Source organism: Pseudomonas aestuarii, assembly GCF_027988105.1.
Lineage (GTDB): Bacteria > Pseudomonadota > Gammaproteobacteria > Pseudomonadales > Pseudomonadaceae > Aquipseudomonas > Aquipseudomonas aestuarii.
The window spans coordinates 510,713-552,571 of the sequence record NZ_JAQJZJ010000003.1 but is presented as its reverse complement, the minus strand read 5'-3'; the positions used below and the strand labels follow the sequence as shown (position 1 = coordinate 552,571).

The 41,859-nt window shown below is 60.2% G+C and carries 36 protein-coding genes (1 of these 36 running past the window's edge); 22 read left to right on the top strand and 14 right to left on the bottom strand.

All coding sequences use genetic code 11. The annotated features are described in order from the left end of the window. Positions 1-1,783: autotransporter outer membrane beta-barrel domain-containing protein (locus PH586_RS09575; RefSeq protein WP_271347519.1), on the top strand; the 1,783-nt coding region annotated here is incomplete at its 5' end. Positions 1,784-1,825: 42 nt separating this feature from the next. Next, positions 1,826-3,460, top strand: a complete 1,635-nt coding sequence (locus PH586_RS09570; protein ID WP_271347518.1) for a ShlB/FhaC/HecB family hemolysin secretion/activation protein — start codon at positions 1,826-1,828, stop codon at positions 3,458-3,460. A gap of 225 nt (positions 3,461-3,685) precedes the next feature. On the opposite strand, the gene PH586_RS09565 is transcribed toward PH586_RS09570, so the two are convergent. Beyond that, positions 3,686-3,937 (bottom strand): Lpp/OprI family alanine-zipper lipoprotein, encoded by a 252-nt coding sequence (locus PH586_RS09565; protein ID WP_238041281.1) that lies wholly within the window; start codon positions 3,935-3,937, stop codon positions 3,686-3,688. Between the two features lie 429 nt (positions 3,938-4,366). On the opposite strand from PH586_RS09565, the gene PH586_RS09560 reads away from it, so the two are divergent. Both PH586_RS09560 and PH586_RS09555 read left to right on the top strand, forming a co-directional pair. After that, entirely contained in the window at positions 4,367-5,743 is a 1,377-nt protein-coding gene (locus PH586_RS09560) for a GntP family permease (RefSeq protein ID WP_271347541.1), read from the top strand. Between the two features lie 198 nt (positions 5,744-5,941). Further along, complete coding sequence (locus tag PH586_RS09555; RefSeq protein WP_271347517.1) at positions 5,942-6,223, top strand: GNAT family N-acetyltransferase; 282 nt, start codon at positions 5,942-5,944, stop codon at positions 6,221-6,223. A gap of 55 nt (positions 6,224-6,278) precedes the next feature. On the opposite strand, the gene PH586_RS09550 is transcribed toward PH586_RS09555, so the two are convergent. The 3 genes from PH586_RS09550 to PH586_RS09540 form a co-directional block, all read right to left on the bottom strand. Beyond that, positions 6,279-7,355, bottom strand: coding sequence for a 3-deoxy-7-phosphoheptulonate synthase (locus PH586_RS09550; protein WP_271347516.1), 1,077 nt, complete (start codon positions 7,353-7,355; stop codon positions 6,279-6,281). Positions 7,356-7,522: 167 nt separating this feature from the next. After that, positions 7,523-7,939, bottom strand: a complete 417-nt coding sequence (locus tag PH586_RS09545; RefSeq protein ID WP_271347515.1) for a PilZ domain-containing protein — start codon at positions 7,937-7,939, stop codon at positions 7,523-7,525. A 213-nt stretch (positions 7,940-8,152) separates the two neighbouring features. Next, a complete protein-coding gene (locus PH586_RS09540) occupies positions 8,153-8,365 on the bottom strand; it encodes a hypothetical protein (RefSeq protein WP_271347514.1) in 213 nt (70 codons plus the stop codon). Positions 8,366-8,677: 312 nt separating this feature from the next. Between PH586_RS09540 and PH586_RS09535 the strand changes: the two genes are divergently transcribed. The 3 genes from PH586_RS09535 to cysB all read left to right on the top strand — a co-directional run bounded on the left by PH586_RS09535 (position 8,678) and on the right by cysB (position 11,344). After that, a complete protein-coding gene (locus PH586_RS09535; protein WP_238041276.1) occupies positions 8,678-9,583 on the top strand; it encodes a 5'-nucleotidase in 906 nt (301 codons plus the stop codon). Positions 9,584-9,738: 155 nt separating this feature from the next. After that, complete coding sequence (locus PH586_RS09530) at positions 9,739-10,239, top strand: universal stress protein (RefSeq protein WP_271347513.1); 501 nt, start codon at positions 9,739-9,741, stop codon at positions 10,237-10,239. Between the two features lie 130 nt (positions 10,240-10,369). Further along, the gene (gene cysB, locus PH586_RS09525; protein WP_271347512.1) at positions 10,370-11,344 is read left to right on the top strand and encodes an HTH-type transcriptional regulator CysB; all 975 of its coding nucleotides are present in this window, start codon (positions 10,370-10,372) and stop codon (positions 11,342-11,344) included. Between the two features lie 59 nt (positions 11,345-11,403). Here the strand turns inward: cysB and PH586_RS09520 are convergent, their stop codons facing one another. Beyond that, positions 11,404-12,138 (bottom strand): phosphoadenylyl-sulfate reductase, encoded by a 735-nt coding sequence (locus PH586_RS09520; RefSeq protein WP_271347511.1) that lies wholly within the window; start codon positions 12,136-12,138, stop codon positions 11,404-11,406. 232 nt (positions 12,139-12,370) lie between these two features. Here PH586_RS09520 and thrH point away from each other — a divergent pair, with 232 nt between their 5' ends. Next, positions 12,371-12,988, top strand: coding sequence for a bifunctional phosphoserine phosphatase/homoserine phosphotransferase ThrH (gene thrH, locus PH586_RS09515; protein WP_271347510.1), 618 nt, complete (start codon positions 12,371-12,373; stop codon positions 12,986-12,988). A gap of 84 nt (positions 12,989-13,072) precedes the next feature. Here thrH and pabB read toward each other — a convergent pair whose 3' ends face one another. The 4 genes from pabB to rloA form a co-directional block, all read right to left on the bottom strand. Next, complete coding sequence (pabB, locus tag PH586_RS09510) at positions 13,073-14,416, bottom strand: aminodeoxychorismate synthase component I (protein WP_271347509.1); 1,344 nt, start codon at positions 14,414-14,416, stop codon at positions 13,073-13,075. A 248-nt stretch (positions 14,417-14,664) separates the two neighbouring features. Continuing rightward, positions 14,665-15,651, bottom strand: a complete 987-nt coding sequence (locus PH586_RS09505; RefSeq protein ID WP_271347508.1) for an alpha-L-glutamate ligase-like protein — start codon at positions 15,649-15,651, stop codon at positions 14,665-14,667. 3 nt (positions 15,652-15,654) lie between these two features. Then, positions 15,655-17,181 (bottom strand): osmotic stress tolerance membrane protein RloB, encoded by a 1,527-nt coding sequence (rloB, locus tag PH586_RS09500; protein WP_271347507.1) that lies wholly within the window; start codon positions 17,179-17,181, stop codon positions 15,655-15,657. Positions 17,182-17,186: 5 nt separating this feature from the next. Next, positions 17,187-17,738 carry a retropepsin-like aspartic peptidase RloA gene (rloA, locus tag PH586_RS09495; RefSeq protein ID WP_271347506.1) on the bottom strand — a complete coding sequence of 184 codons (552 nt, stop codon included), beginning with the start codon at positions 17,736-17,738 and terminating at the stop codon, positions 17,187-17,189. Positions 17,739-18,042: 304 nt separating this feature from the next. On the opposite strand from rloA, the gene PH586_RS09490 reads away from it, so the two are divergent. From PH586_RS09490 to prpD, 6 genes are all read left to right on the top strand, one after another. Then, complete coding sequence (locus tag PH586_RS09490; RefSeq protein WP_271347505.1) at positions 18,043-18,780, top strand: GntR family transcriptional regulator; 738 nt, start codon at positions 18,043-18,045, stop codon at positions 18,778-18,780. Continuing rightward, complete coding sequence (gene prpB / locus PH586_RS09485; protein WP_271347504.1) at positions 18,777-19,673, top strand: methylisocitrate lyase; 897 nt, start codon at positions 18,777-18,779, stop codon at positions 19,671-19,673. The genes PH586_RS09490 and prpB overlap by 4 nt, the downstream gene beginning before the upstream one ends. 72 nt (positions 19,674-19,745) lie before the next feature. Further along, positions 19,746-20,909 carry a bifunctional 2-methylcitrate synthase/citrate synthase gene (gene prpC / locus PH586_RS09480; protein ID WP_271347503.1) on the top strand — a complete coding sequence of 388 codons (1,164 nt, stop codon included), beginning with the start codon at positions 19,746-19,748 and terminating at the stop codon, positions 20,907-20,909. Positions 20,910-20,920: 11 nt separating this feature from the next. Next, positions 20,921-23,545, top strand: coding sequence for a Fe/S-dependent 2-methylisocitrate dehydratase AcnD (gene acnD / locus PH586_RS09475; RefSeq protein ID WP_271347540.1), 2,625 nt, complete (start codon positions 20,921-20,923; stop codon positions 23,543-23,545). Between the two features lie 195 nt (positions 23,546-23,740). Continuing rightward, positions 23,741-24,928, top strand: coding sequence for a 2-methylaconitate cis-trans isomerase PrpF (gene prpF / locus PH586_RS09470; protein ID WP_271347502.1), 1,188 nt, complete (start codon positions 23,741-23,743; stop codon positions 24,926-24,928). A gap of 268 nt (positions 24,929-25,196) precedes the next feature. Beyond that, on the top strand, positions 25,197-26,681 hold the full coding sequence (gene prpD, locus PH586_RS09465; RefSeq protein ID WP_271347501.1) for a 2-methylcitrate dehydratase: 1,485 nt from the start codon (positions 25,197-25,199) through the stop codon (positions 26,679-26,681). 14 nt (positions 26,682-26,695) lie between these two features. Here the strand turns inward: prpD and ppsR are convergent, their stop codons facing one another. Continuing rightward, entirely contained in the window at positions 26,696-27,514 is an 819-nt protein-coding gene (gene ppsR, locus PH586_RS09460) for a posphoenolpyruvate synthetase regulatory kinase/phosphorylase PpsR (protein WP_271347500.1), read from the bottom strand. Between the two features lie 176 nt (positions 27,515-27,690). Between ppsR and ppsA the strand changes: the two genes are divergently transcribed. The 8 genes from ppsA (at position 27,691) to PH586_RS09420 (ending at position 35,894) form a co-directional block, all read left to right on the top strand. Continuing rightward, a complete protein-coding gene (gene ppsA / locus PH586_RS09455) occupies positions 27,691-30,063 on the top strand; it encodes a phosphoenolpyruvate synthase (RefSeq protein WP_271347499.1) in 2,373 nt (790 codons plus the stop codon). A gap of 204 nt (positions 30,064-30,267) precedes the next feature. Then, on the top strand, positions 30,268-31,266 hold the full coding sequence (locus PH586_RS09450; RefSeq protein WP_271347498.1) for an alpha/beta fold hydrolase: 999 nt from the start codon (positions 30,268-30,270) through the stop codon (positions 31,264-31,266). A gap of 233 nt (positions 31,267-31,499) precedes the next feature. Further along, positions 31,500-31,988 carry a ribonuclease E activity regulator RraA gene (gene rraA, locus PH586_RS09445; RefSeq protein ID WP_238041258.1) on the top strand — a complete coding sequence of 163 codons (489 nt, stop codon included), beginning with the start codon at positions 31,500-31,502 and terminating at the stop codon, positions 31,986-31,988. A gap of 18 nt (positions 31,989-32,006) precedes the next feature. Further along, positions 32,007-33,002, top strand: a complete 996-nt coding sequence (locus PH586_RS09440) for a zinc transporter ZntB (RefSeq protein ID WP_271347497.1) — start codon at positions 32,007-32,009, stop codon at positions 33,000-33,002. A gap of 54 nt (positions 33,003-33,056) precedes the next feature. Continuing rightward, positions 33,057-33,314, top strand: a complete 258-nt coding sequence (locus tag PH586_RS09435) for a CrfX protein (protein WP_271347496.1) — start codon at positions 33,057-33,059, stop codon at positions 33,312-33,314. 1 nt (position 33,315) lies between these two features. Beyond that, the gene (locus tag PH586_RS09430) at positions 33,316-34,140 is read left to right on the top strand and encodes a mechanosensitive ion channel family protein (protein ID WP_271347495.1); all 825 of its coding nucleotides are present in this window, start codon (positions 33,316-33,318) and stop codon (positions 34,138-34,140) included. Positions 34,141-34,230: 90 nt separating this feature from the next. Next, positions 34,231-34,821: an RNA polymerase sigma factor SigX gene (gene sigX / locus PH586_RS09425; protein ID WP_271347494.1), complete on the top strand. Its 591-nt coding sequence runs from the start codon at positions 34,231-34,233 to the stop codon at positions 34,819-34,821. 107 nt (positions 34,822-34,928) lie between these two features. After that, positions 34,929-35,894, top strand: a complete 966-nt coding sequence (locus PH586_RS09420; protein ID WP_271347493.1) for an OmpA family protein — start codon at positions 34,929-34,931, stop codon at positions 35,892-35,894. A gap of 106 nt (positions 35,895-36,000) precedes the next feature. Here the strand turns inward: PH586_RS09420 and cobA are convergent, their stop codons facing one another. The 4 genes from cobA to nirB all read right to left on the bottom strand — a co-directional run. After that, a complete protein-coding gene (gene cobA / locus PH586_RS09415; protein ID WP_271347492.1) occupies positions 36,001-36,738 on the bottom strand; it encodes a uroporphyrinogen-III C-methyltransferase in 738 nt (245 codons plus the stop codon). Positions 36,739-36,848: 110 nt separating this feature from the next. Beyond that, positions 36,849-39,566, bottom strand: a complete 2,718-nt coding sequence (locus PH586_RS09410) for a nitrate reductase (protein ID WP_271347491.1) — start codon at positions 39,564-39,566, stop codon at positions 36,849-36,851. A gap of 64 nt (positions 39,567-39,630) precedes the next feature. After that, complete coding sequence (gene nirD, locus PH586_RS09405) at positions 39,631-39,957, bottom strand: nitrite reductase small subunit NirD (RefSeq protein WP_271347490.1); 327 nt, start codon at positions 39,955-39,957, stop codon at positions 39,631-39,633. After that, positions 39,954-41,859 carry the 3' portion of a nitrite reductase large subunit NirB gene (gene nirB, locus PH586_RS09400; RefSeq protein WP_271347489.1) on the bottom strand. The gene runs 548 nt beyond the window's last position, so 1,906 of the gene's 2,454 nt are visible here — the last part of the coding sequence; the start codon falls outside the window, past its right edge; the stop codon is at positions 39,954-39,956. The genes nirD and nirB overlap by 4 nt, the downstream gene beginning before the upstream one ends.

Sequence of the window (41,859 nt, the reverse complement as noted above, 5' to 3'; positions counted from 1 at the left end):
AGGCCTGGACGCGAACTCAACGGTCACCGGTACTTCGCTGCTGCTGGATGCGGGTGCTGGCGACCTGGTTGCCGGGGATGTTGCGAACCTGACGTCCACTACAGGCGCAATAACACTGACAGGCAAGGGGGTTGCCCTGGGGCGCGATTCTCAATTGAACAGTGCAGCTGACCTCTTGGTGTCCAGTGATACCGGCGATATTGCCCTGGGCAAAGTCGTAGCGGACGGTCGGGTGACGGTCAAAAGTGCCGGCAACCTGGCATTCAACAACGCTGTGACCAGCGCCGATGATATGGAAATTGATGCGGAAGCCGAGGTCTCTATTGCAGCAACTACGATGATTGCATCCGGCGGAAGAGTTGGTCTGGATGCCGGCAGTCTGACGATGGGCGGCGGCTCTAGTGTACGGTCAGGCAGTGACACACAGATCAGCACGGCGGGCTCCATGGTGGCGGCGTCCATCGACAGCGGCGCTGCCCTGAGCCTTCAGGCTGGCGACGATATGCTTCTCGGTGGTTACATTTCTGCAGTACAGCTGATCAAGCTCGATGCAACCGACAAGGTCACACTGGCTGATCGGGCGAGCATAAATGCCGGCGCGTCTGTGGCAGTCAATGCGAACACTCTGGAAATGGGGTCTGCCTCGCGTCTCGACGCGGTTGGCCAGATGAGCATCACCACCAAGGGCGACATGCAGTTGGCAGCATTGCAAACCTCGTGGGATGGCGCTGATGCTGTCCGCTTGAGCAGTGGCGGCATGATTGTCGGACGCAAGGACACTCCTGTGCACCTGCGTGCCACCGGCCCCAATGCCCAGGGCAGCTTAAGTGCCGTGACCGGCATCGGTGACCCGCTGGTAGTCGACATGCCCTGGTTGTCGGCAGAGACCCTGAATGGCGATATCAATATTGTCGCAGAGCGAGGCCTCTATTCGCCGTTCCTGCGGGCGCACAATGGCAATGTCCATTTGCAGGTGAAGGGCAGCCTGACCTTTGGCGAACTTATCGGGAATCCATATTTGTGGATAGATGGCGCCATCGACGGCGACTTGATCGTCATGAATCAGGGCACGCTGGCATCCAGGCAAGGCTTGAATATTCGTCAGATTGATTTAAACGGCGGTGGTCCGTTGGTACTGGCGGCGCCGATCATTGATGTCAGCGTGGATGGCAAAGGGGCGGCCAATACCTACATGTCGTTGAGCGGGTTTGAGGGTGCCATCGCAGACCAGATCGATGTGCGGGTGATCAACACCGACAAGCTGAATATTGACGGATTCAAATCGAAGCAGGGCTCGTTGAGCGTGGATGGCGATTTGAATCTGAATAAGGCGCTGGTGCTGGACGGCCTAGACATGCAGACCGCTAACCTGACTCTGAGCCTCGACAACTATGACTCGCGCCCACTGAATGTGAGTGGGCAGTTGATGTCGCCTGGGGCAGAGTTCTGGCTGGATACCCAGGGCTATGAACTGCGTACCAATGCGCTCGCTACTCGCTATCGTGAGCCGCTGGTGATGTTTTTCTATCAGCCGGGTATACCGCAGGAGCTGCAACAGCTCGCACTGCAGCGACTGAGCGCGGAGTACATCATGCAGACACGGCTCAGTGAACCTCTGCTGTTGCAGTACGGCTTCAAGATGCCTGACTACTCAAGCTATTCAGGCTATTCGAGTCCCATGAGCTTTGGTGCAGATGCGGTAAACACTGGAGAGCAAAACTCAAACGAGGACGCTGACTTGCCGCCGGCGGACGAGAAGTTACTGGAAATTTCTTCCAGATAGCCAACCGATCACGGACGGTAGTCCATCAATTAGGAATATTGCGTGAATTATTGGCGTTTCTCTCTACATATGATGTTGCTAAGCCTGCTGGTCTCGAATACGTATGCCTTGCCTCTGCCGCCGGTTGCCGACCCTGCAGGCCGTGAAAGGGAATTGTTACGCCGCGAGCAGACTCTGCAAGAACGCAGGCAGATTCAGGAACGTGATGAGCAGTTGGTTGCACCTGATGAGGTCGAGGCACCCGATGAGGGCCCTTCTTTTGTCCTAAACAGTGTGCGTTTTACCAAGCCAGAGTTGCTCACCGCCAAAGAGCTGAAAGCCATAGTGTTGCCCTACCTGGGCAAGGAAACGCGGTTATCCGACCTGAATCGAATAGTCGCAGAGATCAATGCAGCCTATCAGGCGAAAGGCATCTATACGGCTACTGCGTTACTGCCCAAGCAGGAGGTGACCGACGGTGTTGTGATCATCCGTCTGGTTGAAGGGAAACTGGGAGAAATGCTTATTGAAGGTAATAGCTATCTACCGGAACCCTACGTGCGCGGTTGGGTGCCGTTTCCTAAAGACAAGACACTGGTCGATATGAAGGCGTTGGAAAGCGACATTCTCGAATTCAATCGGGTCAACGACGCCCGACTGCAGGCTGAGTTGCGCGCAGGCAAGGACTTCGGTCTCACCGACATTGTCATGGTCGTCGACGAGCCGCTGCAAAATAATGTGCAACTGTTTGTCGATAACTATGGCTACGAGAGCTCCGGTGAAAATGAAGTGGGTGCGATCTATCGCCGCCAAGGTGTATTCACCGGGAGTGACAGAGGGTTGCTCTATGCGCTGGCGTCGGAAGGTAACCAGGCGTTCACGTCAATCTATAGTGCGCCGGTCAAGGCTAGCGGCTGGCGGCTTGGCGGTAGTCTCTCGGTCAACCGCTCAGAAGTGACTTCGGGTGATTTTCAGGATTTGGCGGTTGAGGGCGACTCCACCAGTATGACGCTGGATGCTTCCTGGTTAGCCATTTCTACCCGTACTTTTTGGCTCAACGCGCTGGGCTCGGCAATGTACTCGACTTCGAAAACGTCGGTGCTTGGAGAGGACATCAGTGACTATGACATCAACAAACTCAATACCGGCGCGCAGTTCACTTGGCTAGGCTCGGGCTGGCAATTGTCAGGCCGGCAACTGGTTGGCTGGGTGAGCACGCACAACCAGGCAGCTAGTGGGACAGATCAGAGCTTTGCAATGCTGAGTGGAGATGCAAGTGGCTATTACCGGCCAGGTCAGTCCGCTTGGTACGGCTTGATGCAGATGGATTATCAGTACACCAACGAGGAAGCGATTCCCGGGGCTGTGGCTTACTCCATCGGAGGGCCGACGTCGATTCGTGGCTATGCGCCAGGCCTTATCAGCGGTGACTATGGCATTCAGACCAGTCTCGAAGCCCATTACAGTGGGCTGGACGTGCTGGGTGGAGCCCTTGATCCCTTCGTGTTCTATGACATAGGTACTGTGCTTTCAAAAAATCCCACTCAGACGCCCAAGGCCGCTGGCGTCGGTCTTGGCTGGAGCGGTGTTGAGGGATTCTCGGTAAACATGACCTATGCAAATGCCTTGGCCGATATCCTGCCGAACCAGGATGACTGGGTGTTCTATGCGCGCCTAAGCTGGGAGTGGGAGCAATAACCTGGCGCATTCGGGGCTGCAGCTAGCCAAACCTATTGGGGTGATATAAAGCGCATTGCGCAGCGCTAGCTGCGGTATAGGGATAAGGCACTGGTGGTGGGATTACCTATCCTTGTGTTGCGAAAGCCGGTAGATGAGATCCTTTTGCAGGGATTTGCGCATGTGCTGCACCCATAAAAAAGCCGACCCCCAGAGGGGTCGGCTTTAATTAGCCTTGAAGGGCTATTACTTGCGGCTGGCTTTGTCCAGCATACGCAGAGCGCGCTCATTGGCTTCGTCAGCAGTTTGCTGAGCCTTCTGAGCGGCTGCCATAGCGTCATCAGCCTTGCGATAGGCTTCATCGGCGCGGGCTTGAGCGCGTGCAGCAGCGTCTTCAGTAGCGGTCAGACGTGCTTCAGTTTCTTTGGACATGCTGCTGCAACCGGTAGCCAAAACTGCGGCCAAAGCTAGAGCAGAGAATTTCAGAACGTTGTTCATCGTGTTCCCCTTGAGGTGGAATTTTCCATTTAAGCAATTTCCAAACAGTAGGAAATTAGCCGGCGTACATACTACCCATAACTTTTAGTAAGTAAATGTAGGCTGTGCAAGTGCAGCATGTTTTTTCATGCTGGCTAAGGAAGCAGCACGTCAAGTTGTGCTGCTTTGGATGAAAAACATACAGCTCACGTAGCTTCTGCTGCGTCGCGCCTCCGGTTGAGGGGCTGCTACTTCGTGTATCGCAAGCCGGGTCCCGGATAAACTCTGCGGGCGGTGAAGACGCTGAATTCCCTGGGATTTATGGCTAAACACAATGTCCCTTACGGGGCTAAGTGAGCCATATTGGGCAGGCCCAGGCTGGAGCGGACAAGTATGCACTGGGATTTTTGAAGGCGGGGCGTGACGTACAACAATAATGGAGGGTTACACATGCTCGGGAATGCAGGGTTGTTGGTTGGTTTGGCCTTACTGATTTTCATGGCATTGCGCGGGGTGAATATATTCATTGCGGCCTTGCTTTGCGCCCTGGTTGTGGCGTTAAGCAATGGTTTGCTAGTCCCCAAGGCACTGCTCGAGTATTTCCCTTTCGGGCCCTTGGGCGCCTTTACCTTTGCCGGCAAGTTTTTCGTGCTGTTCCTTTGCGGCGCCATATTTGGCAAGGTCATGGCCGCAAGCCAGGCGGCCAGTAGCATTGCTCAGGCCATTACGCGCAGTCTCGGCATTAGCCGGACGCTGTGGGTCACCATGCTGGTCTGTGCATTGCTGACCTATGGCGGGGTGGTGGTGTTCGTGGTGATCTTTACCATGTATCCACTGGGTATCACCTTGATGCGCGAGGCCAATCTGCCCAAGCGTCTATTTTGCGCTGCCACCGCCTTGGGCGCCGGCACCTTCACTATGACGGCAATGCCGGGCACGCCCTCGATTCATAATGTCATCGCCGCCAGCGCCTTGGGCACCGACCTGTTTGCCGGGGCCTGGATTGGTGTAGCCGCGAGCGTGATGATGGTTGCGATGGGCATGGCTTATGTTCAGCGTGAATGGCGCTTGGCGCGCGAGCGCGGTGAGGGTTTTGAGGCCAACGCGCAGGATGTGCGCATGGAACAATTGGCCGGCGCGCCAAATTCGGGTCCGCATTGGAGCTTGGCTGTGGTGCCTATCCTGGTGGTGTTGGGCATCATCGTGCTGCCGCGCTTGTTGCTGTTAAGTGGCGCGATTGTTCCAGGACAAGGCGGGTTGGGCCAGTTGGTGGGCTTTAGCCAACAGCAGCCTATTCTCTGGCCGAGCCTGGCTCTGGTGATCGCCACCGGGGTTGCGGTCATGCTGTTCGCTGGCTTGCGGCGCAATACGCTAGCGTTGCTCGGGCAGGGCGCTGACGATGCGATCATGCCGCTGCTTAACACCGCTGCGGTGATTGGCTTTGGTGGCGTGGTCACCCAGACACCTGGCTTTGCCCTGTTTTCCCAGTGGATTCTGACGGTTGAGTTGCCGCCGCTGTTGTCGATTTTTGTCTCGGTCAGTGTGGTTTCCGGGATCGTCGGTTCTTCTTCGGGCGGTTTGCAGATATTCATGCAGACCCTGGCACCCAAATACCTGGAATTGGGTGTCGAGCCTGAAGTCCTTCACCGTATAGCCAATATTGCCTCTGGCGGGTTTGACTCGCTACCACACTGCGGAGCAGTGATTGCCATGCTGATGATCATGGGCTTGACCCACAGGCAGGCTTACAAGGACATTTTCGTGGTGACGGTATTGATTCCGGTGATTGCGGTGGTGTGCAGCATCGCTTTCTTGAGTGTGCTCTAGGCAAGGCGAGGTCAAGGTTGACCGGGTTGTCGGGACTCCTGTGTACGTCATCGCCTTTTCCTGAGCATGCAATTTGGGGCTGCAGCGCTGACGATTGCGGCCGCAAGTGCGATGATGGCGAAATGCCGAGGTCGCTTCGACCGGAAAATATCGCTAAGGTGCGGGTATGGTTTGCAAGTTATTTACAGAGGAGTTGCGATGAGCGAGGCGTTGTCCATTCACCATGACCTTAAGGGTCACCAGTTCGAGACCACCGTGGGTGGTGATCGTGCGTACCTGGCCTATATGGATCTGGGCAAGCAGACCTTGGATATCTACCGCACCTTCGTACCCCATTCGCTGCGTGGTCGTGGCATTGCCGCCGCATTGACCGAGCAGGCCTTGAAGTACGCCGAGCAGATGGATTACACGGTGATTCCTTCGTGTTCTTATGTCGAACGTTATATGGAGCGCCGTCAGCGCCACAGCGTCAAAGGCTGACGGTGATGCTTACAAAAACGCCGGGCATAGCCCGGCGTTTTTGTATCTGCAGCATTTAGCCGCGATGACGCTTAGGCAGTACATCCTTAAGTTTGGCATGCATGCTGAGCAGTGTTTTTTCAGTGGTATCCCAGTCAATACAAGCATCGGTGACGGACACGCCGTACTTGAGTTGATTGAGGTCTTTTGGAATCGATTGGCTGCCCCAGCCCAGATGACTCTCGACCATCAAGCCGACGATCGATTGATTGCCTTCAAGGATCTGGTTGGCAACGTTGTCCATCACCAAAGGTTGCAGCGCCGGATCCTTGTTCGAGTTGGCATGGCTGCAGTCGACCATGACATTCGGCCGAATACCGGCCTTGGTCAGTTCCTGATCGCAAACGGCCACACTGACTGAATCGTAGTTCGGCTTGCCGTTGCCGCCGCGCAACACTACATGACCGTAGGCATTACCCTTGGTGGTGACGATGGACACGCCACCTTCCTGGTTGATGCCGAGGAAGCGATGCGGGCTGGAAACCGATTGCAGCGCGTTGATCGCTACGGTCAGTCCGCCGTCGGTGCCGTTCTTGAAGCCAACCGCCGAGGATAAGCCAGAGGCCATTTCACGGTGAGTTTGCGATTCGGTGGTGCGTGCGCCGATGGCCGACCAGCTGATCAGATCCTGCAGATATTGCGGGGAGATCGGGTCGAGTGCCTCGGTAGCGGTTGGCAGACCCATTTCCGCCAAGTCGAGCAGCAACTGGCGGCCAATGTGCAAGCCGTCCTGAATTTTGAATGAGTCGTCCAGGTAGGGGTCGTTGATCAAGCCTTTCCAGCCCACGGTGGTGCGCGGCTTTTCAAAGTACACGCGCATCACCAGATACAGGCTGTCCGACACTTTTTCCGCAAGCGCCTTGAGGCGTTCGGCGTATTCGTGGGCCGCTTTGATATCGTGAATCGAGCAGGGGCCAACCACGACAAACAAGCGATGGTCTTTGCCATCGAGGATGTCGCGAATCACCTGGCGGCCAGTGGCGACAGTGTGCAGTGCGGTATCGGTCAGCGGAATTTCGCGCTTTAGCTGATCGGGAGTGATCAGGGTTTCGTTGGAGGCAACGTTGAGGTCATCGATCGGTAAGTCAGCCATCGTGCTTTTCATCAGGTCAGGGTCGTCAGGTCACGGGTGCCGGCCGCCAGCGCTCCCCGTGTGGCGGAGCACAGCCATTTATGAGCACAGCGGGGATACAGAACCTTAGCGCGTTACGGGCGGGCTAGACAATGGGTCTAAGGCTGTTAAACGGAACGAAACAGGGATTACAGGCTTGCATCGGCGAACTCAGCAGCGTGATGGGCGATCCATTCCTCGGCGATGCTCTCTATCGACAGATGTCTGCCCAGCTTCAGCTCGCGCTGCTGGCGGTAATGTTCGATCTGACAGACTTGTTCGACCATGCGGGCGCGAAATAAGGTGTCTTCGTCGATAAAGGCGATGCCGACCAGGTAGTCATCGGATCGTGTGCGGCACCAGGCTACTACCCCGGGATAGCGTGCCTGTTCGCCTAGCAGCGGGATGCGCAGCTCTATCGCTGTGCCACGGCGAAAACCGCAGCTGGAATTGCACGCCACCCCACCGAGGCTGATGTTGTTCAAGCGTTGCTTGGGGATAAAGGGCTGTTTGCGGAGCACCAACTCCACTGGCATATCGCTGGGGTGACGCAGAAAACGTCTCATGACAACCAACTCCCTACGCCGTCAATTTGACACTGTTGTGACAAGTATAGCGACTGGATTGCAACTTACTGACTTTGATGCAGATTGTCGTTTGCTGGATCTGCCGTTCACGGCTCTGGCTATGTTCACCAACACAGGCTGTAGCAGTTGTCGGCGGGCGCACCTAAACTGCCTTGGCGATCACTCGGGTGCCGGCAGCGAAGCCGCCACACGTCAACAGATCGTCGCTGCCGGGTAATGCTGTTCACGGCTGTATCGCTGGATTCCAGCTTCATGCCCGGTCTGCAAGGCGAAAGGGCAGAACCTGGTACGAAACACACCTCGCATCGGCAGGCGGGTGTTGCTCAATCCCGGTATCCGCACCTTGATGGCCGCAGCCGACAGCTGCACATTGATAATGGCGATAAAGCAGGAGGTGGTCGACACGGCGCTAGCCTGTGGGCATGAGATGCCGCAGGGCACCCTGTTAATTCGTTTGGCCGCGACTGATGTATCCCCGATTACCTGCCGGGCAGGTATCACGATGTGCTCCCGCAAGGGTCATGGAGCTCTAGGCAATCTAGCCCACGCCGCTGCACAGGCGGGTTGCAAGTTGCCGCGCACGCGCGCTTTGTATCAGTCATTGTGGTATCTCGAACGGGGAAACCAGCAGGATTGAGGGCTGGCAAGAAGACTGCCTCCTCCAGCCTTGCGTGAAGCGACCTTGATTGGCCAGTTTTTACAAACACCGAGGTAAGCATGAGCAAGGGAATGGGCGACAAGCTGGTGCTGGCGATTTCCTCACGGGCGCTGTTCGACCTGCGTGAGAGTCATCGTGTATATGAGGGGGAAGGGGTCGAAGCCTATCGTCGCTACCAGATCGAGCATGAGGACGAAATTCTCATGCCAGGCGACGCGTTTCCCTTGGTCGAGAAGCTGCTGGGGTTGAACACGACGCTGGGCCAGGCGCGGGTGGAAGTGATTCTGGTATCGCGCAACAGCGCCGATACCGGATTGCGCGCGTTCAACTCGATCCAGCACTACGGCCTTGGCATCTCGCGTGCAGCTTTTGTCGGTGGTCGCAGCCCTGATCCCTATCTGGCGGCGTTCGGCTGCCACCTGTTTCTCTCGACTCACGCCGAAGATGTGCGCAGCGCCCTGCGCTCGGGGTTTGGCGCAGCCACCATCCTCTCTGGTGGGGCGCGGCGGGCCGCGAGCAATGAGCTGCGTATCGCTTTTGACGGCGATGCCGTGCTGTTTTCTGATGAGTCCGAACGGGTCTATCAGCAGGGCGGCCTGGAAGCCTTCCAGAGCCACGAGCGCGAGTCGGCTCGTGAGTTGCTCGGCGGGGGACCCTTCAAGCCCTTCCTGGCGGCGCTGCACCTCCTGCAGCAGGAGTTTCCCGAGGAGGCCTGCCCGATTCGCACGGCCTTGGTCACTGCCCGCTCGGCGCCGGCCCACGAGCGGGTGATCCGCACCTTGCGCGAGTGGAATATTCGCCTGGATGAGTCGTTCTTCTTGGGTGGCCTGGAGAAGGCGGCGATCCTCGAGACCTTCGGCGCCGACGTATTCTTCGACGACCAGGCGGGGCATTGCGAGAAAGCCCGCGAGGTCGTTGCTACCGGGCATGTCCCGCATGGCGTGAGTAACGAGCCGCAGCTCTAGAATCTGCTCGAGCTGGGTTGCGGGTGCGCACCCGGTGGCGGCCAGGGCCTGGGCATATAACCATTCGTCCTGAAAGAGCGCAGTTTTGTTGACTTGCAGATGACACTGCTAAGCTCAAGAGAGGCCTGCCAGACGTAGGCAGTCTAGGAGACCGCATGATTCGCTCGATTCTCTACGCTACCGATCTTGGTCTTTATGCCCCCTATGTCTTGCAGCATGCCTTGGCGCTGACTCGCGCTTTCGATGCCAGCCTGTATGTCGTGCATGCAGTGGAGCCTATGGGGTTGTTTGCCGAATCGGTGCTGCAAACCTACCTGGATGAAGATCGGCTCAAGGAGCTGCGCTCTAAAGGCCTGAGTACGGTGATGGCGAGTATCGAGCAGCGGGTATTGGAGGGCTTTCGTGATGAACTCGGCGAGTCCCAGCATGAGCTCGACGTGATCCGTTCGGTGCAGGTGGTGCAGGGCGATCCGCCCTTGGTGATTCTCGAGGAAGCGCAGAAACGTGGGGTGGATATGCTGGTCGTCGGCAGTCATAGCCATGGTGCCGGTCTGGATATCCCCCTGGGACGCACTGCTGCACGGCTGGTGCAGTTGTCCGAAGTTCCCGTGTATCTGGTGCCGATGCTGCAGCATCGAGCCCGGGGCGAGCCTTGAGGTGGTTTTTCGCGGTGACGAATAATCAGCAATGCTAAAAAAATCGTCTAGATTTAATGAATTACCAATATATATGGTTATATGGCGCAGCCGTCCTGTGGCCGGCTTTTATCTGCTTTGAGGGATTTTTATGAAGCTTCAGCAACTGCGCTACATCTGGGAAGTCGCGCATCACGACCTCAATGTGTCGGCCACAGCGCAAAGCCTCTATACCTCGCAGCCGGGCATCAGCAAGCAGATACGTTTACTCGAGGACGAATTGGGCGTGGAGGTCTTCGCTCGCAGCGGCAAGCACCTGACCCGCGTTACCCCGGCGGGCGAGCGGATCATCACCACCGCCGGAGAAATTCTGCGCAAGGTCGAAAGCATCAAGCAGATTGCCCAGGAATTCTCCAACGAGAAGAAGGGCACCTTGTCCATCGCCACGACCCATACCCAGGCGCGCTATGCCCTGCCGGCCGTGATCAGCGCATTCATCAAGCAATACCCGGATGTGGCTCTGCACATGCACCAGGGCACCCCGATGCAGATCGCCGAAATGGCTGCCGACGGCACCGTGGATTTCGCCATCGCCACCGAGGGGCTGGAGCTGTTCAATGACCTGGTGATGATGCCCTGCTACCGCTGGAACCGCTGCGTGGTAGTGCCCCAGGGGCATCCGTTGAGCAAGTTGCCGAAACTGACCCTGGAGGCCCTCGCCGAACACTCGATCGTCACTTACGTCTTCGGCTTCACTGGCCGCTCCAAGTTGGACGAAGCCTTTGGTCACCGCGGCCTGACGCCCAAGGTGGTCTTCACCGCCGCCGATGCCGACGTGATCAAAACCTATGTGAGGCTTGGTCTCGGCGTGGGCATTGTGGCCAAAATGGCGGTGGATCCTATACTCGATCCTGATCTGGTGGTGCTCGATGCCGGCGATCTTTTCGAGTCCAGCGTGACCAAGATAGGTTTTCGCCGTGGCACCTTCCTGCGTGGATTCATGTGCGATTTCATCGAGAAATTCGCCCCGCACCTGACCCGCGATGTGCTGGCCAAGGCCGTGCAGTGTCATAACAAATCCGAGCTCGAAGAGTTATTCCGCGATGTCGAACTGCCGACTTACTGAGTGGCTTTCGAGCAAGAAAAACCCGGTCAGGTGCCGGGTTTTTCTTTCAATTCAGTGGGTCAATTCTTTGCGATCAGGTTGCCGGCGTGCAAGCCGCATTCCTTCTGCGTGGCTTCCTCCCACCACCAACGGCCTTCGCGCTCGTGCTGGTTGGGCAGTACCGGGCGGGTGCACGGCTCGCAGCCGATGCTGATGAAACCGCGCTCATGCAGGCTGTTGTAGGGGATTTCCAGCATGCGGATGTAGGCCCAGATGTCTTCGCTGCTCATCTGCGCCAGCGGGTTGAACTTGTACAGGGTGTTTTCCGGGGTGGAGAAAGCCGTGTCGATTTCCACTGCCGCGACCTGACTGCGGGTGCCGGGGCTCTGGTCGCGGCGCTGGCCGGTAGCCCAGGCCTTGGCCGTGGCGAGCTTACGCCGTAGCGGGGCAGTCTTGCGAATGCCGCAGCATTCGCCGTGGCCGTCCTTGTAGAAGCTGAACAAGCCTTTTTCCTTGACCAGCGCCTCCAGGGCAGCCGCGTCGGGGGAGAGCACTTCGATGGCGATGCCGTAGTGCTCACGCACCTGCTCGATGAAGCGGTAAGTCTCCGGGTGCAGGCGGCCGGTGTCGAGGCTGAAAACCTTGACGTTTTTGTTCAGCTTCCAGGCCATGTCCACCAGCACCACGTCCTCGGCGCCGCTGAAGGACAGCCACAGTTCATCGCCAAAGTGCTCGAAGGCAAGTTTGAGAATGTCCTGGGGCGATTTGTTGGCGTAGGTGGCGGCCAGTTCGGCTACATCGAATGGGTGGCTCATCGGGCTGGATTCCTGGTTGGGGTGGCGCTAGGAGGCTGCCGCCAGGTTGCTGTGCCTGGCATATCTGCGCCCTCGGGACGCTCTGTGCGCAGATGGTAGCAAAAAGGCGTTATACCGCTAAATAACCAAGTGCTAGGGTGTCCGTATAGTTTGGGTATAAGCCTTGCGTTGCGCAGCCTCCGGCGAGCCGCTAGAGTGCCGCCTACTTTCAAGCCCAATCTAGGAGTGTCCCGTGGAAATCGCTTGTCTCGACCTGGAAGGTGTTCTGGTCCCGGAGATCTGGATCGCCTTCGCGGAAAAAACCGGCATCGAATCGCTGAAAGCGACCACCCGGGATATTCCGGATTACGACGTGCTGATGCAGCAGCGCCTGCGCATTCTCGACGAGCATGGCCTGAAGTTGAATGACATCCAGCAGGTGATCGCCACTCTCAAGCCGCTGGACGGCGCGGTGGAGTTCGTCGACTGGCTGCGTGAGCGCTTTCAGGTGGTGATTCTCTCGGACACCTTCTATGAGTTCTCCCAGCCGCTGATGCGTCAGCTGGGTTTTCCGACGCTGCTGTGTCACAAGCTGGTCACCGACGAGAATGATCGCGTGGTGAGCTACCAGTTGCGCCAGAAGGATCCCAAACGTCAGTCGGTTATTGCGCTCAAGAGTCTCTACTACCGAGTAGTCGCAGCAGGCGACTCGTACAACGACACCACCATGCTCAGCGAGGCCCATGCGGGCATTCTGTTCCATGCGCCGGAAAACGTGATTCGCGAATTTCCGCAGTTCCCGGCGGTGCACACCTTTGACGACCTCAAGCGCGAGTTCATCAAGGCGTCCAATCGCGACCTGAGCCTGTAACTGCAGCTGCAGCTGCAAGCTGCACCTAGGGTGACGGCGAATGACGGTCGTCACTTCGTACCGGGACTCGCTTGCAGCTTGCCGCTACATCCCCTCCAGCGTTTCCAGCAAGACCTTCACCTTGGTGATGGACTCCTGGTATTCCGCCTGCCAGTTGGAGTCGGCGACTATCCCGCCGCCGCCCCAGCAACTGATCTGCCCGTCTTTGGCCAGTAGGCTGCGGATGGCAATCGAGCTGTCCAGCTCACCACGCACGTCCAGATAAAGCAGCGAGCCGCAATAGAGTGCGCGGCGTGTGGGTTCCAGCTCGTCGATAATCTGCATGGCGCGGATTTTTGGCGCGCCAGTGATCGAGCCGCCCGGGAAGCTGCCGGCGATCAGGTCCAGGGCATCCTTGCCTGGCGCCAGCATACCGGTCACCGCGCTGACCAGGTGGTGCACATTGGGGTAGCTCTCCAGGGCGAACAGCTCCGGCACGCGCACCGAACCGGTTGCGCAGCTGCGCCCGAGGTCGTTGCGCAGCAGATCGACGATCATCAGGTTCTCGGCGCGATCTTTGAGGCTGGCCAATAGGGCATCAGCTTGCGCGGCATCCTGCTCGGGGTCGCCGTGGCGTGGACGTGTGCCCTTGATCGGGCGGGTCTCAACGCGACCTTCACTGACGCGCAGGAAGCGTTCGGGCGACAGGCTGATGATCGCGCCGTTATCCGCCTGCGCCAGGTAGCCGGCGAAGGGGGTCGGGCAGGCGGCGCGCAAGGCGCGATAAGCCGTCCAGGGATCGCCCTGGTAGTGGCTGCGAAAGCGCTGGGCAAAGTTCACCTGGTAACAGTCGCCGGCCTGGATATAGGCCTGGATACGTTCGATAGCCTGGCGATACTCGTTCTCATCGATATCTGCCCGGAATGCCCTCGTCAGTCTGAAAGGGGCTTGCGCCTGTGCGTGAGGCGCATCGAACAGTTCGATCAGGCGCTGCCGTTGTTGACTGGACAGCGTTGGATGAAACATCAGCTGGCTGGTGCCCAGGTGATGGTCGGTAATCAGGGCCCAGGCATACAAGCCCAGTTGCGCATCGGCCAAACCCAGGTCGTCGCTGGCCTGGTCGGGCAGGCTTTCCAGGCGCCGGCCGAAATCGTAGCCCAGGTAGCCAATCAAGCCACCGACGAAGGGCAGTGGGCAGGCGTCAGGAGCTTTGGCTTCGCCCAGCGTCGCCAGGCTGGCGCGCAGGCGCTGGAGGAAGTCATTGGCCCGTTCTTCAGGCGCTGGGATCAGCTCGGCCATTGGCCAGGCGCTGATCAGGTCATAACGCCCACGCTGGGCGGCCGGACGGCCGGCATCCAACAGCACCGCGCCTGGTGCGTGACAGACGACACTGAAATAGGTGGCCGGATCGGCGCTGTAGGGTAGGGCGTGTACAAGGCAAATAGGCATGCGAAGCTATCAGAGGCGCGCGGCAGGCGATTGTAGAACGCCGGCAACATTCATCCTAGTGCTTCCGTCTGGAGGCTGAGCGGGCAAGCGCTGCCAGGTTTCCCTTTATCCGTGGACTGGATAAAAAAATACCGCTCAGTTCGTTTGAATGGGCGGTATTTCGGGTTTTCGGGTTTTCGGGCTTATTGGTCGCGGGTAGGCCCCCTGGCTTAGTGGCCGTAGCGTGAAAGCCCTTTAGGTGGTCTGGTTCAGGACTCTGCTTTGGGTGCGTGGCCAAACAGTTCCTGAGCGAAGTGCGTGCGTTCCTCCGGAGTCTCGATAATGCCTTTTTTCGCCAGTTCGGCCAGGCGCGCTTCCACGGCATGGGCGCGGTGAGTGAGGCCGCAGTCGTTGGCGATCTGGATGTTCAGGCCGGGGCGGGCGTTGAGCTCGAGAATCAGCGGGCCTTTCTCTTGGTCGAGAACCATGTCCACACCGATATAGCCCAGGCCGCATAGTTCATAGCAGCCGGCGGCCAGCTTCATGAAACCATCCCAGTTAGGTAGCTGCACGCCGTCTACCGAGTTGGTGGTGTCAGGGTGCTTGTTGATCTTGCTGTTCAGCCAGGTGCCGCGCAGGGTGACCCCGGTCGCCAGGTCCACGCCTACACCGATCGCGCCCTGGTGCAGGTTGGCCTTGCCGCCAGACTGGCGGGTCGGCAGGCGCAGCATGGCCATCACCGGGTAGCCCTTCAGCACGATGATGCGGATGTCCGGTACACCCTCATAGCTGATGCTCTTGAAGATGGGGTCGGGAGTGACGCGGTATTCGATCAGCGCACGGTCACGGTGACCGCCCAGCGAGTACAGGCCGGTGAGGATGCTGGATATCTGGTGTTCGATTTCCTCATGACTGACGATCTTGCCGGACACCGTTCGATAGCGATCCTCGAAGCGGTCGGCGATGACCAGGATGCCGTCACCGCCAGCGCCTTGTGCGGGCTTGACCACGAAGTCCGGGCGGTCGCCAATGATCTCGCGCAGCTTATCGATGCCTTTTTCGGTCTCGATCACGCCATACATTTCCGGCACATCGATGCCGGCGGCAATGGCCCGTTCCTTGGTGATGATCTTGTCGTCGACGATCGGGTAGAGGCTGCGCTTGTTGTACTTCAGCACGTAGTCCGCATTACGGCGGTTGATGCCCATGATGCCCTTGGCTTCAAGGGCCTTCCATGTTTTCCAGAGACCTAGCATGGCTCAATCCTTCAGGAAGGCTTTGAAGCGGAAAAGTTCGGTCAGGCGGTAACCGCGGTAACGGCCCATCGCCAGCATGAAGCCCACCAGGATCATCAGCACGGCCGGGAAGGTAAAGACGAAGTAGGTCAGCTGCGGCACGCTCATCAGCAGGTGAGCCAGGGTCGCGGCAACTAGGGTGCCGATTGCGACCTTGAAGGCATGACCGCCACCCCGTTCTTCCCAGGTGATCGACAGACGCTCGATGGTCATGGTCAGAATCACCATCGGGAACAGCGCTACCGAGAGGCCACGTTCGAGGCCGAGTTTATGGCTGAACAGGCTGATTGTCGCGATCAGTACCACCACGAAAGTCAGGACCACTGACAGTCTGGGTAGCATCTGCAGTTTCAGGTGCTCGAGGTAGGAGCGCAGTGACAGGCCCAGGGCGGTGATGATGGTGAACAGCATGATGCCGAAGCCCAGCTGGGTTTCACGGAAGGCCAGCGCGATCAGTACCGGGGTGAAGGTGCCCAGGGTCTGCAGGCCGCCGAGGTTGCGCAGGATCAGGATCACCAGCACGCCGATCGGGATCACCATCATGATCTGGAAGGTCTTCTGGGTAGAGAGCGGCAGGCTGTACATCGAGTATTCGAGGAAGTCGGCGTCAGTGTTTTCGTCGGTCAACTTGGCCAGGCGGATGGCATTCATCTCGCTGTTGCTCAGGGTGAAGCTGACGTTCGCTTGTTTGCCGCCTTCGAGGCTGACCAGGCTTTCGTCGCCGATCCACCAGATCAGGCGATCATTGGGCATGCCTTGCTGGCCAGTATCAGGGTTGAAGTAGAGCCATTTTTCACCGTTGAAACTGCGCAACCACAACTCGGGGTTTTGCTGGATCTCGGTAGCCAGGCGAATGGTGTGTACGCGCTCCATGGGCACGTGGGCAATGGACAGCAGCAGCTCGATGGCATCGGCTTTTTTCGCGGTCGAGGCATCGCCGCCCAGCAGCAGTTTGACGTTGTCGTCGTTGGCGTTGTTGACCCGCTTGATGGTCTCGCTGATGAAGGTTTCGACGTCCGCCGAGTGTTGCCGGATCGGTGCGAGCAGGGCCTCGGCTGCAATCTTCTCGGCACCTTCCACGGGAATGCTGTCGCGGAAGATCGGGCCTTCGCTCTTGGCTTGCTCGCCGCTGTAGCGCTTGGTCAGCACCAGGCGGTAGTAGAGGGTTTGCTTGCCGCTGGCGCGCCGGGCCGACCAGGTGACCTTGCGGTTGCCGTTGGCGCGGTTGATGCTCACGCCATAATTGTTGGAGATGAAGCTCTCGTTGAGGCTGACGTAATCCTGATTCAGTGGCGGCACGAACATCTGCAGCTTGACCGGCTCACGCGGGCTGGCCTGGAACTCGACTCTGGCGTCGATATTCCACAGGTCATCGGTTTCATCTTCGGTCAGTGGTATGCCGAGAATGAATATTTGATAGGCCGTAATCAGAATGCCCAGACCCACCAATAGCGTGATCAGGATTTTCAGATGCAGGTTAAGAGAGCGCATAGGCATTACTCATTAGGGGTGGCGCCAATGTTTGCGTCAGGAGGACAGCCAGGCATGCCAGCTGCGTATTTAAGGCTTGGATCGACAAGTGCGCTGAAACGCTTGAGGGCATCGGAGCCGATCAACAGCGGGTATTGGAATGCACTACGGTCGGTCAAGTTCACTTCGATTGTGCGCAGGGCTAGGCCCATGCAGATATCCAGCTCAATGACCGGGCGCGCGGTATAGGTTTTTTCTTCCTCTGGATCATAGTCGCCAGCGCGGCGTTTGATTTTGCTTATCCGCGCCAGCGGGCGCTCTATCGGGTGGGCGTGGGCATCGTCGATTGCCAGGAAGAAGCGCACCCAGGGTTCACCTTCTCGTTTGAAACGTTTGATGTCCCGCGCGCTCAAGGACGCAGTCTTGGCGCCTGTATCCAACTTGGCCGGCACTTGCAGGCCGAGGTTGAACAGCATGGCGTGTTCATTCAGGCCGTATACGGCCTTCTCTGCGGCGGCGAGACCCAGGCCAGGCGGTAACAACAGGCAAATCAGCAGGGCGAAGGGCTTGAGTCTCATAAGTCCTATTAAGGTATAGCGCGGTCATCGGATAACAAGACCAGCTGGCGAGGCGGCACGGCCGCTGCGCCTGGTGTGATCTCTAACGGGCATGGCAGCAAAGCTAGGCCAGACGCAAGTGGTCGGCATTCTATCACGGGGGTTTTGCCGCTGCGACAGACGCTTATAGACGTTTATCCAAGAAATGAGGGTAGGTCAGAACTTTTTGTTATCCGAATGATTGTCGACAGTGTTGCTTGCGTATTTGACATGCGCCCCGTTAGCGGGTACTTTTTTGGAAAATATTGCAGGTAGTGTCGACAATATGCCCGATACCATTGAGTTGCCCCGTATCGTTCAAGATGATTCGGAAACGCTGTCCGAGCATGTTTTTCGCCGTATTCAGGCCGCTATTGTCAAAGGCGAGATCGCACCAGGCAGCAAGATTTCCGAACCGGAACTTGCACGCACCTATGGCATCAGTCGCGGGCCGCTGCGCGAGGCGATTCACCGCCTCGAGGGGCAGCGTCTATTAGTGCGCATTCCCCATGTGGGCGCACGGGTGGTGTCGCTTGATCACGCCGAGCTGATCGAGCTCTATGAGATCCGTGAGTCGCTGGAAGGCATGGCCAGCCGCCTGGCCGCCGAGCGTATGAGTCAGGCGGAAATCGATGACCTGCGCCGGGTGCTCGATCTGCATGAGCAGGATGCGGCCTTCAAGGCGGGCGTCGGCTACTACCAGCAGGAAGGCGACTTCGATTTCCATTACCGGATCATCCAGGGCAGCGGCAACCGTACCCTTGTACAGATGCTCTGCGGTGAGCTGTATCAACTGGTGCGCATGTACCGCCTGCAGTTCTCGGCCACACCGAACCGCCCGCGTCAGGCGTTCGCCGAACACCACCGCATTCTCGACGCCATCGCAGACCGCGATGGCGAACTCGCAGAGTTACTCATGCGCCGTCACATCGGTGCATCCAAACGCAATATCGAGCGCCACTTCGCCATGAGCATGGGGCAGGGCGCGCCAACCAAGACAGCCAAACCCCGAGGTGAGTCATGAGTCAGCTTTCCAGCCAGAGCCGTCCCGGCCAGCGTTTCCGCGATGCGGTTGCCGCAGAGCATCCTTTGCAGGTCGTGGGTGCGATCAATGCCAACCATGCGCTGCTGGCCCAGCGCGCCGGTTTCAAGGCGATTTACCTCTCTGGTGGCGGCGTGGCAGCCGGCTCGCTGGGCTTGCCGGACTTGGGGATCACCGGGCTGGACGATGTGCTGACCGATGTGCGGCGGATCACCGACGTCTGCGACCTGCCGCTGCTGGTGGATGTCGACACCGGCTTCGGCTCCTCGGCGTTCAACGTGGCGCGTACCGTCAAGTCGATGATCAAGTTCGGCGCTGCGGCAATTCATATCGAAGACCAAGTGGGCGCCAAGCGCTGCGGTCATCGGCCGAACAAGGAAATCGTCACCCAGCAGGAGATGGTCGACCGGATCAAGGCAGCAGTGGATGCACGCACCGACGACAGCTTCGTGATCATGGCGCGCACCGATGCCCTGGCCGTCGAAGGCCTGAACTCGGCGCTGGATCGCGCAGAGGCTTGCATCGAGGCTGGCGCCGACATGATTTTCCCCGAGGCGATCACCGAGCTGGCGATGTACAAGACCTTCGCCGACCGCATCAAGGCGCCGATCCTGGCCAACATCACCGAGTTTGGCGCCACGCCGCTGTTTACCACCGATGAGCTGGCCGGTGTCGACGTGTCCCTGGTGCTTTATCCGCTCTCGGCCTTCCGCGCCATGAACAAGGCGGCCGAAAACGTCTACACCGCGCTGCGCCGTGACGGCACCCAGAAGAATGTAATCGACACCATGCAAACCCGCATGGAGCTCTACGAGCGCATCAACTACCACGCCTTCGAGCAGCATCTCGACGCGCTGTTTGCGGCCAAGAAATAACCGGCGCGCGAGCCTCCGCGGCCCGCGCATAACAAGAGATACCCGACCGGATCGGATGAGGAGAGACAAGCGATGAGCCAGACCCCAGAAACCACTACCCCAGGCTTCAAGCCGAAGAAATCCGTAGCCCTGAGCGGCACCGCCGCCGGCAACACCGCGCTGTGCACCGTCGGCCGCACCGGCAACGACCTGCACTATCGCGGCTATGATGTTCTCGACTTCGCCAATCGCTGCGAATTCGAAGAAATCGCCCACCTGCTGGTCCACGGCAAGCTGCCCAACGTCGCCGAACTGGCTGGCTACAAGGCCAAGCTCAAGGCCCTGCGCGGCATTCCTGCGGCCCTCAAGGCGTCCCTCGAGCAACTGCCGCCATCCGCTCACCCGATGGATGTGATGCGCACCGGCGTTTCGGTGCTGGGCTGCCTGGCGCCGGAGAAGGACGACCACAACCACCCCGGTGCGCGCGACATCGCCGACAAGCTGATGGCCTCGCTGGGCTCCATGCTCCTGTACTGGTATCACTTCAGCCACAACGGCAAGCGCATCGAGGTCGATACCGACGACGACTCCATCGGTGGCCATTTCCTCCACCTGTTGCATGGCGAGGCGCCGCGCGAGTCCTGGGTGCGTGCCATGCACACCTCGCTGAACCTGTACGCAGAGCATGAATTCAATGCATCGACCTTCGCCTCGCGCGTAGTCGCCGGCACCGGCTCCGACATGTACTCGGCGATTGCCGCGGGCATCGGCGCGTTGCGTGGGCCCAAGCATGGCGGGGCCAACGAAGTGGCCTTCGAAATCCAGAAGCGCTATGACAACCCGGACGAGGCCGAGGCCGACATTCGCGCGCGGGTCGAGAAGAAGGAAGTGGTCATCGGCTTCGGTCACCCGGTGTATACCGTCAGCGACCCGCGCAACAATGTGATCAAGGAAGTCGCCCGCGAGCTGTCCATCGAGCAGGGCAGCAGCAAGATGTACGACATCGCCGAGCGACTGGAATCGACCATGTGGGACATCAAGAAGATGTTCCCCAACCTCGATTGGTTCAGCGCCGTCAGCTACCACATGATGGGTATTCCGACTGCCATGTTCACCCCGCTATTCGTGATTGCTCGCACCTCGGGCTGGTCCAGCCACGTCATCGAGCAGCGTATCGACGGCAAGATCATTCGCCCGAGCGCCAACTACGTCGGTCCAGAAGACCTCAAGTTCGTGCCGCTCAAGGATCGCCCATGACCATGAACAGTATGAATAGCCAATACCGCAAGCCGCTGGCCGGCACCGCGCTGGACTATTTCGACACCCGCGCGGCGGTGGATGCCATTGCCCCCGGTGCCTACGCCAAGCTGCCTTATGTCTCCCGCGTGCTGGCCGAGCAACTGGTGCGCCGCTGCGAGCCGGACGCCTTGACCGATGCGCTCAAGCAGCTGATCGAACGCAAGCGTGACCTGGATTTCCCCTGGTATCCGGCCCGCGTGGTGTGCCACGACATCCTCGGTCAGACCGCGCTGGTGGACCTGGCCGGTCTGCGCGACGCCATCGCCGAGAAGGGCGGCGACCCGTCCAAGGTCAACCCGGTGGTGCCGACCCAACTGATCGTCGACCACTCCCTGGCCGTGGAAGCCCCGGGCTTCGACCCGGATGCCTTCGCCAAGAACCGCGCCATCGAAGATCGGCGCAACGAGGACCGTTTCCACTTCATCGAGTGGACCAAGACCGCGTTCGAGAACGTCGATGTGATCCCGGCCGGCAACGGCATCATGCACCAGATCAACCTGGAGAAGATGAGCCCGGTGATCCAGGCTCGTCCGGATGAAAATGGCAAGCGCGTGGCCTTCCCCGATACCTGCGTGGGCACCGACTCGCATACCCCGCACGTCGATGCCCTGGGCGTGATCGCCATCGGCGTCGGTGGCCTGGAAGCCGAAACCGTGATGTTGGGCCTGCCGTCGATGATGCGCCTGCCCGATATCGTCGGGGTCAAGCTGATTGGCAAGCGCCAGCCCGGCATCACCGCCACCGACATCGTGCTGGCCATCACCGAGTTCCTGCGCAAGGAGCGCGTGGTGGGTGCCTGGGTCGAGTTCTTCGGCGAGGGTGCCGACAGCCTGACCATCGGCGATCGCGCGACCATCTCCAATATGTGCCCGGAATACGGCGCTACCGCCTCAATGTTCTATATCGACCAGCAGACCATCGACTACCTCAAGCTCACTGGCCGCGAGCCGGAGCAGGTAGCGCTGGTGGAAAACTACGCCAAGACCACCGGTCTGTGGGCGAGCGCGCTGGAGTCTGCCGAGTACGAGCGCGTGCTCGAGTTCGACCTGTCCACGGTGGTGCGCAACATGGCGGGCCCGAGCAACCCGCATCGCCGCTTGCCGACCTCGGCGCTGCATGAGCGCGGAATTGCCGACGAAGCCAAACTGGCGGCTGGAAAAATTGAAGAAAGTGAAGGCCTGATGCCCGACGGCGCAGTGATCATCGCCGCCATCACCAGCTGCACCAACACCTCCAACCCGCGCAACGTGGTCGCCGCCGGCCTGGTGGCGAAAAAGGCCAATGCCCTGGGCCTGGTGCGCAAGCCGTGGGTCAAGACCTCGTTTGCCCCGGGTTCCAAGGTCGCCAAGCTGTACCTGGAAGAAGCCGGCCTGCTGTCGGAGCTGGAGCAGCTCGGCTTCGGCATCGTCGGCTACGCCTGCACCACGTGCAACGGTATGTCCGGTGCACTGGACCCGGTGATTCAGCAGGAAATCATCGACCGCGACCTCTACGCCACCGCGGTACTGTCCGGCAACCGCAACTTCGACGGCCGTATCCATCCGTACGCCAAGCAGGCCTTCCTGGCCTCGCCGCCGCTGGTGGTGGCCTACGCCATCGCCGGTACCATGCGCTTCGACATCGAGCAGGACGTGTTGGGTACCGACAAGGCTGGCAACCCCGTCACCCTGAAGGACCTGTGGCCGAGCGACGAGGAGATCGACGCGATTGTCGCCGCCAGCGTGAAGCCGGAGCAGTTCAAGCAGATCTACATCCCGATGTTCGATCTGGGCACTATTGCGCAAGCCGAAAGCCCGCTGTACGACTGGCGGCCGATGTCCACCTACATCCGTCGCCCGCCGTACTGGGAAGGCGCCCTGGCCGGTGAGCGCACGCTCAAGGGCATGCGCCCGCTGGCGATCCTGCCGGACAACATCACCACCGACCATCTGTCGCCGTCCAACGCCATCATGCTGGACAGCGCCGCCGGCGAATACCTGCACAAAATGGGCTTGCCGGAGGAGGACTTCAACTCCTACGCCACCCACCGCGGTGACCATTTGACCGCGCAGCGCGCCACCTTCGCCAACCCGCAGCTGGTCAACGAAATGGCCGTGGTCGATGGCCAGGTGAAGAAGGGTTCGCTGGCCCGCGTCGAACCGGAAGGCCAGGTGATGCGCATGTGGGAAGCGATCGAAACCTACATGAACCGCAAGCAGAACCTGATCATCGTCGCCGGTGCCGACTACGGCCAGGGCTCGTCCCGTGACTGGGCGGCCAAGGGCGTGCGCCTGGCGGGTGTGGAAGTGATAGTGGCGGAAGGCTTCGAGCGCATCCATCGCACCAACCTGGTGGGCATGGGCGTGCTGCCTGTCGAGTTCAAACCGGGCACCACCCGGCTGACTCTCGGCCTCGACGGCACCGAGACCTATGACATCCAGGGCGAGCCGTCGCCGCGCTGCGAGCTGACCCTGGTCATCCATCGCCACAACGGCGAAGTGACCCGGGTGCCGGTGATCTGCCGTCTGGATACCGCCGCGGAAGTCAACGTCTACAACGCTGGCGGCGTGCTGCAGCGCTTCGCTCAGGACTTCCTCGAGGGCGCCGTCGCCTGAACCCGCAGGGCGGACATGCCCAAGGCTTGTCCGCCGTTACGCGGTTGTCATGCCACGGCACTGCACTGGACAAGGTGTTGCCATGTCCAGCCTACGGATTACGACAAAACCTGTAGCTCGGATGCAATCCGCTGATGACGTTGATCGGTTCGTCCCAGATTGCATCCGGGCTACTTTCATTTCAGGACAGCATCCATGAACCATTTGCCCCAAGTGAAAATCCCCGCCACCTATATCCGTGGCGGTACCAGCAAGGGCGTGTTCTTCAAACTGGACGACCTGCCCGAGCGCTGCCAGGTGCCGGGCGAAGCCCGCGACAAGCTGTTTATGCGGGTAATCGGCAGCCCCGATCCCTATGCCGCGCAGATCGACGGCATGGGCGGCGCTACCTCCAGCACCAGCAAGTGCGTGATCCTGTCCAGGAGCAGCCAGCCGGATCACGATGTCGACTACCTCTATGGCCAGGTGTCGATCGACAAGGCCTTCGTCGACTGGAGCGGCAACTGCGGCAACCTGTCGACCGCCGCCGGCGCCTTCGCCATTCACGCCGGGCTGGTCGATCCAGTACGTATTCCGCAGGATGGCACCTGTGTGGTGCGCATCTGGCAGGCCAACATCAACAAGACCATCATCGCCCATGTGCCGGTGAGCAATGGCCAGGTCCAGGAAACCGGCGACTTCGAGCTGGACGGGGTGACCTTTCCCGCCGCCGAGATCATCCTGGAGTTCCTCGATCCGTCCGATGACGGCGAGGAGGGCGGTTCGATGTTTCCCACCGGCAACCTGGTCGACGAGCTCGAGGTGCCGGGCATCGGCACTTTCAAGGCAACCATGATCAGCGCCGGCATTCCGACCGTGTTCGTCAATGCCGAGGATATCGGTTACCAGGGCACCGAGCTGCGCGAGGCCATCAACGGCGACCCCGAGCAGCTGGCGCGTTTCGAGAAAATCCGCGTGGCCGGAGCCCTGCGCATGGGGCTGATCAAGACGGCGGAAGAGGCGGCCACCCGACAGCACACGCCGAAGATCGCCTTTGTAGCCAAGCCCAAGGATTACGTTTCATCCAGCGGCAAGACGGTGCAGGCGAGCGAAGTCGATCTGCTGGTGCGCGCGCTGTCCATGGGCAAGCTGCACCACGCGATGATGGGTACCTGTGCCGTGGCGATCGGCACTGCCGCGGCGATTCCGGGCACCCTGGTGAACCTCGCGGCTGGCGGCGGTGCGCGTAGCGCCGTGCGCTTCGGCCATCCTTCGGGCACCCTGCGGGTTGGCGCCGAAGCCAGTCAGGTCAACGGCGACTGGACGGTGGTCAAGGCGATCATGAGTCGCAGCGCCCGCGTGCTGATGGAGGGCTGGGTGCGCGTACCCGGCGATGCGTTCTGAGGCGTTTGGCCTAAGCTGAAGAAGAGCCCGCACAAGCGGGCTTTTCGCCTTCTGGGCTGGCATGTCGGGGTTCCACGGGGCGCGAAGCGGCCAGCCGTGGCCTCCTGGCTTGGCCCGGATAACCCGTGGGGGGTGCTCCCGCATGGCAGCGGCACCTGCTCGATGAAATCAGGCGGGTTGCCGATTGCCTCAACGCCGTGATGCACGCAGGGGTATTGCGTTTCCCCGAGAGGCAGGGCCCTAAAGCCGCCGAAGGAGGAGTGAACCCATGAGCGCCAATGTCGATCTGAACGTCCGTCCCGATTATGACCAGGTGATCCAGGACGTCGCCGACTATGTCTTGACCTACAAGGTCAAGTCCGCCGAGGCCCTGAATACCGCGCGCAACTGTCTGATGGACACGCTCGGCTGCGGTTTGCTGGCGCTGCGCTTCCCGGAGTGCACCAAGCATCTCGGGCCGTTCGTCGAGGGCACTGTGGTGCCGCATGGTGCGCGCGTGCCGGGCACCAGTTTCCGTCTCGATCCGCTCAAGGCCGCCTGGGACATCGGCTGCATGGTGCGTTGGCTGGACTACAACGACACCTGGCTGGCGGCCGAGTGGGGCCATCCGTCGGACAACCTCGGCGGTATCCTGGCCGTGGCCGACCACCTGTCGCAGCAGCGTGTGGCCCGGGGCGAAGCGCCGCTGAGCATGCGCGCGGTGCTCGACGCGATGATCATGGCCCACGAGATCCAGGGCGTGTTCGCCCTGGAAAATTCCTTTAACCGGGTCGGTCTGGATCATGTGCTGCTGGTCAAGCTGGCCTCGACCGCCGTCTGCGCCAGGCTGATGGGGGCCACTCGCGAGCAACTACTGTCGGCTATCTCCCATGTCTTTGTCGACGGTCAGGCACTGCGTACCTACCGCCACGCACCGAACGCCGGGTCGCGCAAGTCCTGGGCGGCCGGCGACGCCACCAGCCGTGGTGTGCGCCTGGCCGATATCGCCATGCGTGGCGAGATGGGCATTCCTGGCGCGCTAAGCGCGCCGCAGTGGGGGTTCTACGATGTGCTGTTCAGTCACACCAACAATGACCTGGCGCTGAAGCCGGTCGCGGCGCGTCAGTTCAGTTTCTCGCAGGGGTTTGCCAGCTACGTGATGGAAAACGTGCTGTTCAAGATCAGTTTTCCGGCCGAGTTCCATGCGCAGACCGCCTGCGAGGCGGCAGTCATCCTGCATCCGCAGATCCGGGATCGCCTGCACGAAATCGATAGAATCGTCATCACCACCCACGAATCGGCGATTCGCATCATCTCCAAGGTGGGCACCTTGGCCAATCCGGCCGACCGCGATCACTGTATCCAGTACATGACTGCCGTACCGCTGGTCTTCGGCAACCTGGTGGCCGAGCAGTATGAAGACGACTTTCATGCCGCCCACCCGATCATCGACGAGTTGCGCGAGAAGATGGAGATAGTCGAGGACCCGCGCTACACCCGCGAGTACCTGGAAGCCGACAAGCGTTCGATTGCCAATGCCGTTCAGGTGTTCTTCAAGGATGGCTCATCGAGCATGCAGGTCGCGGTTGAATACCCGGTCGGTCACCGTCGCCGTCGCGCCGAAGGCATCGCGCTGCTGGAGGACAAGTTCAGGGCCAATCTGGCAACCCGCTTCAGTGCCCAGCGCAGCGCGCAGATTTTCCACCTGTGTAAGGATCAGGCGGCGCTAGAAGCCACGCCGGTGCAGCGGTTCATGGATATGTGGGTGATATGAATGCCCGCACCAGCCTATTTCAGGCGGCGTTCGACGCCTTTTTCCACCAGAATCTTCGCGGAAATCTCTTCCACGGAAAAATACGTGGAATTGATGAAGTTGATATTTTCACGGCGGAACAGGCTCTCCACCTCGCGTACCTCGAACTCGGCCTGGGCGAAGCTGGCGTAGCGACTGTTGGGCTTGCGTTCATGACGAATGGCGGTCAATCGATCCGGGTCGATGGTCAGGCCGAACAGCTTGTCTCGGTATTTTTTTAGCACGGCAGGCAGCTGCAAACGCTCCATGTCGTCTTCGGTCAATGGGTAGTTGGCGGCACGAATGCCGTATTGCATGGCCATATACAGGCAGGTCGGCGTTTTGCCGCAACGGGAAACGCCGACCAGGATCAGGTCGGCCTTGTCGTAATAGTGGGTGCGGGCGCCGTCATCGTTGTCCAGGGCAAAGTTCACCGCCTCGATCCGTTCCATGTAATTGGAGTTGTGCCCGATGGAGTGCGACTTGCCGACCGAGTAGGACGAATGCGAGCTCAATTCCTGCTCGAGGGGCGCGAGAAAGCTCGAGAAGATGTCAATCATGAAGCCTTCGGATTCGGCTAGAACCTCGCGGATTTCCTGGTTGACGATGGTATCGAAGATGATCGGCCGCGCATCGTCATTCTCGGCAGCACTATTGATTTGTTGTACCATTGCGCGCGCTTTTTCCACACTGTCGATATACGGACGTGTGAGTTTAGTGAAGTTGATGGTTTCGAACTGCGCCAATAAGCTCTGACCCAGGGTTTCGGCCGTAATGCCGGTGCCGTCGGAGATGAAGAAAGCGGTTCGTTTCATTTGTACCGTGGGCCTTAAGCTGAGGACGATTCTTGGCTATCATGGGCCCGCTTTTGCAGGCCGGAAGTGGCTGCATTGTTACTTATTTTCCAGGGCCCGGCCACAATCGTGCGGACATGCGCCGCCGAATTTCCCAGCCCCTTGAGCTTTTCCAACACCTTAGTGGAGAGATCACCTTGGTAGAGTACGTAGTTTCCCTCGATAAGCTCGGCAATCACGATGTTGAGCACGTAGGGGGCAAGAACGCCTCCCTGGGCGAGATGATCAGCAACCTTGCTGGCGCCGGTGTATCGGTTCCCGGTGGTTTCGCCACTACCGCCCAGGCCTACCGCGACTTTCTCGAGCAGAGCGGCCTGAATGCGCAGATCCATGCGGCGCTGGATGCCCTCGATGTTGACGATGTCAATGCTCTGGCCAAGACCGGTGCGCAAATTCGTCAGTGGGTGATGGAGGCCCCTTTCCCGGAGAAGCTCGATGCGGAGATCCGCAAGGCCTTCGCCACCATGTCCGGCGGCAACGAGCACATGGCTGTAGCCGTACGTTCCTCGGCCACCGCGGAAGACTTGCCGGATGCCTCCTTCGCCGGCCAGCAAGAGACCTTCTTGAATATCCGCGGCGTGGACAACGTGATCCGCGCGGCCAAGGAAGTGTTCGCTTCACTGTTCAATGACCGCGCCATTTCCTACCGCGTGCACCAGGGCTTCGACCACAAGCTGGTGGCGCTGTCCGCCGGCGTTCAGCGCATGGTGCGTTCGGAAACCGGCACCGCCGGGGTCATGTTCACCCTCGACACCGAGTCGGGCTTCCGTGACGTGGTCTTCATCACCGGCGCTTATGGCCTCGGCGAAACCGTGGTGCAGGGGGCGGTCAACCCCGACGAATTCTATGTGCACAAGCAGACTCTTGAGGCCGGTCGCCCGGCGATCCTGCGCCGCAACCTGGGCAGCAAGGCGATCAAGATGATCTACGGCGACGAAGCCAAGGCCGGTAAGTCGGTCAAGGTGGTCGATGTCGACCGCGCCGAGCGCGCGCGTTTCTGCCTGAGCGATGCCGAGGTCAGCGAACTGGCCAAGCAGGCCATGATCATCGAGAAGCACTACGGCCGGCCGATGGACATCGAATGGGCCAAAGACGGCGATGACGGCAAGCTATATGTGGTCCAGGCCCGTCCGGAAACCGTGAGAAGCCGCACCAATGTCAATGTGATGGAGCGCTACCTGCTCAAGGAAACCGGCACCGTTCTGGTTGAGGGCCGTGCAATCGGCCAGAAGATCGGCGCCGGCAAGGTGCGGGTAATCAATGACATCTCCGAAATGGACAAGGTACAACCAGGCGACGTGCTGGTTTCCGATATGACCGATCCGGACTGGGAGCCGGTCATGAAGCGTGCCAGTGCCATCGTCACCAACCGGGGCGGGCGCACCTGCCACGCGGCGATCATCGCCCGCGAACTGGGTGTTCCGGCGGTGGTTGGTTGTGGCAATGCCACCCAGGTGCTGAAAGATGGCCAGGGCGTGACTGTGTCCTGCGCCGAGGGCGACACCGGCTTCATTTTCGAGGGCGAGCTGGGCTTCGATGTCCGCACAAACTCCGTGGATGCCATGCCCGACCTGCCGTTCAAGATCATGATGAACGTCGGCAACCCCGATCGCGCCTTCGATTTCGCCCAGCTGCCGAACGCCGGCGTGGGCCTGGCTCGTCTGGAGTTCATCATCAATCGGATGATCGGCGTGCACCCCAAGGCACTGCTGAATTTCGCCGGCTTGCCGCCGGAAATCAAGGACAGCGTCGAGAAGCGCATCGCCGGTTACGACGATCCGGTCAACTTCTATGTCGAGAAGCTGGTCGAGGGCATAAGCACCCTGGCGGCGGCGTTCTGGCCGAAGAAGGTCATCGTGCGCCTGTCCGACTTCAAGTCCAATGAATACGCCAACCTGATCGGCGGCAAGCTCTACGAGCCGGAAGAAGAGAACCCGATGCTCGGCTTCCGTGGCGCCTCGCGCTACATCAGCGAGTCCTTCCGCGATTGCTTCGAGCTGGAATGCCGGGCAATGAAGAAGGTGCGCAACGAGATGGGCCTGACCAACGTCGAGATCATGGTGCCTTTCGTGCGCACCCTCGGCGAAGCCAGCCAGGTAATCGACCTGCTGGCCAGCAATGGCCTCAAGCGCGGCGAGAACGGGCTGCGTATCATCATGATGTGCGAACTGCCGTCCAACGCGATTCTGGCTGAAGAGTTCCTCGAGTTCTTCGATGGCTTCTCGATTGGCTCCAACGACCTGACCCAGTTGACCCTGGGCCTGGATCGCGACTCCGGCATCGTTGCGCACCTGTTCGATGAGCGTAATCCGGCGGTCAAGAAGCTGCTGTCCAATGCCATTCAGGCCTGCAACAAGGCCGGCAAGTACGTCGGCATCTGTGGTCAGGGGCCATCCGATCACCCGGATCTGGCCAAATGGCTGATGCAGCAGGGCATCGAAAGTGTGTCGCTGAACCCTGACTCGGTATTGGATACCTGGTTCTTCCTGGCGGAAGCCCAGCCATCCTGATTTACCGTTAACCTTCTGATTCAAGGGCAGGTTAATCCTGCCCTTTTTTGTGTTTTACACATCCATGTGCTTCACCCGTCCGGGGCTGGCGCGCAAAACGCTTCTGGCGTTTTTGTGGGCTGCCACCCTGGCGACCACCCAACGGGCCGTCGCAAGCGACGTGAAAAATTGCTCCCGGCAATCTTTTGTACCAGAGCGATGAAGATGCAAAGTAGCAGTGAGCTTTTCCCCGTCGCCTTGATCAGCGCGGAATTTCGTTTCGACTTGAGTGAGGATGTCTATCGCCTCAAGCCAGGCAACAGCCCTGACGCCAGCGTCGAGTTGGCCCTCACCCGTTTGGGCGTGGCCGGTCACGTGGCCGAGCGCGGGGTGCCGGTGATCCTGTTGCCCGGCAGTTTTTCCAATCGACGCTTCTGGTATTCGCCCAAGGGGCTTGGTCTTGGTCCTCACCTGGCGCGGGCCGGCTTCGATGTGTGGATCGCCGAAATGCGCGGGCATGGGCTGTCGCCGCGCAACAAGGGCTACAGGCACAACCGCGTCAGCGACTACGTACGCTACGACTTGCCGGCGATTGCCGATTTCGTTCATGAGCAGAATCCCCAGCCGGCCCATTGGCTGGGGCACTCGCTGGGCGGCATCACCCTGGCCGGTGCGCTGGGCGGGCACTATCTCGATCAGGGCCGAGTGGCGTCGGTGGCGTTATTCGGCAGCCAGATCAGTCGCACCTACTGGCCGCTGAAAGTACCGCCGGTGGAGTGGGGCGGGCGCTTGCTGCTCAAGCGTTTTTCCGTATTGTCCGGCAGCCGGCTCAAGCGCGGACCGGAAGATGAGCCGATTGGTCTGGCATTGGAGAGTTTGCGCTGGCACGGGCTGTTTGGCCGCTTTGGCGATGCCGAGCGCGATTGGTGGGCCGGCCTGGCCGAGGTGCGGGTTCCGGTATTGGCGGTGTCGGCAGCGGGCGACCGGCAGGATCCGCCATGGGCCTGCCGCAAGTTGCTCGAGCAGTTTGGCTCGCCGCTCAGCCAGTTTCTTTTTCTGGGCAAGGAAAACGGTTTCGCCAGTGATTTCGGTCATGTTGAGATGCTGGTCAGCAAAGAAGCGCAAACGGAGGTATGGCCGCTGGTGGCGCGCTGGCTGGGCAGGACCCAGGAGCTTAAACAAGCCGCGCTTGAGCATGGGGAGGGCGTTCCGCCTGAGCAGTGATACCGCTAATATGCTCCCAGGAGGTCGTGTGCTGGTGTTCCGTGCCTGGTGCCATTGCCTTGCTGGTTGCTCTGGAGATCCGTTGTACTCTCGCCGGCGCCCTGGCACGGGGCTGCTGACATAAGTCAGGTGCGGCACGGCCTGGTGCCATGGCTTGTGGACTGGGTGGTGATCGGGCCGGCATCGATCGATGAAAACTGATTTTCAATGTCTAGTTAACCAGGAGTTTTCCCATGCATTACATCACTCCAGATTTGTGTGACGCCTACCCGGAATTGGTCCAGGTCGTCGAGCCGATGTTCAGCAATTTCGGCGGCCGCGACTCCTTTGGTGGCGAGATCGTCACCATCAAGTGCTTTGAAGACAACTCTCTGGTCAAGGAGCAGGTCGAGCAGCCAGGCAAGGGTAAGGTGATGGTGGTCGATGGCGGTGCCTCCATGCGCCGCGCTCTGCTGGGTGACATGCTCGCGGAAAAAGCCGCGAAGAATGGCTGGGAAGGCCTGGTGATCTATGGCTGCGTACGCGATGTCGATGTGCTGGCGCAGACCGACCTCGGAGTCCAGGCGCTGGCCAGCCATCCGATGAAGACCGACAAACGCGGTATTGGCGACCTCAATGTGGCGGTGACCTTTGCTGGCGTGACCTTCCGCCCGGGCGAGTACCTGTATGCCGATAACAACGGCATCATCATTTCGCCCGCTGCACTGAAAATGCCGGAATAAGTCATGCCAGGAGTAGGCATGCACGAGCAAGACAACACGCAATGGGGGCTGGTGCATGCTTTTGTCCTGGATGGTGCGGGCGGGGCGCGTGCGATCGCTCAAGGGCAATTGGCCGGCCTGGAGCTGGCCGAGCAGGAAAGTCTGTGGCTGCACTGGGATCGTAGCCATCCGCAGACCCAGCACTGGCTGCGCTACGAAAGTGGCCTGAGTGAGTTCGCTTGCGATCTGCTGCTGGAGGAAAATACCCGTCCGCGCCTGCTGACACTGCCCGATGAAGCGCTGTTGCTGTTTCTTCGCGGGATCAATCTCAACCCGGGCGCGGAGCCGGAGGACATGGTGTCGGTGCGCATCTTCGCCGCTGCCCGGCGGATTATTTCCTTGCGCCTGCGCCCCTTGCGCGCGACCGAGAACCTGATCGCCGATCTCGCCGCCGGTCGTGGGCCGAAAACGTCGTCAGAACTGATCCTGACTCTCGCGGATTACCTCACCGACAAGGTCGACGCCCTGGTCGCCGAGTTGTCCGAACGGGTCGATGAGCAGGAAGACTTGGTCGATGCCGATGAGCACGCCGTGCCGGATCATGCACAGCTGCTGCAAGTGCGGCGGCGCGCTGCCGGTCTGCGCCGCTTCCTTGCGCCCCAGAGTGAAATCTTCGCGCAGTTGACGCGCAAGCAGCAGACCTGGTTCCTCGCCGATGACGCCGGCTATTGGAACGAACTGCACAACCGCCTGACCCGCTACCTGGAAGAACTGGAGCTCAGTCGCGAACGAGTCAGTCTGCTGCTGGAGGCGGAAAACCGCCGTATGGATCAGCGGATGAACCGCATCATGTATCGCTTCGCCATCATCACCGGGGTGTTTCTGCCGATGAGCTTCCTCACTGGGCTGCTGGGTATCAATGTTGGCGGCATACCTGGTGCTGAGAACGCCTATGGCTTCCTTATTGCCTGCTCGATCATGCTGGTGGTAGGCCTTGCCCAGTGGTGGCTGCTACGCCGTTTGCGCTGGGCCTGATGTGACTTGCCCCGAGTTGGTCTCGTCTAGCCGAGACGTCCTGTGAGGTGCGTCATGCCCGATCCATTTGAAGAATCCCTGCGCGATATGCTCAAGTCCGGCGCGTCCGATCACGACGACGACGCTTGTCTGCACCGCGTACTCAAGACTGCCAATCGCCAGGTCGGCGCGGGTGATCTGTTCGCGCTCATGGGCCATTGGCTCGGCGCCATGATGATCGCCCTGAATAGCGGCTCGGCCCATGTCGCCCCGGTTACCCGTCGCGGCTCTAGCGTTTCTACCAATTCTGCTTCTACTAATAAGGCTGACTGAAATGGAACTAGATCCCTGGACTCAAAGCCTGATAGCCGCGATGACTGCGCTCTGGACCAAAGTCGCCGTTTTTATCCCGAACCTGTTCGTGGCGTTGATCCTGGTGTTGCTCGGCTTTGTCGTGGCCAAGCTGCTCGATACCTTGCTGTCGAAGCTGCTCGGCAAGATCGGTCTGGATCGGCTGATGGCGGGTACCGGGCTGACCAAGCTGCTGAGCCGTGCCGGTATCCAGGTGCCGGTTTCGACCTTGATCGGCAAGATCATCTACTGGTTCGTGCTGTTGATTTTTCTCGTCTCGGCTGCGGAATCGCTCGGCCTGGAACGTGTCTCGGCCACGCTCGATGTACTGGCGTCCTATCTGCCCAAGGTGTTTGGTGCCGCACTGGTGCTGGTCGCCGGCGTACTGCTGGCGCAATTGGTCAGTGGCGTGGTTCGAGGTGCCGCCGAGGGCGTGGGCCTGGATTATGCGCATGGTCTGGCCCGCATTGGTCAGGGGCTGGTGATTATCATCAGTATTTCGGTGGCCATCGGCCAGCTGGAGATCAAAACCGACCTGCTGAACAACGTCATTGCCATCGTGTTGATTTCGGTGGGTCTGGCTGCCGCGCTGGCACTGGGCTTGGGTAGCCGGCAAATTGCCGGGCAGATTCTGGCCGGCATTTATGTGCGTGAGTTGTACCAGGTGGGGCAACAAGTTCAGGTCGGTGAGGTCGAAGGACAGATCGAGGAAATTGGCACGGTCAAGACTATCCTGCTAACCGATGCGGGCGAGTTGGTCTCGGTGGCTAATCGCACCCTGCTCGAGCAGCGGGTGAGCAGTCGCTAACACGCCATTCCTGCTAATGTATGCCGCCAACCCAGCGCCTGATGCATTAGGTGCTGGCAGCCTCCGCCCCGACTGTCGGCCTAACTCGTTTTGAATAAAGCCCAACCGATGTCCTTGCGCTATGACCCCCGCGAACTCTCGGATGAGGAGCTCGTCGCTCGCGCGCATGGCGAGCTTTTTCACGTTACCCGTGCGTATGAAGAGTTGATGCGTCGTTACCAGCGCACACTGTTTAACGTGTGCGCACGTTATTTAGGCAGCGAACGTGACGCCGATGATGTTTGTCAAGAGGTCATGCTCAAGGTTCTTTATGGTTTGAAAAACTTTGAAGGTAAATCGAAGTTTAAAACCTGGCTCTACAGCATTACCTATAACGAATGTATTACCCAGTACCGTAAAGAACGCCGCAAGCGTCGCCTGATGGATGCATTAAGTCTGGATCCGTTGGAAGAGGCCTCTGAAGAGAAGATGCCTAAAGTTGAGGACCGTGGTGGGCTGGATCGCTGGCTTGTGCATGTCAACCCAATCGACCGGGAGATTCTGGTGCTACGTTTTGTCGCAGAGCTGGAGTTTCAAGAGATTGCCGACATCATGCACATGGGCCTGAGCGCCACTAAAATGCGCTACAAGCGCGCCCTCGACCGCTTGCGAGAAAAATTTTCAGGCACCCTTGAAACTTAAACATGTAAAGAGTGCTCTAACCCTCGGAGCGCTTCTGTTAGAATCGTTCTTTGGTTGTCTTGTTTGTCAGACAACTTACTGGCCACCAATGATATAGGGATTTACAGATGAAATTTAAAAACACTTTTGGCGTTGTCATCGGCTCGATACTCGCTAGTTCTTCGCTTAGCGTGCTGGCGCAGGGCCAAGGCGCGGTCGAAGTGGAGGGTTTTGCCAAGAAGGAAATCTTCGACAGCGCCCGTGACTTCAAGAACAACGGCAATCTGTTCGGCGGCAGCATCGGTTACTACCTGACCGACGACGTTGAATTGCGTCTGGCCTACGACGAAGTGCACAACGCTCGTGGTGAAGACGGTCGTAACATCAAAGGCTCGAATACCGCCCTCGATGCTCTGTACCACTTCAACAATACCGGTGACGCGCTGCGTCCTTACCTGTCTGCAGGTTTCTCGGATCAGAGCATCGGTCAAACCGGTCGCGGCGGTCGTAACGGCTCCACCTTTGCCAACATTGGCGGCGGTGCCAAGTACTTCATCACCGAGAATCTCTATGCACGTGCTGGCGTTGAAGCCCAGTACAACATCGACCAGGGCGACACCGAGTGGGCGCCAAGCATAGGCGTTGGCATGAACTTCGGTGGTGGCAGCAAGCCAGTCCAGGTTGCAGAGGCTGCTCCTGAGCCGATGGCAGAGCCGGCTCCGGTTGCTGAAGAGCCAGCCCAGGTTGTACGCGTTGAGCTGGACGTGAAATTCGACTTCGACAAGGCCCAAGTCAAAGAAGAAAGCTATAGCGATATCAAGAACCTGGCTGATTTCATGAAGCAATACCCGCAGACCAGCACCACTGTTGAAGGTCACACTGACTCCGTCGGTACTGATTCCTACAACCAGCAGCTGTCCGAAAAGCGTGCAAGCGCTGTGCGTGAAGTTCTGGTCAACCAGTACGGTGTTGAAGGTCAGCGCGTAAACGCCGCTGGTTATGGCGAAACTCAGCCGGTTGCCGACAACGCAACTGAGGCGGGCCGTGCCATCAACCGCCGTGTTGAAGCCCAAGTAGAAGCTCAAGTCCAGTAACTGGTCTTAATCGGCTAGGAAAAACCCGGCTTCGGCCGGGTTTTTCTTTGTCCATAAAAAAGCCCGGCACAGGCCGGGCAAGGACATCTCCGCAGGAGCGAAGGGGTCAGGCAATCGCGGCCATGGCTTGTGCTTGATGTCCGGCGGCGACTTCGCCGATCACCAGGATAGCCGGGCTTTTCAGCTGGAAAGCCAGGGCATCTTGTTGCATCGCCGCCAGTGAGCTGCGGCATTCGCGCTGCTGGGGCAGTGAGGCATTCTCGATCATCGCCACCGGCATGTCGGCGCACATACCGCCGGCCAGCAGGCTATCGCGGATGTCCGCCAGCTTGGCCACGCCCATATACACCACCAGGGTGGTGCCACCCTGGGCCAGGGCTTGCCAGTTCAGCGTGCTGTCGTCCTGGGTGTGGGCCGTCACCAGGGTCACGCCGCGCGCAACGCCGCGCAGGGTCAGGGGAATGCCGCAGTTGGTGGCGCCAGCCAGGCCAGCGGTAATGCCATTGACCATTTCCACCTCGATGCCGTGCTGCTGCAGCCAGTCGAGCTCTTCGCTGCCGCGGCCGAAGATGCACGGATCGCCGCCTTTCAGGCGCACCACGCATTTGCCCTGGCGCGCATAGCGCAGCATCAGGCGATGGATAAAGGCCTGCGGCGTCGAGCGGCAGCCACCGCGCTTGCCCACCGGGACTATGCGTGCGGTTGGACAGTGTTCGAGTACCGCCGGGTTGACCAGGTCGTCGATCATCACAATCTCGGCCTGACGCAAGGCTTTCACTGCCTTGAGCGTCAACAGCTCCGGGTCACCCGGGCCTGCCCCTACCAGCCAGACTTTTGCGCTCATATCAAAATCCTCGTCATGCAGTGGGTAAGCGCGAAGCGTTACCCACCGCGGTAGTTGCCTTGGGAATAAACACGTAGTGGCCTACCACGGGGTGGTCACCGACCCTGCGGTTATGCATGCAGCACTACCGGCTGGGTGGACAACAGCCGTTTGATTTCCGGTACGCAAGAACCGCAACTGGTGCCGCATTTCAGTTCCTGCTTCAGCCCATTGAGGTCGAGGCCGCGGGCGATGCCGGCGCACACTGCGTTCTCACTGACGTTCAGGCAGTTGCACAGGGTCTTGCCGGGCTTCATGCCCGCAGCAGCCCCCGGCGGAGTGGACAGCGGCGCCAGCAGCCAGCGGCGCAGGTCGGCATCGGCCTGGCCTTCGCTCCACAGACTCTTCAGCCAGTCGCGGGCCGCAGTCTCACCGGCCAGGCGGATGGCTTTGATGCGGCCGTCCTCGATGCGCACACGCTTGCCCACCGCTTTGCGTGGGTCGTCGTAGGCCAGAACCGGCCCCTCGTGCAGGCCGAGCAATTGATCGATCTGTGTCAGCAGTTCGGCCTCGGGTGCTGCCGCGCTTGCCGCACGGATGACCAGGGCCGGGCGCTCGCGGCCAGTGAGGCTGAGGTTGGCGTAGGCAAAGGACTCGAACAGCGGACGCAAGGCCTCGAAGCGCTTCTGGACGTCACCCTCGACCAAGGCGAACAACTGCCAGGGCAGCTCGACCTTTGCCACCTGGATGCCGGCGTGCTTGAGTTCGGGCTGCTTGGACAGCGGGTCGAAGGCCGGCAGGGTCAGCACGTTGCTGCCCAGACCCTTGAGAAAGCGGTTGCCCCAGTGCATGGGCAGATAGGCCTGGCCGGCGCGAACCGAGTCGTCGGCCTGTACCGGTACGATCAGGCTACCGCGGCGGCTGCGCACCTTGACCAGATCGCCGGCTTGCAGGCGCAGGCGGCGCAGTTCGTCCGGGTGCAGGCTGAGCACGGCCTCCTCGACATGGCCGAACAGGCGCGCGGCGGTGCCGGTGCGGCTCATGCCGTGCCACTGATCGCGCAGGCGACCGGTATTGAGGGTCAACGGGAAACGCGCGTCGCGCTTTTCCTTGGGCGCGCGGTAGGGCTCGGCATGAAACTGCGCACGGCCATTCTCCGTGGGGAAGCGGCCGTCGCCATACAGGCGCGCGCTGCCTTGGGTAGCGCCGGCCGGGAACGGCCATTGCTGGGGACCTTGGTTATCCAGAATCGCGTAGCTGAGCCCCGACAGGTCGAGGTCGCGCTTGGCGGTCAGGTGTTTGTACTCTTCGAACAACCCTTGCGGGTTGTCGAAGTCGAACAGGCTTGGCAGGCCGGGGTGTTGTAGTTTTTCCAAACGGCGGGCGAAGTCTGTGGTGATTGCCCAATCCGGCCGCGCCTCTGCGGGTGCGGGCACGGCGCGGCGCACGTGGCTGACGCGGCGCTCGGAGTTGGTCACCGTGCCTTCCTTCTCGCCCCAGCTGGCGGCGGGCAGCAGCAGGTCGGCGTAGTGGCAGGTCTCGGTGGTGAAGAAGGCTTCCTGCACCACCACGAACGGGCAGGCGGCCAGCGCTTCATGCACCTTGTTTTGATCCGGCATGGACTGCGCCGGATTGGTGCAGGCGATCCACAGGGCCTTGATCTTGCCGACCCGCACCGCCTCGAACAGCTCGATGGCGGTCAGTCCGGTGCTTTGCGGCAGGGCGTCGACGCCCCAGTAGCCGGCGACCTCGGCGCGGTGCTGCGGATTGGCGGCATCGCGATGGCCCGGCAGCAGGTTGGACAGGCTGCCGGTTTCGCGACCGCCCATGGCATTCGGTTGGCCGGTCAGGGAGAAGGGGCCGGCGCCGGGCTTGCCGATCTGCCCGGTGGCCAGGTGCAGGTTGATCAGCGCGCTGTTCTTGGCGCTGCCGCTGCTCGACTGATTGAGGCCCATGCACCAGAGCGAGAGGAAGCTCGGCGCGCTGCCGATCATGCGCGCACATTGCTGCAGGCTGTCCTGGCTGATGCCGCACAGTTCGCTGACCATTTGCGGGCTGTAGTCGCGCACCAGGGTTTTCAGCGCCTCGAAACCCTGGGTATGGGCGTCGATATAGGCGCGGTCGATCCAACCTTCCCACATGAGAATGTGCAGGATGCCGTGGAACAGGGCGACGTCGCTGCCCGGCTGGATCGCCAGGTGCAGGTCGGCCAGGTCGCAGGTGTCGGTGCGCCGTGGATCGATGACGATGACCTGCATGTCCGGGCGCTTGGCCTTGGCTTCTTCCAGGCGGCGGAACAGCACCGGGTGGGCGAAGGCCATGTTGCTGCCGGCGATCAGCACGCAGTCGCTCTGCTCGATGTCTTCGTAGTTGCAGGGCGGCGCATCGGCGCCGAGGCTGCGCTTGTAGCCGACCACCGCCGAGGACATGCACAGGCGTGAGTTGCTGTCGATATTGTTGGTGCCGACCAGGGCGCGGGCCAGCTTGTTGAAGGCGTAGTAGTCCTCGGTCAGCAGCTGGCCGGAGATGTAGAAGGCGACACTGTCCGGGCCATGTTCGCGGATGGTCTCGGCGAAGACGTTGGCGGCGTGATCCAGGGCGCTGTCCCAGTCCGTGCGTGTACGTGCCAGGCCCTTGCCCAGGCGCAGTTCCGGGTAGAGGCCGCGGGCATCGAGGTCGCCGGTCAGGTGCAGGGTCGAGCCCTTGCTGCACAGCTTGCCGAAATTAGCCGGGTGCGCGGGATCGCCTTGGACACCGAGAATCTTCTCGTCATCGTGTTCGATCAGCACGCCACAGCCCACGCCGCAATAGCAGCAGGTTGAGGCGGTGATCTGATGGGGATGGGTCATGGCGTCATCTCTCTGCGGTAATCGGGTCGGCCGCGCCGTGCGGGGTGCGGCCGACACATGACCTTCAGGCACATTCGGTGGCGGTATTGAGGGTCAGCAGCACCCGGCCGTTCTCGACCTTGGCCTGATGCCGGTGCGCGCAACCGACGTCTGGCGCCACCGCCTGGCCGGACTCCAGTTCGATCTGCCAGTTATGCAGCGGGCAAGCCACACGCTTGCCGTAGACCAGGCCCTGGGACAGCGGCCCGCCCTTGTGCGGGCAGCGGTCGTCGAGGGCGAACACTTCATCGTTGGAGGTGCGGAAAATGGCGATGTCGCCCTTGGGTCCGGCGACTATGCGCGAACCCAGCGGGTTGATGTCTTCCAGGGCGCAGATATCCAGCCAGCTCATGCTTGCACCTCCAGGTTGCGCAGGGCGATGCGGTCGAATTCTTTCTTCAGTTGCGGTTTGGCCAGCTGCTCCTTCCACGGGTCCTGCTCGAAGGACAGCGAGAACAGCAGGCGGGCGTGCAGCGCCTGGCGTTTTTCGGCATCTTCCAGCACGGCTTTCTTGATGTGCTCCATGCCGACGCGCTGCATGTAATGCACGGTGCGCTCGAGGTAGAAGGCTTCTTCGCGGTAGAGCTGGAGGAAGGCCAGGCTGTATTCCATCACCTCTTCGGCGCTCTTGAGCTTGACGAAGAACTCGCCGGCCTCGGTCTTGATTCCGCCGTTACCGCCGATATACAGCTCCCAGCCGGAGTCGACGCCGATGATGCCGACATCCTTGATGCCCGATTCGGCGCAGTTGCGCGGGCAGCCGGAGACCGCCAGTTTGACCTTGTGTGGCGACCACATATTGAACAGCGCGTGTTCCAGGTCGATGCCCATCTGCGTGCTGTTCTGCGTGCCGAAACGGCAGAACTCGCTGCCGACGCAGGTCTTCACGGTGCGGATGGACTTGCCATAGGCGTGCCCGGACGGCATGTCGAGGTCCTTCCATACGCCTGGCAGGTCGTCCTTCTTGATCCCCAGCAGGTCGATGCGCTGGCCGCCGGTAACCTTGACCATGGGCACGTTGTACTTGTCGGCCACGTCGGCGATGCGGCGCAGTTCCGAGGCATTGGTCACGCCGCCCCACATCCGCGGAATAACCGAGTAGGTGCCGTCCTTCTGGATATTGGCGTGGGCGCGTTCGTTGATGAAGCGCGACTGCGGGTCATCCTTGGCCTCGCCCGGCCAGGTGGAAATCAGGTAGTAGTTCAGCGCCGGACGGCAGGTGGCGCAGCCGTTTGGCGTGCTCCAGTTGAGGAAGGTCATGGTCGCCGGAATGCTGGTCAGCTGCTCTTCGCGGATGGCCTTGCGGATCTGTCCGTGGTTGAGGTCGCTGCAGCCGCAGATGGCTTTCTCGCTCTTCGGCTTGACGTCCGCCGCGCCGCCTACGGTGTTGATCAGGATCTGCTCGACCAGGCCGGCACAGGAGCCGCAGGAGCTGGCGGCCTTGGTGTGCTTTTTCACGTCATCGACGCTGAACAGGCCGTTTTCCTGAATGGCCTTGACGATGGTGCCCTTGCACACGCCGTTGCAACCGCACACTTCCATGTCGTCGGGCATGTTGGCGGTGCTGCTCTGGCCCTGGTGGCCGGCATCGCCGATGGCGTTTTCGCCGAACATCAGGTGGTCGCGGATCTCGCTGACATTGTGGTTCTCGCGGATCTGGCGGAAATACCAGCCGCCGTCGGCAGTGTCGCCGTACAGGCAGGCGCCGACCAGCACGTCGTCCCTGATCACCAGCTTCTTGTACACGCCGCCGATCGGGTCCGACAGGGTGATGGTCTCGGTGCCTTCGGCGCCCATGAATTCGCCGGCAGAGAACAGGTCGATGCCGGTGACCTTGAGCTTGGTCGAGGTCACCGAACCCTGGTAGCGGGAGAAGCCGAGCTGGGCCAGGTGATTGGCGCAGACCTTGGCCTGTTCGAACAGCGGCGCCACCAGGCCGTAGGCGATACCGCGGTGGCTGGCGCATTCGCCGATGGCGTAGACCCGCGGGTCATAGGTCTGCATGGTGTCGTTGACCAGGATGCCGCGGTTGCAGGCTATGCCGGATTGTTCCGCCAGCTCGCTGTTGGGGCGGATGCCGGCGGCCATCACCACCAGGTCGGCGGGAACCACCTCGCCGTCCTTGAACTTCACCGCGCAGACCCGGCCTTCGCCATTGTCCAGCAGCTCGGCGGTGTGCTTGGGCAGGAGGAATTTCAGGCCGCGGTCTTCCAGCGACTGCTGCAGCAGGCGGCCTGCGGTGACGTCGAGCTGG

Excerpts from the sequence above, each read along its gene's own strand:
- PH586_RS09555 (WP_271347517.1), top strand. The coding sequence starts at position 5,942 with ATGAGCGAGGCGTTGTCCATTCACCATGACCTTAAGGGTCACCAGTTC.
- prpB (WP_271347504.1), top strand. The coding sequence starts at position 18,777 with ATGAGTCAGCTTTCCAGCCAGAGCCGTCCCGGCCAGCGTTTCCGCGAT.
- rraA (WP_238041258.1), top strand. The coding sequence starts at position 31,500 with ATGCATTACATCACTCCAGATTTGTGTGACGCCTACCCGGAATTGGTC.
- PH586_RS09545 (WP_271347515.1), bottom strand. The coding sequence starts at position 7,939 with ATGAGACGTTTTCTGCGTCACCCCAGCGATATGCCAGTGGAGTTGGTG.
- PH586_RS09565 (WP_238041281.1), bottom strand. The coding sequence starts at position 3,937 with ATGAACAACGTTCTGAAATTCTCTGCTCTAGCTTTGGCCGCAGTTTTG.
- prpD (WP_271347501.1), top strand. The coding sequence starts at position 25,197 with ATGAGCGCCAATGTCGATCTGAACGTCCGTCCCGATTATGACCAGGTG.
- PH586_RS09435 (WP_271347496.1), top strand. The coding sequence starts at position 33,057 with ATGCCCGATCCATTTGAAGAATCCCTGCGCGATATGCTCAAGTCCGGC.
- PH586_RS09490 (WP_271347505.1), top strand. The coding sequence starts at position 18,043 with ATGCCCGATACCATTGAGTTGCCCCGTATCGTTCAAGATGATTCGGAA.
- ppsR (WP_271347500.1), bottom strand. The coding sequence starts at position 27,514 with ATGAAACGAACCGCTTTCTTCATCTCCGACGGCACCGGCATTACGGCC.
- cysB (WP_271347512.1), top strand. The coding sequence starts at position 10,370 with ATGAAGCTTCAGCAACTGCGCTACATCTGGGAAGTCGCGCATCACGAC.
- PH586_RS09535 (WP_238041276.1), top strand. The coding sequence starts at position 8,678 with ATGAGCAAGGGAATGGGCGACAAGCTGGTGCTGGCGATTTCCTCACGG.
- prpC (WP_271347503.1), top strand. The coding sequence starts at position 19,746 with ATGAGCCAGACCCCAGAAACCACTACCCCAGGCTTCAAGCCGAAGAAA.
- PH586_RS09505 (WP_271347508.1), bottom strand. The coding sequence starts at position 15,651 with ATGCTAGGTCTCTGGAAAACATGGAAGGCCCTTGAAGCCAAGGGCATC.
- rloA (WP_271347506.1), bottom strand. The coding sequence starts at position 17,738 with ATGAGACTCAAGCCCTTCGCCCTGCTGATTTGCCTGTTGTTACCGCCT.
- acnD (WP_271347540.1), top strand. The coding sequence starts at position 20,921 with ATGAATAGCCAATACCGCAAGCCGCTGGCCGGCACCGCGCTGGACTAT.
- PH586_RS09520 (WP_271347511.1), bottom strand. The coding sequence starts at position 12,138 with ATGAGCCACCCATTCGATGTAGCCGAACTGGCCGCCACCTACGCCAAC.
- PH586_RS09430 (WP_271347495.1), top strand. The coding sequence starts at position 33,316 with ATGGAACTAGATCCCTGGACTCAAAGCCTGATAGCCGCGATGACTGCG.
- nirD (WP_271347490.1), bottom strand. The coding sequence starts at position 39,957 with ATGAGCTGGCTGGATATCTGCGCCCTGGAAGACATCAACCCGCTGGGT.
- PH586_RS09450 (WP_271347498.1), top strand. The coding sequence starts at position 30,268 with ATGCAAAGTAGCAGTGAGCTTTTCCCCGTCGCCTTGATCAGCGCGGAA.
- PH586_RS09420 (WP_271347493.1), top strand. The coding sequence starts at position 34,929 with ATGAAATTTAAAAACACTTTTGGCGTTGTCATCGGCTCGATACTCGCT.
- PH586_RS09550 (WP_271347516.1), bottom strand. The coding sequence starts at position 7,355 with ATGGCTGACTTACCGATCGATGACCTCAACGTTGCCTCCAACGAAACC.
- pabB (WP_271347509.1), bottom strand. The coding sequence starts at position 14,416 with ATGCCTATTTGCCTTGTACACGCCCTACCCTACAGCGCCGATCCGGCC.
- PH586_RS09410 (WP_271347491.1), bottom strand. The coding sequence starts at position 39,566 with ATGACCCATCCCCATCAGATCACCGCCTCAACCTGCTGCTATTGCGGC.
- rloB (WP_271347507.1), bottom strand. The coding sequence starts at position 17,181 with ATGCGCTCTCTTAACCTGCATCTGAAAATCCTGATCACGCTATTGGTG.
- cobA (WP_271347492.1), bottom strand. The coding sequence starts at position 36,738 with ATGAGCGCAAAAGTCTGGCTGGTAGGGGCAGGCCCGGGTGACCCGGAG.
- PH586_RS09560 (WP_271347541.1), top strand. The coding sequence starts at position 4,367 with ATGCTCGGGAATGCAGGGTTGTTGGTTGGTTTGGCCTTACTGATTTTC.
- prpF (WP_271347502.1), top strand. The coding sequence starts at position 23,741 with ATGAACCATTTGCCCCAAGTGAAAATCCCCGCCACCTATATCCGTGGC.
- PH586_RS09440 (WP_271347497.1), top strand. The coding sequence starts at position 32,007 with ATGCACGAGCAAGACAACACGCAATGGGGGCTGGTGCATGCTTTTGTC.
- PH586_RS09530 (WP_271347513.1), top strand. The coding sequence starts at position 9,739 with ATGATTCGCTCGATTCTCTACGCTACCGATCTTGGTCTTTATGCCCCC.